Here is a 57,671-nt window from a genome sequence, read left to right on the forward strand (position 1 = left end):
TGCACACGAGCATACAGGGCAGCGGAGAACACCCGGCCTTCCCTGCGCAATGGCTTTACGGCTTATGCCGTGATCTCCCCGGAGACGAGTTCTGGGTTGACTCCGTCGCTGTCGTTTCCGCTCGCGCTTCTTCGACAGCTTGACGCCGGCAACGGGCGCCAGGACCACACGGTTTTGCCGTACGCCTGTATACGCCGTCGTCAGGCGCAACAAACGTCCACCGCATCCCGCCGCGCGTTCGTGACGTGCGCACGCCCCTCTTGTCGGGCGGGACGCGACGATTCAAACCGCTGATTTGCCCGACGAGGAAAGTGGAATTTTGCCCGTCGGGTTAATTTGTCGCAGTCAGCCGTTGTCATTGCGAGGAGCGCTTGCGACGAAGCAATCCATGTCTCGGCATGTGGCGCGATGGATTGCTTCGCTGCGCTCGCAATGACGTGGATAGGCCGGCGTCCAATCGAGAGCCCCACCCTACTCCGCCGCCGACTCCCGCGGCGCTTCGCGCGGCATGATGATCTGGATTTTCGTGCCAGCACCGGGTTTGGTTTCCAGATGAATCCGGCCGCCCAGACGATTGGTCACGATGTTGTGGACGATGTGCAACCCGAGGCCGGTGTTGCCCTGGTCGCGCCGGGTGGTGAAAAACGGGTCGAACACCTGGCGCTTGACCTCCGGGCTCATGCCGCAGCCGTCGTCTGAAAACTGCACCTCAACATTGCCCTTGCCCGATGCCTGCGCCGCAATATGGACCGATCCACCGCCGCCGTCCGGAAAGGCGTGCGCCGCGGAATTGAGAACCAGATTGGTGAGCACCTGGCCGTAAGGTCCGGGATAGCTGTTCATGGCAAGATCGGGTTCGCATTCGACGGCGACCGTCAGATTTTGACCTCGCAGCCCGTACCGCAATCCCCTGACGACCTGCTCGGTCACCTCGCCGAGATCGAAGCGCCTGCGATCCGAAACGTTGCGATCGGCGGCAACCTGCTTGAACGACTGGATCAGCTCGACCGCGTTGCCGAGATTGAACATGATCTGCGACGCCGCCTCGCGGCTGGCCGCAATGAATTCCGAGAGCGTCGAGCGGCGCACGTCGCCCTTGGCGACATCGGCTTCAACTCGTTTGGTCTTGTTGATCAATGCCGAGGCCACGGTGAGGCTGGTGCCGACGGGGGTGTTGATCTCGTGCGCGACGCCCGCCACCAGCCGTCCCAGCGCGGCCAGTTTCTCGGTCTGTACCAGACTGCCCTGCGCGGCGCGGAGATCGTCAAGCGATTGCGACAGCTGCCGGCTGCGTTCCTGCAACTCGGTGAACAGCCGCGTGTTCTCGATGGCGATGACCGCCTGCCCGGCAAAGGTCTTCAGGAGCTCGACCTGCGCCTTCGGAAACAATTGCGGCTCCAGCCGCATCACCGCGATGGCGCCGATCGCGACCTCGTCGCGCAGCATCGGAACGATCAGGATGCTGCGATAGCCCGACGTCTTCTGCAGTTCGCTGTAGCCGCCCGAGACCAGCACATCCGGCTCATGCACGACGCGCCGCTCGCGGATCGCCACCGAGATCAGATTCTTGCTGGTGAGCGGCGCCGGATAGGCTTTGCGCACCGCCGCCACCGATGCCGCGGAAAACTGATCGTGCGCGACGAGATGGACGTGGTCCCCGTCCCGGCGATAGACGGCGCTCAGCACGCTCTGGCAGAGCCGCGCTGCGTTCCTGACGATCCGGTCGAACACCGGCGCAAGATCGGTGGGCGCGTCGGCAATAAGGCTCAGGACCTCGGATGTCGCGGCCTGGCGCTCTCTGGCTTGCTGAAGTTCGAGGGCAAGTTGTTCGACTTCGGTTTGCGCCGGATTTTCGGCGTCCGTTTTCGCTGACCTTAAGACGCGCGCTGCCCTTGGCGCAGTGCTGCGCTTTCGCGGCTTCGCCGTACGGTTTTGCGGCTTTTTCGATCCGCCGCCTGCTCCGGAACGTGGTGTCATTGCCTGCCCCGAGCCTTACGATAAGCCATCGGATCGGCTTAGGCTAGTAACGGGAAATGGGGGATGGCGGCTGCGCCGGATGAGAACCTCACCGCGACATGGCTGGACTTGCCGCTGCATTGCCTTGCCGCGAATGATCCGACGCAGAACGAAATCAAGCGAACTTGTACAGGTTTGCTTTGGCCGCTAGCTTCGGATCATGACGTGCTCCGTTCTTCTGGACCTCGACGGCACCTTGATCGATTCGTATCCCGGCATATTGGCAAGCTGCCTTGCGGCGCTGCGCGCCCTTGGACATGAACCCGATGAAACCCTCGAAATAAAACGCATCATCGGGGCCCCGCTCGAAGAGATCATGCAAATCCTGCTGCAGTCATATGGAGACGGCCGGGTCGGTGAAGCAGTCACGGCCTATCGTCAGCACTACGGTGAAAGCGGGTTTCTAGGCAGCGTGCCTTATCCGGGAATTGGCAACTCCCTTGCAGAGATGAAGCGATGCGGATTGCAGATCTATCTCGCGACCTCGAAGCGGGAGATTTTCGCGCGCCGCATTCTGGAGCATCTGGGGTTTGCCAGATACTTCGATGGCATCCATGGCTCAGTGCCGAGCGGCGAGTTGGATCACAAACCCGAGCTGCTTGCCCATATCCTGTCCAGGCACGGTCTTTCGCCGTCTCACAGCCTGATGGTCGGCGATCGTCGACATGATATTTCCGGCGCCCACGCGGTCGGAATGCGCGGTCTCGGCGTGCTCTGGGGTTATGGCACAAGGGACGAACTTGAGACGGCCGGCGCAGATCAGCTGGTGGATGCCCCTGCCGATCTCGCCCGTACGGTCCTCTCGATGGTCAAGGGGACGCAATCCCCAGGCCAGGGCCGCTGTTGAAATGCGCTAGCCTTTGTTCGGCGACCAGCCATAAGCCTTGGCGCAGGCACCGCCCATCAGCATCGCGCGCTCGGTGTCGCTGAGGCGATCCGTCTTGAGGAACGGCGTGACGGCCTGCTCGTAATTGACGACCGCGAAGGCGCGGGTCCAGTCGGTGCCCCACAGGCAACGATCGAAACCCCAGGCGTCGAACACGCGGGCCAGCGGGTCCCAGATGTCAGGGAATGGATACGGCTCCTTGGACAGCGTGCAGGCGCCGCTGACCTTGATCACCACGTTCTTGCGTTTGGCGAGCGCCAGCACCTTGGGCAGTTCGGCCCAAGGGGACCAGGGCTGCGCGGGCGCCGGCGGCGTGCGCGGCTGCAATATGCCGAGATGGTCGAGGATGAAGCGCGTGTCGGGATGACGATCGACCAGCGCCGTGCCGGCGTCGAGATTGTCCCAGCACAGCAGATTGACCGGAAAATCATGTTGAATGGCCGCGCGTGCAATGCGGTCGAGGCCGGGGTGACCGGGCTCGCGCTTGTTCTCCCTGGTCAGCATGATCCGGATGCCGACCGCGCCCGGCGTCTTCTTCCACTCGGCGACGACGTCGGCGACATCAGGATCATCCGGATCGACGGGCTTGACGATGGCGAGCCGCTTGGGATGGGCGCGCGCCACTTCCACGGCATAGCTGGCGTCGTAGCGGTACATCGAAAAGGCGGAAATGAAGATCGCGCCGTCGACGCCGACCTTGTCCATCGCCGCCACCATCTCGTCGCCGGTGACGTGATCGGGCCAGTTCGGCACCGTGGCCCAGGGCCGCTTCGGTGTGTTCGCCTCATAGGCATGAACCTGGGAATCGATAATCGCCATCGGGGCAGTTCCTCCGTTTTGCGCGATTGTGGACATTGCATCAGGTGCGTGTCCAGAGCGCAAAGACGCGGGGAAGCCCTGCGCGTATCGCAGCCGGCGTCAGCGCTCCCGCGCTACCGCCTGCCAGCCGATGTCGCGGCGGCAAAAACCTTCCGGCCAGTTGATGCGATCGACGGCCGCATAGGCGCGCTGCTGCGCCTCGGTCACCGTCTTGCCCATGGCGCAGACGTTGAGCACGCGGCCGCCGCTGGCGAGAATTTTTCCGTCTTTCTCGATCGTCCCGGCGTGGAAGATTTCGACGCCCTCGACTTGTGCGGCGTCGTCGAGACCAGAGATCACCGAGCCCTTGCCGTAGCTGCCGGGATAACCCCTGGTCGCCATGATCACGGTCAGGGCCACATCGTCGAACCAGCGCAGGCTGAAATTCTTCAACTGGCCGTCGGCGCTGGCGATCAGCGCCGGCAACAGATCCGACATCATCCGCAGCATCAGCACCTGGGTTTCCGGATCGCCGAAGCGGGCGTTGTATTCGACGAGTTTCGGGCCATCCTTGGTCACCATCACGCCGGCAAACAGCACGCCCTTGTAGGGCGATCCCATCGCTTTGAGCGCGCGCAGCGTCGGATAGATCATCTCGTCCATGACGCGCGCGCACATCGCTTCCGTCATGACCGGCGCCGGGGAATAGGCGCCCATGCCGCCGGTGTTCGGCCCCTGGTCGCCGTCGAAGGCGCGCTTGTGGTCCTGCGCGGTCGCCAGCGGCAACGCATGCTCGCCGTCGCACAGCGCGAAGAACGAGGCCTCCTCGCCCACCATGAATTCCTCGACCACGACCTCGGCGCCCGCCTCGCCAAGACCGCCGCCAAACATCATGTCGACGGCATCAAGGGCTTCGGCCTCGCTCATCGCCACGACGACGCCCTTGCCGGCGGCAAGACCGTCGGCCTTGATCACGATCGGCGCGCCCTGCTTGCGGATATAGGCTTTTGCCTTTTCGGCTTCCGTGAAATGTTCATACGCCGCGGTCGGAATGTTGTTGTCGCGGCAGAGATTCTTGGTGAAGGTCTTTGAGCTCTCCAGCCGGCCCGCGGCCTGGGTGGGGCCGAACGCCTTGAAGCCGGCGGCGTTGAGATCGTCGACGATCCCGGCGGCGATCGGCGCATCGGGGCCGACCACCACGAAATCCACTTTATTGGCCTTGCAGAAATCGACCACCGCCGGATGGTCGGTGATGTCGATCGCGACGCATTCGGCATCCTTGGTGATGCCGGCATTGCCCGGCGCGCACCACAATTTGGTGAGCAGCGGGGACGCGGCGATCTTCCACGCCAGAGCGTGTTCGCGGCCGCCGGAACCGAGCAGGAGGATGTTCATGAGTTTGGCCAGATGTGGGAACCGATGGCCAGTCGGTCGCACGAATCTCCCGCCGTCTGCAAGGGGATATCAACCGATTTGCTGGGGCGTGGCCGGCACCGCCAGGCGCGCCCGATAACTGCGCAACAGTGCAATCGTCCAGCCCAGGAAATAGCCGGCACAGGCGCCTGACACCGCCTGCCCGGCCGCGGCCACCTCCCAGATGGCGCCCAGTTTCATCGCGGTCACGACAGCGACAGCGTATTGCAACATGAAGACCGTGAGGTTGCGAACCAGAGGAACCACGCTGCCGGGGCGCAGGATGCGGCCGGTTGCGCCGTCGATCGTCACCGACCGCGGCCCGGTGTAGAGCGCCAGAGCGGCGAGCACGGCAGCGCTTGCCATCCAGACCAGCAGCAGGCTGACCGATTTTCCGCTCAGCACCAGCCGGGAAACACCCATCAGAAAAAACACCGCAGGCACGATCAGCATCCGCGCCAGCGGCTGCGAGCGCGGCCGCAATGCCATGCATCCCTGCCATATCAGCAGTGCCAGCAGGGCGAAGACCCATGGCGGCGTGTGGGTGAGGATGGCAATGGCGGTCTGCATGTCAGGCTCCCTGGCCGCGAATTCATTCAGGTGGTTGTGCCGCGATGATTTCCTGCAGCATCGCGACATGGCGGGCGAAGGCGCCGCGGCCGGCCGCGGTCGCGGTCACCGTGGTCTGCGGCTTCTTGCCGACAAAGGCCTTGTCGACCGCGACATAGCCGGCCTTCGACAGCGTCTCGATATGGGCGCCGAGATTGCCGTCGGTGGCGCCGGTGAGCTTTTTCAGCCTGGCGAATTCGAGCCCGGTACCCGGCGGCAGCGCGTTCAGCGCGGCCATGATTCGCAGGCGCAGCGGCTGGTGGATGATGTCGTCGAGTCCGGCCATCGCTATTCCCGGCGCATCCAGAGACCGCCCAGCACGAGCCCGCCGCCGTTCACGATCGCCATCCATGGTTCGAACCAGTTGCCGGCCAGGAAATAGCCGATCAACGTCAGCGCGGAGATGCCGACGCCGATGACGACAAAGGCGAAGCCGACCCACAATCCGGCGATGGTGTAGAACAGCATGAAATAGATCGCCCAGAACACGCCGAGCTCACGCGGCCCGAAATGGGCGAGCATGCAGGTCGCGAGCCCGAAGGCGAAGAACAGCAGGAACGCCATCAGCGTCCGCAGGTCGAAGGTGCGCACGCCGGTCCGCGAATGGGTGAAGGCGCTGACCACGAACGAGCCCGCGAGACCGACCACATTGATTGCGATCCAGATGTAGCCGGCATGGCGCGGCCAGCCGAACGAGGCGGCATTGGCGATGAAGACCAGCGCGCCCCACATGATCATGAGCAGGCTCGCCAGATTGTAGATCCGCGACTGGCGGACGCGGTGCGCGATCTCCCTGATATCCGCGAGCGCCTCGGAAGCTTGCCGGCTGTCGATCATGTCGCCTTCCCCTCGATCGCGGTTACGACCCGGTTATGCCGCGCGTGGCCACGTCCTCGGCGATCGCAGATACCGCGCGGGGTACGCTGACGATGCCCATGTGATTGACGCCATCGATCAGCTTGACGTCAACCGCGGGGGCTATCGCATGCACAGAAGGTGCGTACTTGTCCGCGAACATCAGTTCGTCATCGGCGCCGGAGATGATCGTCATCGGCTTCCTGGCTGCCGCGAGATCGCGGCGGAAATCGCGGTCGCTGACCGCGAAATTGCGCATCAGGCGGTCGCTGTAGGTTCCGACCAGGTTCTTCTCGGAATTCGGCGGCACCGCGAACGCCAGCACCGGCAGCGCGTCGCAGCAGGTGATACCGATGCTGCGCAGCGCGAACAGACCAACGATGCGCGGAACATCGGCCTTGGCCCAGCCGCCGGAATTGGGCCGGCCGGTCGGGGCGTCGTGACCGAGATAGGGCGCGAGCAGCACCGTACGCTCGAACAGGTCCTGGATCGACGAGCCCGCGACGCGCAGCGCAAAACCGCCGCCGGAGGAATGGCCAACCAGCGTCAGCGGCTTGGCGGGCGCGGTCTTGCGGATAATGCCGACCAAATCGGCGAGGTCATCCTCGAGCTGGCCGACATAGCCGATGTCGCCGCGGGTGCCAGACGTGCCGTGGCCGCGAATATCAACGGCCCAGGTTTCGACGCCGCGGGCCGCCAGCGCCGAGGACAGCGCGTGGATAGTTCCGCCGCTCGACCCGGAGGAGCCGTGCACCACGATGGCGGCGCGACCGGTCGCCGGGCCATGAGCGGCATAGTAGCGGAAACCGAGCGCGGTGCCGTCTCGTGCCTGAAACCGCTCGACCGCGGGCAAGGTGCTGAGATCTACCGTGCCGCGGGCAGCCGAGATCGATGGCAGCTCCGGGGGGTGCGTCAATGGCGTGGCGACCAGCCCCGTGATCAGCAAAGCGATCGCGCCAACGGCGCTGAGCGCCCATTTCAAGGTGCTGAAGCTGCCGCGTACCAACTGCCTGAACATGGTCGTTCCTCATCAATCCGTTTCACCTTAGATAACTCTATACTATAGAGTGATCTGCAACGCAAGCTAGATTGGCGGGGATGGCCGAAATCCCTACCTTGCGTGGAAGCTCCAAAAGCCTGATTCGATTGGATGAGATGCCCGCGACCGAACCCCTGCTCAACGCGCCCGAATACACCGTCTCGGAACTGTCCTCGTCGCTGAAGCGGACGGTGGAGGACGCCTATGGCCATGTCCGGGTCCGCGGCGAAATCTCGGGCTTTCGCGGGCCGCATTCCTCCGGGCACTGCTATTTCGCGCTCAAGGACGAGAGCGCCAAGATCGAGGCCGTGATCTGGAAGGGCGTGCATTCCCGAATGCGGTTCAAGCCGCAGGAGGGGCTCGAGATCATCGCGACCGGCAAGCTCACCACCTATCCGGGCTCGTCGAAATACCAGATCGTCATCGAAGCCATCGAGCCTGCCGGCATCGGCGCGCTGATGGCGCTGGTGGAAGAGCGCAAGAAGAAGCTCGGCGCCGAGGGCCTGTTCGACGAGGCGCGCAAGCAATTGCTGCCGTGGCTGCCGGAAGTGATCGGCATCGTGACGTCACCGACCGGCGCGGTGATTCGCGACATCCTGCACCGCCTCGAAGACCGCTTTCCGCGCCGCGTGCTGGTGTGGCCGGTGAAGGTCCAGGGCGAAGGTTCGGCCGAGCAGGTTGCCGCCGCGATCCGCGGTTTCAATGCGCTGCCCGAGGGTGGCAAAATTCCGCGGCCGGATCTGCTGATCGTCGCGCGCGGCGGTGGCTCATTGGAGGACCTGTGGTCGTTCAACGAGGAGATCGTGGTTCGCGCCGCGGCCGAAAGCATGATCCCGCTGATCTCGGCGGTCGGCCACGAGACCGACATCACGCTGATCGATTTCGCCGCCGACAAGCGTGCGCCGACGCCGACAGCGGCCGCCGAAATGGCCGTCCCGGTGCGTAGCGAATTGCTGGTCGAGGTCGCCGGCCTCGCGCGCCGCACGATGGTATGCTGGCTGCGCGGCCAGGAAAGCCGCCGCAATGAATTGCGCGCCGCGGCCCGCGCCCTGCCCGCGGCCAGCGAATTATTGGCGATCCCGCGGCAGCGGCTGGACAGCGCGGGTGCATCTCTGCCCCGCGGCTTGAAAGCCAACACCAACGCGCATCACCGCCGCTTCTCGCAGCTCAGCGCTGGCCTGACATTGAAGGTGCTGCGCGGACAGGTCACTCACGCCAGGCAGCGCCTCATCGTCTCCGGCGAGCGCATCACGCTTTCCGCACGGGCATTGTTGCGCAGCCGGCGCGATCGCTTTGCCGGGCTTGAAGTCAGGCTGAAAGCCTCGAAACTTTCCAACGCGCAAGCGCAGCGCAACGCGATCGCGCGCGACCGCGAACGCACGCAACGCCTTGCCGAGCGCGCGCGCCGCGCGCTCAAGACCGCATTGCAGCGGCTCGACGCCCGCATCAATCATGGCGGCCAATTGCTGTCGGCGCTGTCCTATCGCGGCGTGCTCGCGCGCGGCTTTGCCCTGGTGCGCGACGAACACGGCCACGCCATGCATGCCGCCGCCTCGATCGGGCCGGGCGCGCCCCTGTCGATCGAGTTCGCCGACGGCCGCGTCGCGGCAACGGCGGATGCGGACCGGCCGGCGGCGACGTCGGCGCCGACGAGCCAGCCGACACTTGCCCGGCGGGAAACCAAGACACTTGCGCCCAGGCGCGTGGTCAAGCCGGTCGATCAGGGCAGTTTGTTTTAGGCGAGAATCTCTTCGTCATGCCCGGGCTTGACCCGGGCATCCATCAATCTTCGCAAAAAGCTTTTCCAAGGAGATGGATTGCCGGGTCAAGCCCGGCAATGACATTCTTGGGTTCACCGCGCCAGCCATTCGGCCACGCGCTTTTGCGAATCGATGCGCGCCTCAACGTCGGTGCCGATGTGGCCGCGTTCGGGCTGGCCGGCGTCGCCGCCGCCGAGCGCACGGAGCGGCAGGTTGGCGCGATCAAAATCGTGCGGCGCGCCGGGATAGATTTCGATCCGCGCCAGCGCGCTGCGGCCGCGGGCGCCCTCCACCATCTGGCGGCAGGCCGATGGCGAACTGACGTCGTCCTTGGCGCCGATCAAGAGCAGCGTCGGCATCCGCGCGCTCCAGCCGAGGCCGGCGGAAATGCGGCAATCCGGATAGAACGCGACCGCCGAGCGAAAATCCGGCCCGTCATGGCGCCAGGCTTGCGGACGCACCGCCCACAACAGGGCGCTGGCTCCGTTCGCCCATCCCATCAGGCTGACGCGATCCTGCGCCACCCAGTCCTGCTGCGCCAGCCATCGCCGCGTCGCCACGATATCGGCCACCCGCTCGCGGCGCGCCAGCACGCGGCGCTCCTTGTCGCGGCATTGCGGGCCGAGTTCGCGCGAGCCGTAGCTGTCCGGCAGCACGACCGCGTGTCCCGCCTTCAATAGCTGTTCGACCCAGTCGGTAACGCGGCAGCACCGGCTCGGAATGCCCGCTCAAGCCGCCGCAGCCATGCAGCGCGATCACGGTCGGAAACGGCCCGTCGCCATCAGGCTTATAGAGCTGGGCGTGCAAGTTGAGTTTTGGCGCGGGGATATCGACCTGTTTGGGGGCCGGCAATGGCGCGGCCGAAGCGGCGTTCGGCACGGCAGCGCAGGCCGCGGCAAACAGCGTCAGGAATAATAGCGTCGCTGGGCGCATCCGTGTTCGCCGGGTGGTTATGGCGCTTGCGGCAAAGCGTACCATAATCAGGAGGTTATCATGCGCGATCGGCGGAAATTCATCACAATCAAGTGGTTTCTTGCAGGTGGTTTCTTGCAGGTGGTTTTTTGCAGGTGGGTTTCGGGAGCGGACAGCCCAACCTATCTGTGATAGATCGGATTTGGAAAATACACTTTAGTCGGCCCAGTGAATTGGCCGACCTGTCGGAGAGTCTACGGTGCTGAATAAATTCGGTCCCTCGGGGCATGGCGAAGCGCAGGTGCAATATCTGGATGGCGATTTCCGCGTGGTCTCGCCGGGAACCTATGTGCGCTGCGCCATATCGGATGTGCGGATCCCGCTCGACGAGTTGAAATACTGGAGCGTCGATCTGCAGGAAGCCTATTCGGTGCCATCAGCCGTGCTGCAGCGGCATTTTCCCGGCGCGCTGAAGACGGAAGGTTGAGTTTTTGTCGTCCCGGCGAACGCCGGGACCCATAACCACCGTCGTCAATTGTTGAAGCGGGCTGGAGCTCCAGCCGGCATAGCCACGCAGAACTGTGGTTATGGGTCCCGGGTCAAGCCCGGGACGACGAAGTGCGGAATTTCTTCTCGCGGGCTTTGAAGAGTTGATCGGTCACCAACCTCTTCAGCTTCGCCCCATCCTCAAACTCCAGCGTCACCGCGAACGGTACAATCGCTTTCGCCCAATCCGGCAATCCGCCGCCGACTCTCAGCCGCGCCAGATCCTTTTCCGTCGTCACCAGCGTCAGCGCGTCGCGGCCGGGCTCGGCGATCAGGCCGTCGATCTCGGCCCTCGAGAACGCGTGGTGATCGGCGAAGGCGTGCTGCCGGACCACCTCAACGCCGCTTGCCGTCAGCGTGCCAAAAAATCTTGCGGGATCGCCGATGCCGGCGAAGGCCAGCACGCGCTTGCCGCGCAGCGAAGCCACCGAATCCTGGTTCGGCACAAGGCGCGCGCGCAGCACCGGTCTATCCTGCGCGGCGATATCGGCCGCTACGCCGTCCGCGGCCTTGCCACTGCCGACGATGATGAGCGCATCGGTGCGCGCCAGTTGCGGCTTTAGCGGCGCGCGCAAGGGGCCTGCGGGAAACACCTGTCCGTTGCCGAGGCCGCGGCCGGCGTCGATCACGATCAGCGAGGCGTCCTTGGCTACCGAGGGATTTTGGAAACCGTCGTCCATCAGGATCACGGACGCCGCCAGCGAACGCGCCAGCGGAACGCCGTCGGCGCGTTGCCGCGCGACCACCACCGGCAGCGTCGCCGCCAGCATCAGCGGTTCGTCGCCGACATCGGCGGCGGCATGCCGCTCCGGATCGACCCGCACCGGCCCGCGCAATTTTCCGCCATAGCCGCGGCTGAGCACGACGGGCGTTTCGCCGAGCTCGCGCAGCAGCTTCGCCAGCGCCAGCACCGTCGGCGTCTTGCCGGCGCCGCCGACGTGATAATTGCCGATACAAATGACGGGAACGCCGGCATCCAGCCCGCCGCGCTGCATCCGTCTCGCGGCAATGGCGCCGTAGAGCGCGGCGAGCGGTGTCAATAGACTGGATTTGAGGGAAGGCGGGCCGTGCCAGAAGCGCGGCTCACGCATTCGCGGCTCCCATTTCGAGCCGCAGCTGCAACAGGTACGGCTCCAGCGCGATCATCGTGCGATCCAGCGCGCCGCCAAGCTGTTCGACCACGCGCTCGGAGGCGGCAAGCGATACTTCGCGCGCCCTGGGATCGGCGAGCAGCTGACCGAGTTGCTTGACCAGGGCTTCCTGGGTGTCGGCTTTTCGCGCGCCGCCGGCCTGATCGAGCGCCTCGTAGACGTCGCCGAAATTGAAGACATGCGGCCCATGCACGATCGAGGCGCCGAGCTTGATCGCTTCGATCGGATTTTGCCCGCCATGCTCGACCAGCGATCCGCCCATGAACACGATCGGCGACAACCGGTAGAACAACCCGAGCTCGCCCATGGTATCGGCGACATAGATGTCGGTCGCAGCGACAGGCAATTCCTCGCGCGAACGCAACGACGCATGCAGGCCGGACGCCTCGACCATGCGCGCGATCGCCTCGCCGCGATCGGGATGCCGCGGCACGATCACGGTGAGCAGGTTCGGAAAGAATCCGGCGAGCGTCTTGTGCGCCTCCGCCAGCATCTCGTCCTCGCCGGGATGGGTGGAGGCGGCGATGACGACCGGACGGCCGCGCGTCATCGACATCAGCCGCTCCAGCTTGGCTTGATCCGCCGGTGGCGCGGGAACGTCGAGCTTGAGATTGCCTGTCGTCACGACGTTGGGACAGCCAAGCGTCGAAAACCTGTCGGCATCGGTTTCCGACTGCGCGAGGCACAGTTCGAACCGGCCGAGCAGCGCCGAGATGGTGCCGGAGACACGCCGCCAGCGCGGAAACGAGCGAGGCGACATGCGGCCGTTGATCAGCACCATCGGCACCCGCCGCGCCGCGCTCGACAGGATCAAATTCGGCCACAGATCGGACTCGATGAACAGCGCCAGCGAGGGACGCCAATGGTCGAGAAACCGCGCGACATAGCGCGGCGAGTCGTAGGGGACATATTGATGGATGACGTCGGGCGGAAACCGCTTGGCGACAACCGCCGCCGAGGTCACCGTGCCGGAGGTGAGGAGGATGCGCAGGTTCAGCGCCCGCAGCTGCTCGACCAGCGCTGCCGAGGCCAGCACCTCGCCGACGCTGGCGCCGTGAATCCACACCAGCGGCCCGACCGGGCGAACATCGGCGCTCACGCCGCGGCGCTCACTGACACGCGCCGGATCTTCCTTGCCGAGTTTCAGCCGCCGGTTGATGAACGCAGGCGCCAGCGGCACCATCGCGGACGACAGGCTCCGGTAGACGCGCAACGTCATCGGCAGCGGCAGCGAATTAACCAAGGGCGGCCTCCGGACGTCCGACAGCCGCATAGGCGCGGCGAGTCGCTTCGTTCAGATAAGTCTCTACCTGTTGGCGCAGCTTTTCCATGGTCTCTGCGTCGGCGTCCGGCGGCACGAAAACCGCATCGATGCCTACCACGGCACCCCTGCCGAATGGCAAATTGATGGTGGAGGAGTCCCAATTTTTCAAACGGATGAACCGGCTGGTCACCATCGCAAAGGGGAGAATCGGCCGTCCGGACTCCCGCGCCAGCATGATGAGGCCGAGTCCCACCACCCGCGCCCGCTTCGGCACGTCGGCGGTGGTCGCGACATTCCACCCCTGCTCCAGCGCCTGCACCATCTCGCGGAACGCGCCGACGCCTCCCTTGCGGTGAAACGCGCCGCCATGGTCGCCGGAACCTCTGATGGTTCCGATGCCGAGCCGTTCGGCCGCAATGGCGTTGAACTCGCCGTCGCGATGCCGCGAGATCAGGACCTTGGCGCGATAGCTCTCCTTGGTCTTGATGAACGGCGTGATGAAATGCTGGCCGTGCCAGAAGGCGAGGATCGCCGGCATCGCCGGCTCGACCTGGTCGTAGACGTCAGCCGGTTCGTAGCTGAACTTGTTGGTCAGCCAGACCAGCCGCAGATATTCGGCCGCAAGCACACCGAGCGCACGCTGAACCCAGCTGCTGCGCAGCAAATCGCGAAGGAATCGTTTCAACGGGCAGGCTTCGCGTCTTGCTTCGTATCCTGCCCCGGATCGAGCAGCCGGTGGAGGTGGACAACAAAATAGCGCATATGGGCGTTGTCCACGGTCTGCTGCGCCTTCGCCTTCCAGGCCGCATGGGCGGTGGCGTAATTGGGAAACACGCCGACGATCTCAACCTGATCGAGATCCTTGAACGTCGTGTGTTCGAGATCGGTCAACTCGCCGCCGATGACGAGATGAAGCAGTTGCGGCGGGGCACTATCTGGCATGATGGTTGTTCCTAACGAGGTGCCCGGCAAGCAAGGTTGTTGAGGCGTATCGCGTGATGAGTGGCGTGACGAATCGTGGGGCAGATCCGGTGTGTTCAGGGCAGCGGACGGATTCGAAAATGCTCGACAATGCGTGCATGCCGATCAAGTCCCGCAGCCACCAGCACCCCGTGCGTCACCTCCCGGCGATTATACTCAATCGTGTCCCCCGAGAGCGCCGTCATCCTACCATCGGCTTCGTGCACGATCAAATTCGCCGCCGCAAGGTCCCAATCGCGGCTCTGGCCGCCCGCAAAAGCGGCGTCCAGGCTGCCGTCGGCGACCCGGCACAGCCGAAGCGCCAGTGAGCCGATTCGCGGAAACAGCGTGATCTCATCGGATGACGGGCTCAGCCGCTGCACCAGCGGCTTGGGGCCGGCCATGCGGGAAAAATCCAGATCCGTGCCTGCGGTCGCCAGCACGCGCTTGCCGTTGCGCGTGGCGCCCTGCCCGCGTACCGCGAAGAAGAATTCGTCGGTCGCCGGTGCGAACACCGCCGCCAGCACCGGCGTGGCATCGGCCACCAGCGCGATGCTCACGCACCAGTCCTCGCGGCCGGCCAGATAGGCGCGGGTGCCGTCGATGGGATCGACGATCCAGACCAGTTTCTTGCCGAGGCGCGTGTCGTCGTCGACGCTTTCTTCCGACAGCCAGCCATAATCCGGCGTTGCCGCGCGCAACCGGCTTTCGACGAGATCGTTGACGGCGATGTCGGCTTCCGACACCGGCGACGAGGCGCCCTTGGTCCAGTTCTTCAATTCAGTGCGAAACAACGACAGCGCCAGCGCCCCCGCCTCCCGCACCGTCTCCGTCAGCAGCGCGGCGTCGCGCGCCTTTGTCGTGCCCAGAGTATCAGCGTCCGCCAAGCGTCAAACCCTCGATGCGCACCGTCGGCGCATTGACGCCATAGCGGAATTCCAGATTGTTGGCTGCAGTCAGCGACTGGAAGATCGCCAGCAGGTGGCCCGCAATAGTCACTTCGCTGACGGGATAGGTGATCTCGCCGTTCTCTATCCAGAAGCCGGACGCGCCGCGGCTGTAATCGCCGGTGACGCCGTTGACGCCGGAGCCGATCAAATCGGTGACGTAAAAGCCCTGCTTGATATCGGAGATCAGTTCGGCCGGTGTCGGCTCGCCCGCCTCCATGTGCAGATTGTACGATCCCGGCGACGGCGACGACGATACGCCGCGATGCGCATGGCCGGTCGTGACCAGTCCGAGTTCGCGCGCGGTCGCGGTGTCCAGCAGCCACGAGGTCAGCACGCCCTCGTCGATGATCGCGAGCTTCTTCACCGTGACGCCCTCGGCATCGAAGGTCTGCGAACGCAATCCGCGCACCCGCAGCGGATCGTCGATGATGCGGATGTTTTTGGCGAACAGTTGCTCACCCATGCGGTCTTTCAGGAAACTGGTCTTGCGCGCGATCGAGGCGCCGTTGACGGCGCCGACGAGATGGCCGACGAGCGATCCCGAGACCCGCGGATCGAACACGACCGGCACCTTGCAGGTCTCGACCTTGCGCGGATTGGCGCGCGCCACCGTGCGTTCGCCCGCCTTGCGGCCGACGCTTTCGGGCGCGGCGAGATCGGAGGCATGCGGCGCCGACGTGTAGTCGTAGTCGCGCTCCATCCCGGTGCCTTCGCCCGATATCGCGGTCATCGAGATGCCCTGGCTCGATCGCAGATACGAGCCGTGGAACCCGGTCGAGGTCACCAGCACCATGCCGCCGATGCCGCTCGATGCCGACGCGCCGCCGGATCGCGTCACGCCCTTGACCGCAAGCGCCGCGGCTTCCGCTTCTACGGCGCGGCGTTCGAGTTCGGAAGTCGAGGGAACCGTGCGATCGAGCAGGTCGAGATCGGCGAACTCGCGTGCCAGGAGTGAAGGATCGGCGAGACCAACATATTTGTCGTCGGGTGCGACCTTCGCCATCGCGACCGCGCGCTCGGCCAGTTTCGAAATGCCATCGCCGCTGATGTCGTTGGTCGAGACCACGGCCTGGCGCTGTCCGACCAGCACGCGCAATCCGACATCGTCGCCTTCCGAGCGCTCGGATTCCTCGACGCGGCCATCGCGCACTTCGACGCCTTGGCTGACGCCGCGCACCGCGACCGCATCAGCCGCATCGGCGCCGGCGCGTTTGGCGGCCTCGACCAGCTGCTGCGCCAGTGTCGAGAGCGCCGACTGGTCGAACAGGTCGGAGGTCGCGGAAGATGAAGGCTTGGATGGTGAAGAGTTCACAAACAAAATCCCTGACATTGAAGCGAGTTGGGACGCAAATCAGCCGACCCATCAGATGTGCCTGATTCACGGGGATTTCAAGCATTTTGACGCCTCAAAAGCCAATCATTTTCGGCTTCAAAGCAAGGACTCGTCAATCATGCGTGCCAAGGTCTTGTCAATCATGCGAGCAGAAGCGGCGCCGGTGACCTCGGGTTAACCAGCCTTTTTAAGCCGAAACGGAAACCGCTCGGCTAAGGTCTCACACATCGACCGGGAACATAATTCCGGCGGGGAGACTAAAAAGCCGTGAGGCGTCAAACAGCAACAAGCGGGATCAATCCCGCCGGGTCGGGCCGCGCATTGCGGCTCGACCCTCTTTCCCTTCCGCTCCGCTTCGATGCGCAGGACACCCGCGCCGACGGCGGCGTGCGGCAGATCGAACTTCACCGCGAACGCGTCGTGCTGCGCCGTGCCGTCAAGGGCATGCAGATGGCCGTCAATGTTCGCGTCAGCGATTTCCTCGGCGTGGCTTTGCGCGGTCTCGACGACGCGCAGATGCTGGTGCTGGTGCATCGCGATCCCTCACTGAACATTCCGCTTGGCGTCAGTTCCGATGCCGAGGAAATCACTTCCGCCTGGCAGATGTGGAGCGATATCTTCGCGCTTCCGCAATTGCCGGAAGACAAGCGCCGCGATCCGGCCCAGCGCCGCCGCCGCCACAACGCGATCCGCGCCCGCCGCCCGAAATTTCTGGTGCGCCGCCGCGCCGGCGATTTGCTCAACCCGGCGAATATTCATCAGGGCGAGCGCGAGATCATCGCAAGGGATTGAGATTGTTTTCGTAGGGTGGGTTAGCCGAAGGCGTAACCCACCGCTGAACGGAAGATCAAGATGATGGGTTTCGCTTCGCTCTACCCATCCTACGCTTCAGCGTATCACCGCATCCACCAGCAGTCCCGCAAACAGCAGCAGCCCCGCATCGCGGTTGGATTTGAAGACGCGCAGGCACAGCGCGGGATCACTGATGTCGAGCCGCCGGATTTGCCAGACCAGATGGGCCGCAAACGCGACCAGCCCGATCCATGCCGGCCATCGCGCCCCGCCCAGCACCATCGCGACGCCGATCAGCACCACCGCCAGTGAATAGAACACGACCAGCGCCCGATGCGTCGCCGCGCCGAACAGACGCGCGGTCGATTTGACGCCGATCAGCGCGTCGTCCTCGGCGTCCTGATGCGCGTAGATGGTGTCGTAGCCGATCACCCAGGCGATCGAGCCGGCATAGAGCACGAGCGCGGTCAGATCGATGCGTCCGAGCGTGACCGCAAATCCCATCAAGGCGCCCCATGAGAAGGCGAGGCCGAGCACGACCTGCGGCCACCAGGTGATGCGCTTCATGAAGGGATAGACCGCGACGATGATCAGCGACGCGATGCCGGTCATAATCGCGAAGCGGTTGAACTGCAGCAACACGGCGAGCCCGATCAGCGCCTGCAGCACCAGCCACGCAAGTGCCTGCGGCACGCTCACCTGTCCGGCCGGAATCGGCCGCGACCGCGTCCGTTCGACCCTGGCATCGAGGTCGCGATCGGTGATGTCGTTCCAGGTGCACCCCGCCCCGCGCATCACGAAGGCGCCGATGAAGAACAGCACGATGACGAACAGCAACTGAGTGGTATCGCGCGCGATGCCGGCGGCCAGCGCCGCCGACCACCAGCACGGCATCAACAACAGCCAGGAGCCGATCGGCCGGTCGAAACGGGAGAGACGCAAATAAGGTCGCGACCAGGACGGCGCGCGCGTATCGACCCAGTTGCCGGTGGCGTCGGCAACGCGGGCCGTGACGTCGCTCATCGGAAGGCGGTCATCGCGTGAGAACGTTGCCGTTCAGCGTATCGAACGTGCTGCCGCCCTTGCGAACGGTCTGCGCCTCGGGCAGCGCCGCCGAAGAGCCGAGCGCTTCGCTCAGGCTCGGCGCGGCCGCGCGCTGCGCCTGGGCTCCCTGCTGCGCGACCGTGCAGACCTGCTTTTGCATTTTCTCGGTGTTCTTGTGGCCGTTCTTGAGCTGCTCGGCGATCTGCGGCGGAATTCCGCATTTCGCCGAATTGGTCTCGACATATTTGATCATCTTGACTTCGGCCGCACTGTAACTGCCGATCAGCTTGCAGGCCTCGTCCGGCGACGCCTTGCGATCGCTCGCGGCCTTGATCATCTTGCCGCGCTTCTCGGCCTCCTCGCGCAAGGGGACGAAGGCCTTCATGCAGGCATCCGCCGCGCCGCCGGCTTGTGGCGGCGGTCCACGGTCGAATGCCGAGCCCCCGCCCGCGCCCGCCACAGGGGCGGCTCCGGTTGCCGGGAATGGCGAACCACCCACCGACGCCGCGGGGGCTGCGCCGTTCACCGGCGGGAACGGCGATGCGTTGCTTGCGGGTGCAGCCTGTCCGGGCAGTGGCGCCGGAAATGCGCTCTGCGCAAAGGCCTGCCCCGCGTGAATGGTCACGACGGCAATCGTCAGGGGCACAATGAGACGGCGGATTATCAAAGGTGTTTCTCCGGCAAAGGTCCAGCAGGGCCCGGGCGACTTCCGATCGAAGCACAATTCCGACGCGGGCTTTTTACGATTCCTGCCGGCCCTTAACAACCCGTGGATTTAGGCGGCAGCGCGGCGCTGGGCCGCACCGAATCATTAAATTGTCCCCGGATTCTAACCCTTTAGGCTAAAACGGGCGAGAAACGGAACAATCACAGATGCCTGAACTCGATTTTCGTGCCCCCCGCCTGTTCGTCGATGCCGCCTTGAGCGCGGGCGAAAGGGTCGCGCTGGAGCGCAATCAGAGCAATTATCTCGGCAACGTGCTGCGGCTTTCCGCCGGCGAATCGATCCTGGTGTTCAACGGCCGCGACGGCGAATGGCAGGCGCAGATTTTCGGGCGAAAGCGGCCCGACAGCCTTGAGATCCTGATCCGGAACCGGCCACAGGATCGGCTCCCCGACATCGCCTACGTCTTTGCGCCGTTAAAGCATGCCCGGCTCGACTACATGGTGCAGAAGGCGGTCGAGATGGGCGCCTCAAAGCTGCAACCGGTGTTGACGCGTTTCACCCAGGTCTCGCGGGTCAATGGCGAGCGGATGCGCGCCAATGTCATCGAGGCCGCCGAGCAATGCGGCATCCTGAGTCTCGCCGATGTTGCCGAACCGATGCCACTCGATCGCTTTCTGAGCCAGCGCCAGCCGGAGCGCCTTTTGGTCTTCTGCGACGAGGCGGCGGAAACCACCTCGCCGCTGCAGGCGCTGCAAAACGGGTTAACGGCGGCCGGCGGCATCGACATCCTGATCGGTCCCGAAGGCGGATTTGCCGAGGAAGAGCGCGCGCTGCTGCTGCGCCAGCCGCGAACGCTGCGGCTTTCGCTCGGCCCCCGGATCCTGCGCGCGGACACCGCGGGCGTCGCGGCGCTGGCGCTGGTGCAGGCCGCGCTCGGCGACTGGGCCGGACCGGGACAGGAGCCAGGCCGTTAAGCCTCATTGAACCCCGCGTTAAGCGACGACACCAATCTCTGTCGAAACCCTGCCCGGGCCATGCTAAGGCCTCCGCCAACAAACGCTCGATACCTCTTGGAACCCGTTTTTCGGGATATTTGGACGCGAAATGACCGTAACCGCCGCCATCGATGGTGCCGCCGGGTCCGCCACATGGGCAGACGCGCTGCTTTTGTCGTTTGCGCAGGCCGGCTACGTCCAGGCGGAACCCGCGATCCTGCAGCCGGCCGAGCCATTCCTCGACCTCTCCGGCGAGGACATCCGCAAGAGCCTCTATCTGACATCAGACGCCAGCGGCGAGGAGCTTTGCCTGCGTCCCGATCTCACCATTCCGGTGGCGCGAGACTATCTGGCCTCGGGGCGTGCGGGCCAGCCCGCGGGCTTCAGCTATCTCGGGCCGGTGTTCCGCTATCGCGACGGCCAGCCGAGCCAGTTCCTGCAGGCCGGCATCGAATCCTTCGGCCGACAGGATCGCGCCGCGGCGGATGCGGAAATGCTGGCGCTGGCGCTGGAGGCGACTTCGGCATTCGGCCTGAGCGATGTCGAAATCCGTACCGGCGACGTCGCGCTGTTCACCGCGCTGATCGATGCGCTCGAGCTTTATCCGGTCTGGAAGCGGCGGCTGATCAAGGATTTCAACCGCAAGGTCAGCCTCACCCAGGACATCGAGCAGCTGACACTGGCGACCGCCCCCGGCCGCAACGAATATGAAGGCGTGCTGGCGGCCCTTGCCGGCTCCGACCGCAAGGCCGCGCTGGCGCTGGTCACCGACCTGATGTCGATCGCCGGCACCACCAATGTCGGCGGCCGCACCGTTGCCGAAATCGCCGACCGCTTTCTCGAACAATCGACGCTGAAGAGCGGCGCGCTGCCGCGCGACGCGCTCACGACCATCAAGCGCTTTCTGGCCATCGCGGGCGATCCCGATGACGCGGTGGCGCAACTGCGCGCCTTGGCTGAGGACACCAAACTCAATTTGACGGCGGCGATCGATCAGCTCGAAAGCCGCGTCGGCTTCATGGCCGCGCGCGGCATCGACACCAGCCTGACGCGCTTTTCGACCGCCTTCGGACGCGGCCTCGACTACTACACCGGCTTCGAATTCGAACTGCACGGCAAGGGTAACGGCATCGAGCCGCTGGTGGCGGGCGGGCGCTACGACGGGCTGATGACCCAGCTCGGCTCGGCGGCGCCGATCCCGGCGGTCGGCTTCTCGGTCTGGATCGAAGCCCTGACGCAACTCCGCAAACCGGTCGGGAACGCATCATGACCGCGCCATTCGTTCTCGCCGTTCCCTCCAAGGGCCGCCTGCAGGAAGAAGCCGAAGCGTTCTTCTCGCGCGCCGGCCTCAGCCTCGCCAAGCCGCGCGGGGCGCGCGATTATCGCGGCACCATCACCGGGCTCGACAATGTCGAGATCGCCTATCTCTCGGCGAGCGAGATTGCCTCGCAGCTCGCCCGCGGCATGGTGCATCTTGGCGTGACCGGCGAAGATCTCCTGCGCGAAAGCATCGTGGACGCCGACAAGCGCGTGCTGCTGATCGACAATCTCGGCTTCGGCAGCGCCAATGTCGTGGTCGCGGTACCGCAGGCCTGGATCGACGTCCGCACCATGGCCGATCTCGACGACGTCACGACGGGTTTCCGCGCGCAGCATAACCGGCGCATGCGGGTCGCGACCAAATACATCAACCTGACCCGAAACTTCTTTGCCACGCATGGCGTGGTCGACTACCGCATCGTCGAGAGCGCCGGCGCCACCGAAGGCGCGCCCGCGGTCGGCACCGCCGAGATGATCGTCGATATCACGACGACGGGGGCCACCCTGGTCGCCAACGGCCTCAAGGTGCTCGACGACGGCGTGATCCTGCGCAGCCAGGCCAACCTCGTCGCCTCAAAGGACGCCGACTGGTCGAGCGGGGCGCGCGAGACCGCGCGCGTCATCCTCGATCACATCGCAGCTCGCGCCCGCGCCAGCAAATATCGCGAAGTCCGCACCCGCTTTGCCGGCTGCAACGACAGGCTGCTGACCGAGGCGCATAACCGCTTCGGTGTCGTCGCGCCGTTCGGCGGCCCGACCTCGTCGGGCATGCTGACGCTGCACTGCCCGCCGTCGAAGCTTTACGCGCTCGGCAGCTTCCTGCGCGAACACGGCGCCGACACGGTTTCGGTGGCTGCCCTCGACTACGTGCTCGACCGGGAAAACCCGCTGTTCGCCAGGCTCGAGGCGTTCCTGCGACAATAAGGCGGCTGGGTTTTCAAAGCGGCTCCTGTTTTCGTTCATCGTAGCGACAGCTAGTGGCAAGTAACATATGCTGTTGGGAGCATGATCCGGAAAAGTGGACACCGGTTTTCCGAAGAGATCATGCTCAAAACATATGGATGATTTGGAACCTGATCGATGACGCTTGGCTCTGACGTTTCCGGCCTGTCCACCACCGCGGCGAGCGCCGCGGCGCGAGGGCTGTCGATTGTCGTGCCTGTCTATAACGAGGCCGCCGGGCTCGCATTGCTGCACGAGCGGCTGATCGGCCTCGCCAGGACATTGCGGCAGCGTTACGGCCTCGCCAGCGAAGTGGTCTATGTCGATGACGGCAGCGCCGATACCACGCTGAGCATCGCGCGCACCCTGAAGGCCGACGCGCTCGACGTTCAGGTGGTGTCGCTGTCGCGCAATTTCGGCAAGGAAGCCGCCTTGATGGCGGGGCTCGACCATGCGCGGCGCGGCGCGGTGCTGTTCATGGACGGCGACGGCCAGCATCCGCCGACCCTGGTCGAGAAGCTGGTCAGCCACTGGATCGATGACGGCTACGACGTCGTCTATACGGCGAAGGCGCATCGCGACAATGAATCGTTTCTGCGGCGTCTAGCCGTGCACGGCTTTTACGCGCTGATCAATTACGGCGCACGGCAAAAAATCCCCGAGGATGCCGGCGACTTCCGCCTGCTATCGCCGCGCGCCGCGGCAGCGCTCAAGCAGCTGCCCGAGCGCAATCGCTTCTTCAAGGGTCTGGCGAGCTGGATCGGCTTCCGCCAGATCCGCGTCGATTATGAGCCGGCGCCGCGCGCGCATGGCGTAACCACCTTCAGCGCCGGCCGGCTGGTGGGCCTGTCGATCGAGGGGCTGACCTCGTTCTCGGTAGCGCCGTTGCGCTTTGCCAGCCTGTTTGGCGTGCTGCTCGCCGTGGGCGCCTTTCTGTTCGGCCTGACCATTCTCTGGGAAGTCCTGACCACCGGCAAGCAGGTCCCCGGCTATCCCTCGCTCGTGATCGGCCTGATGACGATCGGCGGCGTGCAGCTGATCATGATCGGCATCGTCGGCGAATATATCGGCAAGATCCTGTCGGAGCTGAAAGCCCGTCCAATCTATTTCGTCGCCGAACATTCCGAGAAGCACGCGGACGAAACGGCCACCGCAAGCGCCTCTGAACGGACCAGCCCCGAACGGACCGCCGCGGAATGAACGATGCCGCGCCGCCGCGCCGTATCTGGCTGTGCGCCGATGATTACGGGATCAGCGAGGGCGTCAATCGCGCCATTCGCGAGCTGATCGGCCAGGGCCGCCTCAATGCGACATCGGTGATGGTGGTCGGCCAGGCGATCGGCCGCGGTGAGGTCACGGCGCTGCAGGACGCCGCCGCCGGCAGCCCGCGCTGTGCCATCGGCCTGCATGCGACGCTGACCGCGCCGTTCCGGCCGCTGACGATGCACTTCAGGCCCACCGATGGCGGCATGTTTCTGCCGCTGCCGGCGATGCTGCGATCGGGCCTGTTGCGGCGGCTCGATCCCGAAATGATCCATGCCGAATTGATCGATCAGCTGGCGGCGTTCCAGGATCTGTTCGGCCGCCCGCCGGATTTCGTCGACTGCCATCAGCATGCGCAGCTCTTCCCGCAGGTTCGCGATGCGTTTCTGCGCGCGGTGAAGCAGGCCGCGCCCGGAGCCTGGGTTCGCCAGGGCGGCCGGTTTCAGCCGCTGGCCAAACGGCTCGCCGCGCCCAAGGCGCTGCTGCTCGATGTCCTTAGCTCGCGGTTTCGCAGGCTCGCCGCCAAGGCCGGGATCCCCTTCAATCCGGCCTTTGCCGGCGCCTATGATTTTACGAAGGAGCCCGATTTCGGCGTCCTGATGGGACAATTCCTGCAGGGCATGCCGGAGGGCGGGCTCGTGATGTGTCATCCGGGCTTCGTCGACGAAACCCTCCTCAGCCTCGATCCCCTGACCACCCAGCGCGAAAGCGAGCATGCGTTTCTCGCCGGCGCGCAATTGCCGCCGCTGCTGGCAAGGAACAATGTTACACTGGCTTGAGTTTGCTCAATAAACCGGCCGGTCGTTTTGTCGCATACAGAAATTTAATCTGCTCTCCCACTACTTGCGACACAAACCCCGCCCTACATCTGCCCCGCGCTTCGAGGCACCGGGCGCGATGGAGAACGCCATGACACCGCAAGAACGCCAACTGATCGACGATCTTTTCGACCGCCTTGCCAAGCTGGAGAACACCCCGCGCGATCCCGAAGCCATGTCCGCGATCGTGCAGGGCCTGCGTGGTGCGCCCAATGCCGTCTATGCGCTGGTGCAGACGGCGCTGGTGCAGGACGAGGCGCTGAAGCGCGCCAACGACCGCATCCAGCAACTGGAAGGCGGACACGCGGGCGAACAGAATCAACCCGGCGGTTTCCTCGATTCGATGCGCGACACCATCTTCGGGCAGAGCCAGCCGCGCGGCTCGGTGCCCAACGTCCGCTCGCCCGGCATGGGCGGCCGCCCGGTCTGGAACAGCGGCGAGGTGGTGCAGCAGACGCAGGGTCAACAGGGTCCCGGACAATACGGCCAGCCCGGCTACGGGCAGCAACCGGCCTACGGTCAACCCTACGGTGGCGCGCAACAGCCGCCGCCGCTCGGCGGCGGGGGCGGCGGCTCGTTCCTTGGAACAGCAGCGGCAGCAGCGGCCGGCGTGGTCGGCGGATCGATGCTGCTCGGCGGCATCCGCTCGATGATGGGCGGCGGCAACCAGCAGGCGGCCTTCGGCGGCGATTCCGGTGGTCATCGCGGCAGCGTCGAAGACCGGCGGCCGGGCGGCAGCGATCAAGCCGGCGGCGATCTGGCGCGGGAGGCCGGCGCCAACGACATCGGCTCGTCCGGAAGTTCGCGCACGGGGCTGTTCGACGACACATCGAACGACGACAATTATGACGACATGGATGACGGCTTCGATGGTGACGGCGGCGGCGACGACGATTAAGCCTGAACGACGTCACGTCTGAAAAAGAGAACGGCCGCTCAAATCGAGCGGCCGTTTGTTTTTGTAGGTTCGCAGAATCTCAGATGACAACGACCTTGGCGCCGACGCCGACGCGGCCGTAGAGATCGATCACGTCTTCATTGCGCATCCGGATGCAGCCGGACGAAACGTTGGTGCCGATGGTCCAGGGCTCGTTGGAGCCGTGGATGCGATAGAGCGTCGATCCCAGATACATTGCGCGGGCGCCGAGCGGATTTTGCGGACCGCCTTCCATGTGCCGCGGCAGATCGGGACGCCGCGCCAGCATTTCCGGCGGCGGGGTCCAGGCCGGCCATTCCTTCTTCGCCGAAATCGTCTTGACGCCGGACCAGGTGAAGCCGGGGCGGCCGACGCCGATGCCGTAGCGCAGCGCCTTGCCGTCGCCCTGCACCAGGAACAGGAATTTGTTGGGCGTATCGACGACGATGGTGCCGACACCTTCCTTGCCGTGATAGTCGACAACCTGCTTGTTGTACTTTGGATCCACCGGGCGCTGTGCCGGCTCGAGCGCCTCTTCCTGCTGCTGACGCATCGATTGTTGCGGATCCATCGGCGGCAGACTGCCGCGCCGGCCGCCATATCCGTAGCCCGGCTGCTGCTGGTAATCCGGCTGTTGCTGATAGCGGCCGCCCTGCGCCGGCCCGTCGCCGAACAGGAATTCAATGAAGCCGCCGCCCATTTGCGAACGCTCGGCAGAGGCGGTGCGTACCGGCGCAGGCTGCGCGGGCCGATTGGCGTAGATCACGGTGGGTTCGGCGAGCGGAGAGGCGTCGATCGCCAACGCAGAATCGGAGAAGCCAAGGCACGACACGCCCGCAAGGAGCGCGAGAGACATTTTTCTGAACATCGACGTACTCTGTACTGTTTCGTCACTGTTAGATCTTGGCGACGCCTGAGCGGCGCCGTTGCACGTGGTCAATAAAGGGTCAAAACCACATCGGTTTGGTAAACAGAAACGGCGTTTCGATTCACCACGTCGCCGATTGCGCGCTGATTTGCCCGGTAGCGTTTATTTTGAGTGAACGCCGCGCACGCATGGTTAATCCCTGGTGTGCGCCTCGCTGAAGACTACGCCGCGATGTGTTCCCCGCGTGAACCTCACGTTAAATCGCATCTGTCTAAAACAGGTCACGGAGTTAAGGGGTGGGAATACATCATGTCGGTTAGTCGCAAACGTTTTCGTATCGAACAGGCCATTCTGGGCGATGTGCCAATACCGGTGTCCGCGGCTGCCGAAGGCGGCGACATCGGCCCGATGCATCGCGAGATCATGAGCGAGCTGCGCTCGATCCGCGCCCAGATGGCCGCGGGCGGTCAAGGCCGCGCCGTTGTGACTGAATCGGCGGAAGCGTCGGTGGCGCGTGAGGTCGCCGAAGCCCAGGCGCTGCTGGAAACCTATCGTGCCCAGATCGAGCAGTGCGAAAAGCTCAAGGTCGAACTCGACCTCATTCACGACGCCATCAACCGCACCAAGCGCGAAATCGCAACGCTGCACGGCAAGAGCTTTGACGGCGGCGAAATGGCCAAGGTCAATGGCGAACTCGGCGCCGTCGTCGGCGGTACCGAGCAGGCCACGCAGCAGATTCTCGAAGCCACCGAGGCGATCGACCAGGCGGCGACCGCGCTGTCCAAGAACACTTCGCCGGACCAGCAGAAGCTGCTCAGCGAGGAAATCCAGGAACGCGTCATCGCGATCTTCGAAGCCTGTAACTTCCAGGATCTCACCGGTCAGCGCATCAGCAAGGTGATGACCACGATGAAGTTCATCGAGAACCACATCAACGTCATGATGGACATCTGGGGTGGCGTCGACGCGCTGAAGGCGCACGCGACCCCGATCGTCGACACCCGCGAAGGCGACGCCAAACTGCTTAACGGTCCGAAGCTCGACGGCGACGTCGGCCATGCCTCGCAGGACGACATCGACGCGCTGTTCGATTAAGAGTTCCGGCGCGCCGGGCGGCAACGTCCGGCAACGTCATGTCGAGAAAAAGAAAACGCCGGCGCGAAGCCGGCGTTTTTTATTGCGGATGAGGTTAAGGCTTTGTCGGCTTACGCGCGCGGCGCGCAGCGGACATAGACCATGTTGCCGTAACGAACCCCGGCATCCTTGTCGACGAAGCGGGTCACCAGCACGCGGCCGTCGAACGAGACGATCTCGCGGTCCTGTTCCCCGGGGGTCGGTCCGGCCGGGCCGATATAATTCTTGCCGCTCGGAGAGCCCTTGAGGCGCAGTTCCTGCGGGGTCGCCTGGTCGGCCAGATGCATGACCACGCCCCCGGAGGTGCCGGCGGTGATCACATAAGGCTGCCGGCACTGATCGCGGGCCATCTTTTCAGTGCGGGCCCGGTCGTTCGGATTCTGGTACGAGGCGAGACCCCAGCGGCCGACGATCTCGTCGGAACGGATGGTGGCCGGCATGTCGGGAGCCACGCCCGGCTCGGGCGGAGGCGCGGAACTTGATGACAGCGACGGCAGGCTCATGCTGCTGCACGCCCCCAGGAGTATCGTGAGCGCTGAGGCGATCGCCAGATTGGCAACCACGCGCGCATTACCGGACCCGATCATCGCATTCCCCCAAAGCAAGTTTTTGGCCGCACCCGTCCTGCAGCCAACCGTAAAACACGTGCCAGAGCAATGACGTCCATCAAATTACGCCGTCGCTCCGATTTGGTTTCTCAGGGAGCATCCTATATTGGCCTCACCAAGGCCTTAACCTTTTTTGAGCCTTAACCCCCTTGCTTGACAGGATCGGCGCCAAGCCATATTCCCCCGGCCACACATTAGCACTCAAATGCGACGATTGCTAAGGCAAGTAAGGAGTTTGGCCGTCCTGCCCGGGACGGTGTCGAATACCCGGCATTAGCAGCCATTTTGATGGCAATCAGACCTGAAACCAAGCCTTCCAAAGAGGAAACCTCATGGCCAAATCCAAATTCCGCCCACTGCATGACCGCGTCGTGGTCAAGCGTATCGACGCCGAAGAGAAGACCAAGGGCGGCATCATCATTCCCGACAGCGCCAAGGAAAAGCCCTCGCAGGGCGAAATCACGGCCGTCGGCCCGGGCGGCCGGGACGAAGCCGGCAAGCTGATCCCGATCGACCTCAAGGTCGGCGACCGCGTGCTGTTCGGCAAATGGTCGGGCACCGAGGTCAAGCTCGACGGTGAGGAACTCCTTATCATGAAGGAATCCGACATCATGGGCGTGCTGGTTTAAGCACCGCCTCCCTCACCCTGAGGAGGCAGCGAAGCTGCCGTCTCGAAGGGCCCGACATTCACAAACTCATCCTTCGAGACGCGGCCAAGTGGCCGCTCCTCAGGATGAGGGTTCATTTTCAGGAGTAAATCCAAATGGCTGCCAAAGACGTTAAATTCGCCGGAGACGCCCGCGATCGCATGCTGCGCGGCGTCGATATCCTCGCCAACGCCGTGAAGGTGACGCTCGGCCCGAAGGGCCGCAATGTCGTGATCGACAAGAGCTTCGGCGCCCCGCGCATCACCAAGGACGGCGTTACCGTCGCCAAGGAGATCGAACTCGAGGACAAGTTCGAGAACATGGGCGCGCAGATGCTGCGCGAAGTCGCCTCCAAGACCAACGACACCGCCGGTGACGGCACCACCACCGCGACCGTGCTCGCCCAGGCGATCGTGCGCGAAGGCGCCAAGTCGGTTGCCGCCGGCATGAACCCGATGGATCTGAAGCGCGGCATCGACATCGCGGTGCTGGCCGTGGTCAAGGACATCGAAAAGCGCGCCAAGCCGGTCGCCTCCTCCGCCGAAGTCGCCCAGGTCGGCACCATCTCGGCCAACGGCGATGCCGCCATCGGCAAGATGATCGCGCAGGCGATGCAGAAGGTCGGCAATGAAGGCGTCATCACCGTCGAGGAAAACAAGTCGCTCGAGACCGAAGTCGACATCGTCGAGGGCATGAAGTTCGACCGCGGCTATCTGTCGCCCTACTTCATCACCAACGCGGAAAAGATGACCGCCGAGCTCGAGGACGTCTACGTGCTGCTGCACGAGAAGAAGCTCTCCGGCCTGCAGGCGATGCTGCCGGTGCTGGAAGCCGTGGTGCAGTCCGGCCGCCCGCTCCTGATCATCGCCGAGGACGTCGAGGGCGAGGCGCTGGCGACGCTGGTGGTGAACCGTCTTCGTGGTGGACTGAAGGTCGCCGCCGTCAAGGCGCCGGGCTTCGGCGATCGCCGCAAGGCGATGCTGGAAGACATCGCGATCCTGACCGGCGGTCAGCTGATCTCCGATGAGCTCGGCATGAAGCTGGAAAGCGTCACCGTCAACATGCTCGGCCGCGCCAAGAAGGTGGTGATCGACAAGGAGAACACCACCATCGTCAACGGCGCCGGCAAGAAGCCGGCGATCGAAGCCCGCGTCAGCCAGATCAAGGCGCAGATCGAGGAAACCACCTCGGACTACGACCGCGAGAAGCTGCAGGAGCGCCTTGCCAAGCTCGCCGGCGGCGTCGCGGTGATCCGCGTCGGCGGTGCGACCGAGATCGAGGTCAAGGAGAAGAAGGACCGTGTCGAGGACGCGCTCAACGCAACCCGCGCGGCCGTGCAGGAAGGCATCGTGCCGGGCGGCGGCGTGGCGCTGCTGCGCGCCAAGAAGGCGGTCGGCCGCATCCAGAACGACAATTCCGACGTTCAGGCCGGCATCAACATCGTGCTGAAGGCGCTGGAAGCTCCGGTTCGCCAGATCTCGGAGAACGCCGGTGTCGAGGGCTCGATCGTGGTCGGCAAGATCCTCGAGAACAAGTCCGAGACCTTCGGCTTCGACGCCCAGACCGAGCAGTATGTCGACATGGTCGACAAGGGCATCATCGACCCGGCCAAGGTGGTGCGCACTGCCCTGCAGGACGCTTCCTCCGTCGCCGGCCTGCTGGTGACCACCGAAGCCATGGTCGCCGAGCTGCCGAAGGAGCCAGCCCCGCCGATGCCTGGCGGTGGCGGCGGCATGGGTGGAATGGGCGGCATGGGCTTCTAAGCCCCGCCGACCAATGCCAACAAACATAGTAGGCCGCCTCCGGGCGGCCTTCTTTTTTGGGGAAATGACTGGGAGGTTTGCTACTTACGACGACGCTGATTCTCTCCCTTGAGGAATTCCCATGCGCGCACTCCTGCTATGCCTGTTCAGTCTGGTGACGGCCTCGGACCTGGCTGTTGCCCAGATGAAACTCCCCTCCAAGGCAGCACCGGCACCCGGCGGCAGCGAAGTCAGGTACTTCACCTCGATCGACGGATTGATGAGCGGTAACGCCGACGTGGTCCTCAAGGAGATCCGCCAGGGCAAAACCGTCACCGCGGCCGTGCTCGACGTCTGCTACCCCGTCGAAAAGGGCTCCGAGCGCAAGGACCGCTTCGTTGCCAACCTCACCGTCAGCGGGGCCAACCTGACCGGCTCGACGCAAAGCCTCGGTGACAAGCTGCCGGTCACCGTGAACCTCGCGCGCAAGGCCAGCGCCGACGGCTTCGAATTCCGCGGCCGGATCACCATCGGTCAGGCGGTGACGGAAGTGGCCTCGACCGACAATTCCGATCTCAGCGAGAAGGAATTTTTGGACAACCAGACCACCGATGACGGCATCACGCCGGCACCAAAGGATTTCACCGAGGTGTCGCCGGAATCGATCGGCGTGCGGATAAAGCTGGATGCGGCGCTGGATTTCCTCAAGAGCCTGAAGGGCCAGGAGGTCGAGCTCGGCCTGAGCAGCCTGTCGATTTCCTGCGACGCGCTCCGCGCCGGCGAGCAGACCATCAATCTCACCGCCGATCCGGAGCGGTCAGCGGCGCTGATCGCCAAAGCCAAGTCGACACCAGGCGTGGTCACCGCGGGATGGACCACCGGCATCGTCGAGATGGACCGCACCATTCGTTTTGCCGCCGCCGACTGGCGCGATGGCGACAAGATCAACAAGGACAAGGTCGCCGCCGCAGTATCCGCGGTGCTGTCGAAGACGCTCGCGGCCAAGGCGGCGGGTGCGGCGTGGAACGCCAACACCGGCAAGCTGACGCTGACCTTCAAGCGGCCGAGCGAGATCTACCCGGCGCTCGGCCTCACCGACAGCGTCGAGGTCACCGGGCTCGTCTCGCCCGACAAGCCCGGCGCATCGGACCGGCTGATGCTGTGGATCTCGAGCCCGGTGACGTCGACCATCGACGAAGGCGCAGGTCCCAAGCTGAACCTGTCCGAAGGCGCCGGCGGCGAGGAGGAAGGCGGCGAGCCGGAGGACGACAATGGTTCGGTCGAGGCGCTCGCCAGGGAATTCAAGGGCCAGCGCTGGGACATCGACAAATCGGCCTGGAAATAGCGGTTTTCAGCCGTTCCTTCCTCGATCCTTTCTAAATCCCTGAAGGCGGCTTTAAGCGCACCGCTCCATGCGGTCAGCGCATTTGACATGCTGCAGCCGAGCGGCAATCGTCCGTCATGGGTTGCAGGATTCCAGGCTGAATGGCGCGTTATGATATCGTAATTGTCGGCGCCGGCCTTGGCGGCCTCACGGCCGGAGCGATCCTGGCGCGCGCCGGGCGCAAGGTGCTGGTGGTCGAGCGCAGCAATTCCGTCGGCGGCGCGGCGTCGAGCTACAAATCCGGCGAGCTCTTTGTCGAGGGATCGCTGCACGAGACCAGCAACCCGCACGACCCGCGCGACCCCAAACATGACGTGCTGACGCGTGCCGGCGTGATCGACGCCGTCAAATGGATTCCGTCCGGCGCGTTTTACCAGGCGCGCGGCGGCCCGCTCGATCAGCCGTTCCTGATGCCCGACGATTTCGACGCCGCGCGCCGCGCGTTGACCGAGCGCTTCCCGGAGGCCCGCGCCGGCATCGATCAACTGCTCGGCGAGATGCAACACATCGTCGGCATCATGGACCGGTTCTCGCAAGGCGACGACGCGACGGAAACCCCGCGCGACCGTCTCGGCGCCCTGATCAGGCTTTTGCCTGACGCCGCGGATTGGCAATTGTCGCTGTCGCAAAAGCTCGACCGCGTATTCGGCGACAATGAAGCCGTCAAATGCGCGCTCGCCGCCAACCTGTCCTATTTCCACGACGACCCCACCACGCTGTGGTGGATCTATTTCGCGATGGCGCAGGGCAGCTATCTGCAGAGCGGCGGCCGCTACGTGCAGGGCGGCTCGCAGCGGCTCTCCAGCGCGCTGGCGCGGGCCATCAAGGTGGCCGGCGGCGAAGTGCTGGTGCGCCGTGTCGTCAGCGCCATAGCGCTGGGCAATGACGCAAAATCCATCACCCACACCGCTAAGGACGGCAGCGATCCCAGGACCGTGCAATGCGCACGGATCATCGGTAATGCCGCGCCCGCGGCGCTCGAACCCCTGATGCAAGCGGACGCCGCCGAACGACTTAAGCAAACTTATGCCCGGCAGGCGCCCTCGGCGTCGCTGTTCGCGCTGACGCTGGGCCTGAAAAAACCGCCGCGCGAATTCGGGATCGCCGCCTACTCCACGCAATTGCTGCCGCCCTGGATGAAGCGATTGAGCGACTACGCGCAAGGCGCCGCGCTGATGGCGGAAGAGCCCGGCGAGCGCATGCCGCCGATGTCGGTGGTGGACTATGCCGCGATCGATTCCGGCGTGCCGGCGCCGCCCTATGTGCTCTCGATCCTCGGCCCCGATTTGCTGTCGAACTGGGACGCCTCCGACATGGACGCCTATCGCGAGAAGCGCGGGCGCTGGCAGGAGGCGATCGTGCGCTACCTCGCCTCGATCTATCCGGGGCTTTCGGAAGCCGTCGTCGCGTCCTCGTTCAACAGCGCGCTGTCGGTGCGGCAGTATCTCAATGCGCCTGACGGCGCGGTTTACGGCTTTGCGCCGACCCCGCCACAGGCGGCCTGGAGCAATCCGTTCCGCTCGCCGCGCACGGCGGTATCAGGATTTTATCTGGCATCCGCCTATGCCGGTTTCGGCGGCTACACCGGCGTCGTGCAATCAGCCGGTGTCTGCGCCGACATCATCTTGCGAGAGGGCTAATTCTGCCGGCGTGACCCGGGCGCGGAGCTGCGCTAGCCTCCCGGCAACGACGAGATCAACAAGAGAACAAAAAAATAGAGGGAATGCCAAAGTGTATGACACGATCATCGTAGGCGGCGGCTCGGCAGGTTCGGTCATGGCGCACCGGTTGTCGGCGAAAAGTAGTAATAAGGTCCTGCTGTGCGAAGCCGGACAGGACACCCCGCCCGGCAACGAGCCCGCCGAGATCAGGGACAGCTATCCGGGCACCGCCTATTTCGATCCGCGCTTCCACTGGACCGAACTCAAGGTCACGACGCAGATCGTCAGCCATAACAATCCCAACGAGGGGCGTCCGCCTTTGCGCAAATACGAACAGGCGCGGGTGCTGGGCGGCGGCTCGTCGATCAACGGCCAGATGGCCAACCGCGGCGCACCGACCGACTATGATGAATGGGACGCGCGGGGCGCCACCGGCTGGAGCTGGAAGGACGTGCTGCCCTACTTCAAGAAGGTCGAGCGCGACCTTGATTTCGACGGACCGTACCATGGCAAGGACGGCCGCATCCCGGTGCGACGAATCCCCAGGGAGCACTGGACGAAGCATTCGCAGGCTTTCGCTGACGCCTTTCAGCAGGCCGGCCATCAATTCCTGCCGGACCAGAACGGCGAGTTCGTCGACGGCTATTTCCCCGTCACGCACTCCAATCAGGCCGAGCAACGCGTCTCGGCCGCGATGGGCTACCTCGATCGCGAAACGCGCAAGCGCGCCAATCTCACGATCTCCACCAACACGCAGGTCAGGGAATTGCTGTTCGAAGGCACGCAGTGCGTCGGCGTGAAGGCCCTCGTCGACGGCAAGGAGCAGGAATTCCGCGGCCGCGAGATCATTCTGTGCAGCGGCGCCATCCATTCGCCGGCGCATCTGTTGCGCGCCGGCATCGGCCCGGTCGGTCACCTCAAGGACATGGGCATTCCCGTGCTGATGGGGCTTGAAGGTGTCGGCCAGCGCCTGATGGATCATCCCTCGATTTCGCTGTCCTCCTTTGTCCGCCGCGGCGCGCGCATGAACGGGCACACCAGGCGTCACATGCAGGTCGGCTTGCGTTATTCGTCCGGACTGCCCGGCGTGCCCAAAGGCGACATGTTCGTCGTGGTGCTGAGCAAATCGGCCTGGCATGCGGTCGGCGAGCAAATCGGCTCGGCGCTGACGTTCGTCAACAAGACCTATTCCGAGACCGGACAGGTCAAGCTCGCATCGCGCGACCCGGCGGCTGAACCGATCGTCGAGTTCAACCTGTTGTCTGACCGGCGCGACCTCGATCGCCTGATGAGCGGTTTCCGCAAGATGGCGGCGGTGCAAATGAGTGACGCCGTCAGGGCGGTCACCGACAAGCCCTTCCCTGCCTCCTATACCGACCGCGTGCGCAAGATCGGCGTCGTCAACAACAAGAACAGGATCCTCACCAAGATCGCCGCCACCCTGATGGACGGCCCGGCGGCGCTGCGCCATTACATGATCGACAATTTCGTGGTCGAAGGATTTTCGTTCGACGACGTGATCAACGACGACGAGGCGCTGGAGAGCTTTGTGCGCAAGGGGACCATCGGCGTGTGGCACGCCTCGTGCTCGTGCCGCATGGGCCGGCCGGACGACCCGATGTCGGTCGTCGACACCGAGGGCCGCGTCAAGGGCGTGCAGGGCCTGCGCGTCGTCGACGCCTCGATTTTCCCGGTCGTGCCCTGCGCCAACACCAATTTTCCGGTTTTGATGTCGGCGGAGAAGATTGCGGCCTCGATGCAGTGACCCTCTTCAGATTTAGTTTTCAAACAGCCAGGGTGTCATTGCGAGCCTACGGGTCGCAATGACGGCGCCCAAATTCCAGATACGATTTCGCGATCTCGCGACGCAAAGCGCCCGAGTGGTTGATGCTGTTCCTCCCAAAACAAGGGAGCAGGGAATGCCGGATGCGCGCTGCACCCGCGGTCTCATGTGCGAATAGTGCAAAGAACACTGCACATGAGCATACAGGGCAGCGGAGAACATCCGACATCCCCTGCGCAATGGCTTTACGGCTTATGACGCGCTCTCCCCGGTGAGACGGCCTCTATTGCCACCGTCGCCTCGCAGATCGCTCCGCAAGACTTGACGCCGTTACGGGCGCCAGGACCACACGCTTTCGCCGTACGCCTCTGCTGCGCCCGTCAAGCGCAACATCGCGTCCACCGCAGCCCACCCCACGTCCGTGACGATCGCGATACGCCCCTCGTGAAGGGATGAGACGAAACCGATATATTCTGATTTGACGAAGTTGTCAAGCACAATTTCCGTAAATCGGAACTTATTTGGAAGGGCGGCCGAAGCAGCCCGGTGGTGGCTGGTCAGCGGACTTGTCCGCCCGAGCTCAAGGAGCGAAGGCGGAAGGCGTAATGCGCCCCTTTGTCTTCGGTTCGGACAGCGGATTACGCTGTCGCTAGTACGCTCTACGCGCTGTGGTTGGAAACCTGAGAATAGCCTTCCGCAACAGCTTATGGGCATAGCTTTCGAGAGATCGCCAAGGTAGCATTGGTGAGATTCTAGAACCGAGGCGGGTACGTCCGTGACTATCGTAACACTCAATCAACAATGGACCATGGGCGCTCCGATTGGGGAAGGAGGTTTTGGTCAAGTTTTTGAGGCAACGAATGCGGCAGGCAAGCAGGCCGTAATCAAGCTGGTTCGTAAGGCGCCAGGCGCCGAGCGAGAAATGCTGTTCGTGGACTTAGGCGGTGCACGTCGGGTTGTGCCAATCATTGATAGCGGTGAACACGGAGGCTTTTGGGCGCTTGTCATGCCTCGCGCCAAGGAATCTTTGCGCGCTTATCTCGATCGCGCAGGCGGAGCGCTAAGCCCAACCGATGCGACGACAATCTTATGTGAAATCGCGATAGCACTTTCCGACCTAGATGGCCGAGTTGTTCATCGAGATTTAAAGCCGGAGAACGTTCTTTTGTTGGACGGTCAATGGTGCTTGGCTGACTTCGGCATCTCGCGATATGCCGCCGCCACGACGTCACCTGATACCCAGAAGCACGCAATGACCGCTCCTTACGCTGCGCCGGAACGCTGGCGATCAGAAAGGGCCACAGGCGCCACTGACGTTTACTCGCTCGGAGTAATGGCCTTTGAGATGCTTACCGGCGCTCGCCCATTTCTCGGGCCCAACTTTGAGGACTATCGAGAACAGCATCTTCATTCTGACGTGCCAGCACTGAAGAGCGGGACTTCTGCGCTTCGTGCACTTGTCAGCGAGATGTTGTTCAAAGCTCCCGGCGCCCGACCCTTAGCGGCTAACCTGCTTGCTCGTCTTGAACGTTCGCAACAGCAGCGAACATCATGGGGACTAGCAAAATTAGGCGACTTTCATCTGCAAGAAGTTGTGCGACGAAGCGAGAGTGAACGAATGGCATCCGAGAAGCGCAGCATGGCTGAACTGCGAAAGGACCTTTTCCGCGACGGTTCATCAATACTGAAAAGCGTGCAGGAGGAGTTGATTGACGCCGTTCTTGAGGCTGTACCCAGCGCAACGCAAGACAGGTCTGGCAAGCTTGACGGCGCAACAATTAGCCTCGGCGAAGCACAGTTAGAATTGGGGCCACTGTTCGAAACGCCGGCGTCGCCATGGGAATGGGAGGCTCCAAAGTTTGATGTTATCGCACATTCGGGGATCATCGTACGCATTCCGCGAGACCGATACGACTATGGAGGCCGAAGCCACTCGTTGTGGTATTGCGACGCCCTTGAGGTCGGTCGGTTCGAGTGGGTCGAAATCGCATTTATGATGTCGCCTCTCTTGGGTAAGTCCACAGTTATGCGTCCGTTCATGGCAGACCCCGGTATGGTCTCGGCAAAAGCCTTGTGGAATGGCGTGTCCGAATATCAGCTGGCTTGGCCAATGGAGAGCCTGGATTCGGAGAGCTTCATCGATAGGTGGACGAGTTGGCTTGGCGACGCTGCGCAGGGTAGGCTTCAGGCCCCCTCCACGATGCCTGAGCGGGAAACGCCGCGGAACTGGCGGCAAAAATAGGGCCGTAGGACGGATTGAGCCGAAGGCGTAATTCGTCGCACAGGGGCGGTAACGCCCGAATATCGCCGCTCGCCGAATCAATGCGCATTCCGTGGCGCGCTCCAATTTTTTGGGACGCTGTTTCACGCGCACGCCGCACCTGCTATCGATGCGGCACGGCGGATTACGCCTTCGGCTCAATCCGCCCCACGAGCCTTAAATCGAGTGCATGGGGGTTTCCGCCACTAGCGCTAGAGGCGGTTTAGCGCGGCGGGAGGCTGTTGATGCGCAGGCATAGAGGTCACTCTGACGAGTTTCCATTCGTCATTGTCGTGGCGGTCTGGATTCTCGCTGAGATCGGAAAGGCGAGCTTCGGCGATCTTCTCAAGGCTTGGGCGACGAAGGAACTCGCTCGACTCGGCTACGGCAGCGCTGCGATGAGCCTAATCGCGCAACTTGCCGAGTATGTGCCTGCTATGGCCTTGGCAGGCTTGGTTCTGATTATCCTATATCGTTACATTAGGCGCGACTTCCAGAAAAACTTTGGCCCTATCGATGAGCCGGAAGCTCCGCCCGCGCCGTCGGTGAGGATGGCCGAAGATAACCCAACCATCAGCTATACAATCAAAGGCGACAACAATATTTTTATCAATGCCCCTCCGTCGCAACCGTTGAAGTTTCCGCGTGGCGTTGTTGCTAAGGACGATCTGCCGACGCTTGTTCGCTTTCGGCCGGCCGGTATGGTGTTACTTGACAGCCACAACGTTTCGTCCGTTACCGACAATGGCACGGGCGACTATACTATCAGTTTTGCTCGACCGCTTGATTGGCGATCAATGGCTTGCCACGCGTTGCCGCCAACGGCATCAAACTTCGAGGCGATCACCAGCAATGGTGAATCAATACGAATTGTATTTGAGGGTGTAGAGCCGGAAATTGTAGCGTTTCGCTTCGACGATTAGAGGAGACCCCATGGCAAACTCAAACAAAAAAAAAGGGCCGTAGGACGGATTAGATTTGCCGAAGACGTAATCCGCCATTTGTAGTTGGTTCGGACGGCGGATTACGCTGTCGCTAATCCGCTACGCGCATTCGCTAATCCAAAGCCATTGGGAGACATAACCATGATCTCACGGCGTTTGTTCATCGCCACCAGCGCCGCCGCACTCACCGGCGCCCGCTCGGCACTGGCACAATCGACCTATCCCGATCACACCATGCGCATTCTCGTTGGCTATCCGGCCGGCGGCGGCGTCGATCTTGTGGCGCGGCTCGTGGTCGATCCGATGCGGGAGGTATTGGGGCAGCCCGTGATCGTCGAGAACCGCGCCGGCGCGGCCGCCATGATCGCGGCCCAGGCTGTCGCCAAGGCGGGCAATGACGGCCACACGCTGCTGATGGCGGCTTCCGGCGAGATCGCGGTCAACAAGCATCTCTACAAGGAAAAGATGACCTATCAGCCCGAGACCGAGCTCGTGCCGGTCGCGCTCGCCGGAATTGTGCCCTGTGTGGTGGTCGTGGCCGACGCATCGCCGGTGCGGACGCCGGCGGACCTGATCGCCTACGCCAAGGCCAACAAGGGCAAGCTGAGCTTTTCGTCCTCGGGCGTCGGAAATCCGCAGCATCTCGCCGGCGAGCTGATGAACAAGATGGCCGGCACCGATGTCCAGCATGTGCCCTATCGCGGCTCAGCGCCGGCGGTGACCGACGTCGCGGTCGGCGCCGTCACCATGAGCTTCTCTAGTCTCGCCGCCGCGCTGCCGCTGATCCAGGCCGGCAAGATCCGCGCGGTCGCCGTCACCTCGCGCGAGCGCATGCCGCAACTGCCCGATGTCGCGCCGCTCAGCGACGCTCCGGGACTGGCCGGCTACGAGCTCCTCAACTGGTTTGCGATGTTCGCGCCCGCCAGTTCGTCACCGCCGATCCTCGCCCGTCTCGCCGAGGTGATGCCGCAGATCATGCAGCGGGCCGACATCAAGGAGAAACTGGCGATCCAGGGCATCGTGTCCCGCAGCATGACCGATGCCGAGCTGCGCGCCTTCGTCCGTTCGGAATCGGACAAATTCGCAGCGATCATTCAGGAAGCCAACATCACGCTCGGCAATTGAGGCTTGATCCGGCTTTTCCGGTGGTTTGAGCCTCAACGCCCCTAGCTGCGGCTGTGCCGTCATGCTTTGGTCCGCGCGAATTTCTTTGTTTTGGGTTGCGCGGCTGGGGTATCGTCCGGGGCATGTCAATTACGGCGAAAACGCATTTTCCCTGGCTGATTGCCCTGTTCGGCGTGTCGTTGATGACGTTGCCGGCGATGACATCGTTCGCTTTGGCCGAAGGCACCATGAAGGGGGCGGACTTTGTCCGGGTCGTCCCTGATCAAATGCATCAGCTGGAGGTCGCGAAGGTTGAGACAGTTGCGTTTCGCCCGCAAAGATCGGCGATCGGCCAGATCGGATACAATGAAGATGCCTCCACGATTGTCCTGACACCGTTCTCCGGCCGGGTGACCCGTCTGGTTGCCAAGCTCGGCGATCAGGTCAAAAAGGGCGATCCGCTGCTGGAAATCGACAGCCCCGAGCAACTGGTCCCGCAGAACGACTTCATCGCCGCCCAGGCCGCCAGACGCAAGGCAGGCTCCCAGCACAATCTGGCTGTCATCCTCGAGAAGCGCGTTCGCGATCTGCATGAAGGCAAGGCTGCGCCGTCCAAGGACCTGCAGCAGGCCGAGGCGCAGCTTGCCGCCGCCGAACATGACCTGCGATCGGCGGAGACGGCGTTCGAAGCCGCCCGCGTCCGCCTGCGGATTTTGGGCCGTAGCGATGCGGAAATTTCCAAACTCGAACAGGATGGCATGCTGAACCGCGTGACCACGATCACGGCGCCGATCGACGGCACCGTCGTCTCGCGCAAGGTCGGGCCGGGGCAATATGTGAAGGCCGATTCCGGCGAGGCCCTGTACACGATCGCCGACCTTTCGACGGTGTGGCTGAAGGCCCAGATCTTCGAGCAGGATATCGCGCAGGTGCGGATCGGCCAGGAGATCGAGGCCAGGGTTTCCGCCGTGCCGAACCGGGTGTTCAAGGCCCGCATCAACGCCATCAACTCGAGTTCGGACTTGACGACGCGCCGTGTCGTGGTTCGGTCCGAGATCGAGAACAGGGATCATGCGCTCAAATCCGAGATGTTCGCGATGTTCAGGATCAGCATCGGTGAAACATCGCGGAATCCCGCGGTGCCGACCGACGCTGTGATCCGCGAGGGCGACACCGCCACCGTTTGGGTCGAGGCCGAACCGCTGCTGTTCAAGCGTCGTCCGGTCGAGATTGGAATCCAGCAGGACGGCTTGACGCAAATTCGCAGCGGCCTCGAGGCCGGAGAAAAAGTCCTCGCGCGCGGCGCGATCTTCGTCGACAACGAGTGGCGTCAATGATTCTGAAAGCGTTTTCAAGCGAAGTGGATACCGGTTCGCGTCAAGAAAACGCGTCAAATAAAGAGTCCGGGGCCACGGATGCTGCGTAGTCTGATTGCGTTTTGCCTGTCGCGGCGGCTCTTGGTGATGGTCGCGTTCGCGGCCTTTCTCGGTCTCGGCTACGTCACCTTCCTGATGCTGAACATCGAGGCCTATCCCGACCCGGCGCCGCCAATCGTCGAGATCATCGCCCAGCAGGCGGGCCAGTCGCCGGAAGAAGTCGAGCGCTACATCACGATCCCGATCGAGATCGCGGTCGCCTCCACGCCGGGGCTGAAGTTCATTCGCTCCAATACCGTCTACGGGCTCGGTTTCGTCCGCCTGCAGTTCGAATACGGCCGCGACTATCATTTCGTGCGCCAGCAGACCCTCAACCGGCTGAAGGATGCGGTGCTGCCGGCCGGCGTGCTGCCGGTGATCTCGCCCGCCGGCGGCATCAGCGAGATCTTCCGCTACGAGCTGGTCGGCCCGCCCGGCATGGACGTGATGAAGCTCAAGGCGCTGCAGGACTGGGTGGTCGAACGCAAGCTGCGCATCGTGCCAGGGGTCGCCGACGTCGCGGTGCTCGGCGGCAAGACCAAGGAATTCCAGGCCGAGATCAACCTCGACCGCATGATGGCCTACGGGCTGACGCTGCCGCAGATCATGACCGCGATCTCGGGCAGCAATTCCAATGTCGGCGGCCGCACCATCTCGATCGGCGAACAGTCGGTCAATGTCCGCAGCATCGGCGTCATCAGTTCGATGGACGACATCGGCAATATCGTGCTGACCCAGCAGGGCGGCGTTCCGGTGCTGGTATCCGACGTCGCCAAGGTCCAGATCGGTTTCGCGCCCCGGCTCGGTCTCGCCGGCCGCGACGACAAGACCGACGTCGTGACCGGCATCGTGCTGATGCAGAAGCTCGAACGCACCATGGACGTGGTCAAGCGCGTGCGCGCGGCGGTGGAGAAGATCAACACCGACGGATCGCTGCCGTCGGGCGTCAAGATCGTGCCGTTCTATGACCGCGGCGATCTCGTTGCGATCACGGTGCAGACCGTGCTGCATAATCTGTTGTTCGGGATCGCGCTGATCTTTCTGATCCAGTGGGTCTTTCTGGGCGATCTGCGCTGCGCTGTCATCGTCGCTGCGAACATCCCGGTGGCGCTGTTCCTGGCGGTCATGATCACGGTGATGCGGGGCGAGTCCGCCAATTTGTTGTCGGTCGGCGCCATCGACCTCGGCATCATCGTCGACGGCACCGTGATCATGGTGGAGAACATCTTCCGCCATATCGCCCACCACACGCCGGGGGTGGCCCCGGATCGGCGGGCGCGGCTCAGCGACAAGCTGCACCGGATCCTGACCGGCGCCATCGAGGTCGACAAGGCGATCTTCTTCTCAGTGATCATCACGATCGCAGCCTTCCTGCCGCTGTTCACGATGCAGGGCGTCGAAGGGCAGATCTTCGGGCCGATGGCGCGCACCTATGCCTATGCGCTGCTCGGCGCCGTCATCGCCACCTTCACCGTGACGCCGGTGCTGGCCTCGATCCTGCTGCCGGCCCATGTCAGGGAAGTCGAAACCTTCGTGGTCCGCCATATCCGCACCGTCTACCAGGCCATTCTGGTGCCCGCGGTCCGCAACTATCGAAGGTCCGCGGTCATCGCCGCGGTGTTTCTCGCGCTGTGCCTCAGCTTGAGTTTCCGGCTCGGCACCGAATTCCTGCCCAAGCTGGAAGAAGGCAATCTCTGGATCCGCGCCGTGATGCCGCCGACCATCACGCTCGAGGCCGGCATGGAAACCGTGACCAAGATCCGCGCCATCATATCGAGCTATCCGCCGGTCCAAACCGTGTTTTCCGAACAGGGCCGCGGCGAGGAAGGCACCGACCCCGACGGATCGTTCCTCGCGGAGTTCTTTGTGCCGCTGAAGCCGGCCGACACCTGGCCGGCGGGGCTGACCAAGGAACAGATGGTCAAGCAGATGAGCGAGAAGCTCAACCGCGAATTCGTCGGCATCGATTTCAACTTCTCGCAATACATCCAAGACAATATCGAGGAAGCCGTCTCCGGCGTGAAGGGCGAGAACTCGATCAAGATCTTCGGCAAGGACCTCAATGAGCTGGAGCGGCTGTCCAAATCGGTGAAGACCGAACTCTCCGGCGTGCGCGGCGTCGCCGACCCCGCCAGTTTCAATCTGCTCGGGCAGCCGAATCTGGTCGTCCAGATCGATCGCGCCAAGGCCGCGCGCTACGGCTTTTCGATCAGCGACATCAATTCCGTGGTCCAGGCCGCGATCGGCGGCCAGGAAGTTTCCAAGGTTTATGAAGGCGAGATGATCTTCGCACTGACGGTGCGTCTGGCGCCTGAATTCCGCAGGGACGTCGATGCCATCCGCGCGATTCCGGTGGCGCTGCCGAACTCGGATCCGAAGACGCCAACCGCCTATATCCGGTTAGGGGATCTCGGCGAGGTCAAGCTCGTCAGCGGTGCGGCCTATATCTACCGCGAGAACAGCCAGCGCTTCATCCCGCTGAAATACAGCGTTCGCGACCGCGATCTCGGCTCGACCGTGGTCGAGGCGCAGGACAGGGTCGGGAAGAAAGTACCGCTTCCTCAGGGCTACTCGATGGAATGGTCCGGCGAATACGGCGCGCTGGTCGACGCCAAGAAGCGGCTCGCGCTGATCGTGCCATTGAGCCTGCTGTTGATCCTGATGCTGCTGTACAGCCTGTTCAATTCGATCCGCGACAGTCTGCTGGCGCTGTCGGGCATTCCCTTTGCGGTGGCCGGCGGGATTCTCGGGCTCTATATCGGCGGCCTGAATTTCAGCGTCTCGGCCGCGGTCGGATTCATCTCGCTGTTCGGCGTCTCGGCGATGGATGGCATTCTCCTGATGTCCTACATCCGCCGCGAAATCGATGAAGGCATGGGAACGGAGGACGCGATCATCAGCGCCTCCGAAACCAGGATGCGGCAAATCTTCATGACCGGGCTATCGGCCTGTATCGGCCTGGTCCCGGCGGCGTTCTCGACCGGGATCGGTTCGCAGGTTCAGCAGCCGCTGGCTTGCGTCATCGTCGGCGGAATGCTGCTGTCCCCGATCTGCAGCCTGCTGGTGATCCCGGTGCTGGCACGGTTGTGGATGCCGACGATACAGGAAACCGGATTGGCGCATGAATCGGCGCCCCACTGACAGGCGAACGCATCTCGTTGCTAAACCAGAGACGACGCCGCGCGTAAGGAAATAGACCGCATGACTTTGCCGATGAACTGGAACGAATGGGCGCAGCACGATGGCGTGGCGCTGGCCGAGCGCGTGCGGAAGGGCGAACTGACGGCACAGGAATTGGCAAGCCAGGCAGCCGCGGCCATCGCAAAAGTCGATCCGGCGCTGTCTGCGGTGGTCGAATTGTTTGAAGACGCGATCGACGATCCCGCCAAGGCCGGCGCCGATCTTGCGGGGCCGTTTGCCGGCCTGCCGTTCCTGATGAAGGATCTCGGCCCGACCATGCAGGGGCGATTGCAGGAAATGGGTTCGCTGCTGATGCGCGGCAATCGCGCCACGTCAGATACGTTCCTGACATCGAAGATGCGCCAGGCCGGGCTCAATTTGATCGGACGGACCACGACGCCGGAGTTCGGCGTTTGCAGTTCGGCTGATAATCCCGCCGTCTACGTCACGCGCAACCCCTGGAATACCGACTACACCACCTGCGGATCGTCGGCCGGCAGCGCCGCGATGGTTGGGGCGGGCGCGGTGCCGATCGCGCATGCCACCGACGGCGGCGGTTCAATCCGCATTCCGGCCGGCGTCAACGGCAACATCGGTCTGAAGGTTTCACGCGGCGTGTTCTCGCTGGCGCCGCACCTTTCGGATCTGTCGGGGCTGGTGTCGATCCAGGGCTGCCAGTCGCGCACGGTGCGCGATACCGCCGCCTTCGTCGACGCCTGCCGCGGTCCCGCGCCCGGCGAATTGATGCCGTTCTGGACCGCGCCGGAGCCCTATCAGGACATGATCAAGCGCGATCCGGGAAAGCTGAAAATCGCGCTCTCGCACCAATGGGGCGACTACCAGGCGACACCGCAGATCGCATCCGAGCTGAAAAAAGCCGGACAGTTCCTCGAAGGCCTCGGCCATCACGTCGATTACGCGTTGCCTGCGGTTGACTACCGCGCCGCCTTTGAAGCCCAGACCACCTGCTACATCAGCAATTTTGCGGTTGTCATCAGCAACATGCTCGCCGCGCGCGGGCTCGAAAAGCCGCCGGCGGATCTCATCGAACCGGTCAACATCCGGATCTGGGAAGCCGGCCGGCACACGACCTTCGCCGAGCGGGCGCGCATGCAGGCGGTCTTCAACACGACCTCGCGCGGCTTCGGCGCGTTCTTCGAGGATTGGGACATCATCCTGACGCCGATCACCGCGCTGCCGACGCCAAAGGTCGGCACCACGGAATATCTGACCATCTCCGACAATCCGTCGGTGCTGGACTGGTTCGGCAATCTGTGGCGCAATTTTGCGTTCACGCCGCTGGCCAATCTGTGCGGGATTCCCGCAATCTCGCTGCCGATGGCGCAGCATGAGCATGGCCTGCCGCTCGGCATTCAGGCCCAGGCCAGGCAGGCCAATGACGGGCTGCTGCTGCAGCTGGCGGCGCAGATCGAGCGCGCCCTCGGCGGCCAGTGGAACTCGGGACGGAAGCCCGGCGTGCACGCGACGAACGGCTGAGCCGTCTTTGGCTCATCCATCAATATGGGCTAGAACGACCGTATGTCCGAAGCATCAAAAGTCGACACGCCGCTGCCGTTTGAAGAACTGGCCGACGCCATCAAGAGCCATCGCTCCGTCTATGGGCACATCAGCGGGCTTCAGCTCGACCGCGCCGCCCCTGGCGAAGCCTGGTCGAGCCTGCCCTACCGCCCGGTCTTCGTCGGCGACACCGGGACTGGCGTACTTCACGGCGGCGTTGTCACCGCGATGCTCGACGAGAGCTGCGGCATGGCGGTCCAGCTCGCGCTCGACGGCACGCGCGCGATCGCAACCCTCGACCTGCGCATCGACTATTTGAAGCCGGCAACGCCCGGCCTCGACATAAGGGCGCATGCGATCTGCTACCGCGTCACCCGCTCGATCGCCTTCGTGCGCGCAACGGCCTATCAGGAGACCGAGGACGATCCGGTCGCCACCGCAACGGCCTGCTTCATGGTCGGCGCCAACCGCACCAACATGCTCAAGGGCCGCTCGAGGGAGGATCTCGCGCTGCCGACGCTTGAAGCGCCGGACGATCCGGCCGGCCCGTTCGCCCAAAGCCCGTTCGCGCGCGCCCTCGGCATCCGCGTCAGTGAGGACGGCACGCTGGTGATGCCGTTCTCACAGAAGATCATCGGCAACCCGATCCTGCCCGCGATCCATGGCGGCATGACCGGCGCCTTTCTCGAAACCACCGCCATCGTCGGCGTGACGCGCGAACTCGGCGTGTCGCTGCCGAAGCCGATCGGGCTGACGATCAACTATCTGCGCTCCGGCCGCGCGCTGGACAGCTACGCCAACGTCTCGATCGTCAAGCAGGGCCGGCGCGTCGTCGCCTTCGAGGCGCAGGCCTGGCAGGACGACCGGAGCAAACCGATCGCCTCGGCGTTCGGGCATTTCATGCTGAGGCAGGCGCCCGGCGCGGACGAGGAATAGGCGTATCCGGGCGTTAAGCTTACGATCCAAGCAGTCATCGACAAGCGGCTACCGCCGGGCTTAAATCTGTCAGGTGCTGACCGCGGCCACACGGCATTAACGGGATGTTGATGCTCTCGCTGTTGTCTCGCCATGGTTGATGGTGGAACATTGGCGCATAGAGCGCACTGATTTTTGAGGGAACGGTATTGCTGGATCCAAAATGGGATGAGCGATTTATGCTCCTGGCGCATCATCTGGCGACCTGGAGTATCGAGAAAGGGCGGCGCGTTGGCGCCGTGATCGTCGGGCCGGATCACGAAATCCGCTCGACCGGCTTCAACGGGCTGCCGCGCGGCGTTCGCGATGACCTCGAGGAGCGCCATTCCCGCATCACCGGCGCCAAATATATCTGGAGCTGCCACGCCGAACAGAATGCGATCTTCAATGCGGCCCGCATTGGCGTCGCGCTCAAGGGCTGCACCATCTACGTTCCCTGGTTTCCCTGCGTGGAGTGCACCAAGGCCATCATCCAATGCGGCATCACGGCGCTCGTCGCCTACGCACCCGACCGGCCGAACTCGAACTGGGCCGAGGATTTCTCCATCTCCGGCCAGATGCTGAACGAAGCCAACATCGAGGTTCGGCTGATTCCCCGGCTCGCCGAACTACCTGATGCGACCGAAGAGTGAATCGCAACAGGCAAAGCACGCTAAGCCGTAGCCCTTGAAACCGCTGCGGCGAAGATCGCGTCGACATTGTCAGGTGCAAAAAATTCGGTCGGCGATATCGTGCCGGCGTTCAGGCGGGCAAATCCGTCCATGGCCGCCTGGTTGCCGTGAACTGCCCCGAGCAGCTGTTGCAGCTCGGGTGGCGGAGGCTCCAGCGTTGCGAGTTCGCAGGTGAAGTCGTACATCGCCCCGACTTGCGCGTCCCGGGTGCGCTGATATTCACCCATGGCATCCTCGAATGGCCGCGCGCCCGAGAAGGACTGGTCGAGTGCGCTCGCGCAGAGTTCGGCGTCGCGGAACGCATCGAGAATGCCCTGCGCGGTAATGAAGTCCCTGTTGTAACCGGCGTCCCCCACGAGCGCCCAGCCAAGGCCATAGGGTTTGCGGAAATAGTTCGGCACCGCCGCGCCGGCAAACGGCGCTTCGCGCTTCGCGCCGCGCAGGCGCCGGGCAAAGGCCGGCGCCAGTTCGATGGTCTTCAGGTAGCTTCCCTCGATGTCCTGCTTGTTTTTTGCAAACTCCGCGTAAGGCCATCCGGCGATCACCAGCGTCAGATCGTCGTGGGTCGGCACTGCCGCGAACGCGCGCAAATCGCGGCTATAGATCTCAAGCCGGCCGTCCATAGGCAGCCCGCTCCAATAAGTGTAGTAACCCGCCAGCAAAGGCGGCTTCTCGCGGTATTGCGTGGGGTGAACCGCCTCACTCACCATCGAATGCCGGCCGTCGGCCCCGACGATGATCGCGGCGTGCTCCGTGATGGACCCGCCCTGCCTGGATCGCCCCTTGATGCCGACTGCACGCCCGCCTTCGATAATGATCTCCTCGACCGTGAAACCCTGACGGATCTCCGCGCCGGATTCGGCCGCGGCATCGACCAGCAGCTCGTCGAGGATCGTCCGCCGCGGACAATAGGCGAGCGGATGCTGGTCGGTGCCCGGCGTGCCGGCAATCGTGAAGGGGCCGAAGTCGAAGGCATAGGTGTGGATCGGCGGGCATCCGGTCTCCACGAGACGGTCGAGCAGCCCCCATCGCGAGACGGCAGCCACCCCGAGGGGATGCAGAATATGCGTTGAGACGGTGTCGCTTGGGAACGATGCTCGGTCGACCGCCAGCACCCGATAGCCTTTGCGGGCCAGCAGCATCGCGGTTGGGGAACCGGCGCAGCGCGCACCCACGACAATCACATCGAATGCCTTGGCCATCGAAATCTCCCTCAGTGTGCGCGCGGGCCGTTTGCCGCATGGCTAACGGGCAGCGACGCTTACGTGCAGGAGTTCATGATTACAGAGCTTCAAATTCCAAACTTTGCCGGAAATCCGTGCTTCTTTGCTGCGGTGAAAGTTCCGCCGTCGGCCGGAGCAAGCAAATGGATGCCTTATCGGAAGCCCTTGCGTCGGTGCGTATGACCGGCGCGATCTTCTATCATGCGGAGTGCACCGCGCCGTGGGGGTTCAGCGTGCCGCATTTGCAGGACGTCGCCCACGTGCTTGCCCCCGGGACGGAGCGACTGGTCAGCTATCATCTGGTCACCGACGGGAATGCCGTCGTGCGCTTCCCGGGCGCTGAAGACATCGGCATCACCGCAGGCGACATCCTGATTATCCCCCACGGCGATGCCCACACGGTTTCGAACGGCTCGCCATCAACCCTGATCGACAGCGGCGTCTCGCTCGCCGAATTCCTGGCGGGCGATCAGACCACGATGCAATTGGGCGGCGGCGGCGAGATGACCCGATTTGTCTGCGGATATTTCGGCTGCGAGCGGCATGCAGACCGGCTTTTCCTTGCCGGCCTGCCGCTGATGATCAAGATCAATCTTCGCGGCGACCCGGCCGGCGAATGGCTGGAGAGTTCGGTTCGTCACCTGGTGTCCCAGGCCGGGTCGGCACGGCCGGGACAATCGGTGCTCCTCTCCAAGATGGCAGAGGCGCTCTTCATCGAGACCATTCGCCGCTACATGGAGGCATTGCCGCCGGAGCAGACCGGCTGGCTTGCGGGCGCGCGCGATGCGGTCGTCGGCGGCGCGCTGGCGCTTCTGCACCGCAAGCCCCGGCATCACTGGACGCTGGACGAACTTGCCGCCGAGGTCGCGACCTCGCGCTCGGTTCTCACCGAGAGGTTTTCCCGCTTCCTCGGCGAACCGCCACTGACGTACCTCGCGCGCTGGCGATTGCAGCTGGCTGCAAGGATGCTGCAGACGTCGCGGGACGCGGTGCTTCAGGTGGCGTCGGAGGTCGGGTATGATTCAGAATCGGCCTTCAATCGCGCATTCAAGCGCGAATTCGGCGTTCCACCGGGGCAATTCCGGCGGTCGGTCTCCCGATCGCATCAACCGTGATGGTACAATAAACGAATCCATAATAACTCCCGCACGGCGCGGGCTACGTCGCCCCTTCGTCGGGAATGTTCAGCACCACACCGCACGCCTTGCAGTGCACGGCATCGCTGTCATGGCGCTGCAGGCCGCAGGACGGGCAGGGAAAACGTACCTTGCTCGGAGACAGCAGCGCGCGAGCGAGATTGAAGAACAGCGTCACGCCGAAGATCATGATCACGACCGTAATCATGCGGCCGAGCGTTCCGCGCAGGGTGATATCGCCAAAGCCGGTCGTCGTCAGCGCCGTGACGGTGAAATACAGCGCGTCGGCGTAGTTCGTGATCTGGTCGTTGCGAAACTTCTGGGTCTCGTAGACGATCGCGGTCATCACGAAAATGAATACCGCAAGATTGGTGACGGCAAAGATCACTTCCTCGTTGCGCCGGAAGAACGTGCTGTCGCCGCGCAACCGGGTCAGCATCTGAACCTCGCGCAGCAGCCGCAATGTACGCAGGATGCGCAGAAAGCCGCCCGCTTCTCCCGCCAGCGGAGCCAGGAACGAGGCGATCGCGATCAGGTCGGTCCAGGTCGAAATGCGGGTAAAGGCGCGCAGCGGACGCCGGTTGATGAACAGGCGCGCGGCGAAATCGGCCAGGATCACCACGCCGAACAGGACGTCGATCGTTTCGACGATCTCGTTTGGCGGCAGGAACGACGTCACGACGATGAACAGCACCGTGACGATGTCGAACGCCAGCAGCGCGTAGCGAAAACGGACGCCGGTTGGCGTGTCGCCTTCGTAAAGCTCGCGAATGCTTTTTTTGAGTGAGCCGAGGGTCATGGCCGCATGTTCACAGGTTTGCCCGCATCATTGCAAGCTATGAACGGCGCCACGCCGCTAACATCACGCCGCCGCCCGGGCGCGCATTTCGTCGCTGGGCCTGACGTCCTGCGAGCGGCTGTAGATCGCAACGGCCGTGATCAGCACCACGGTGAGCACGCCGAACAGCGCGCGGTAGGCGGTCTCGGAGCGGGCGCCATCGGCGAGCGGCTCGAACCCGCCGACGATGATGCCCGACAATGTCTGCATGCAGGCGACGCCCAGCATCACGGCGGTGTTGATGGTCGCAATGCCGCGCCCGATCAGCCGGTCCGGGAAGATGCCGCGGCCGTGCGTCATCACCATGGTGCTGGAGGCACTGAAGAAACCGATGGCGACGATGGCGCCGACGGGCACCCAGACTGGCGGGCGGGAAGCGAGCGCCAGCGTCGCAAGCATGGATATGGTCACCATGGTGCCGCCGATGGCGATCCATTTGCGCGTGTCGAGCACGCGGTCCAGGGGGCCGAAGGCGACGATGCCGAGCTGGTAGGTGATCACGGCTGCCAGCAGCACGTTGCCGGCCTCGATCGGGCTCATGCCATGCACTTCGCGCAGGAACGAGCCGCCCCACAGGCCCTGCACGGTGAAGGTGCAGGCATAGTTGCAGAAATTCATCGCCAGGATCGGCCTCAGGCGCGGGTTGCCCAGCACCTCGATCAGGCCTTGCAGCATCTGGCGTGGCGGCTCCGGGGTGCGGTCGAGAAAGGGGTGGCCGGGCGGCGCGTCGCGCACCACCAGCCACACGGCGATGGTAGCGAGTGCGATGAAGACGACGACCGCGCCGAACACGGTGCGCCAGCCGACGGCCTCCGAGGCCCATGCCAGCGGCGTGGTGGCGAAGAGATTACCGAGCAGTCCGATCGACAGCACCATGGCGGTGAGCGTGGAGAAGCGATCCGGTGGAAACCAGCGCGAGATCACCACCATGCTGCCGATCAGCATGACGCCGAAGCCGGCGCCCATCAGGATGCGGCCGGTAAGCAGAACCGGCCAGCTCGGCGCCAGCGTGAAGATCGCAGCGCCCGTGGTGGCGAGGATCAGCATGCTAGCCACGGTGCGCCGCGGGCCGAAATGGTCGAACAGAAGGCCGCAGGGGATCTGCATCGCGGCGAAGCCGAAAAAGAACGCGCCGGTCAGCGCGCCCAAGGCTTCCGGTCCGATGGCGAGGTCGCGCATCAGGTCGAGGCCGATGGTGACGTTGGCGGCGCGGAAAAAATGACTGGCGACATAGGCCGTGGCCAAGGTCGCGACGATGATCAGGCCCCGGCGGTGGGCAAAAGGGCGCCGCAACGCGGAGCTCATCGACTGGGGGGTATCCCTCTTGTTGTTTGTTGCCTGGCAGGCGTTTCCAATGACCGAGCCTATGCGGCCTTGGCGGGCAGTTCAAGGTTGGGGCTGATGGCTGAGCGGGCGTCTCTGCTGCAGCGCATTATTCCAATAGGGTTGTCATTCCGGGGCGATGCGCAGCATCGAACCCGGAATCCATCGAGCAACGGTCGACGCCGTTGAATGGATTCCGGGCTCACGCTTCGCGCGCCCCGGAATGACGGAAGATCTGCCGATGGGCGCGCCGGGCTTGCGGTGAAACAAGGCCACCCATAAGAACGTGGATCGACATCGCTGGGGGGAGGCAATCGGGTGGTTAAGCTCTCACATCGTCGCAACATCATGAATGCCGTGATCACCTTTGCATCTGCCATCGCCTTCGCAGGCCCGCTGGCGGCAAGCGCGGCCGTGCATGCCGCCGAGTTTCCATCGCGCAGCATCACGCTCATTGTCCCCTACCCGGCCGGCGGCGGCGTCGACGCCATGGCGCGCGTGGTGGCGCAAAAACTGTCCGATGCGTTCCGCCAGACCGTGACCGTCGACAACCGCGGCGGCGGCGGCGGAACCATCGGCACCCGCGCCGTGGCGCGCGCCGCGCCTGATGGCTACACGCTGCTGCTGGGCCACACCGGGACGCTGTCGATCAACCCCAGCCTCTACACCAAGCTCGGCATGGATCCGCGCAAGGATTTTGCGCCGATCGGCCTCGTCGCATCGATGCCGGTCGCCCTGCTCGCGCATCCGTCGTTCTCAGCCAAGACGGTTGCTGAAACGATCGCGCTTGCGAAAAAGGAGCCGGGCAAACTCAATATCGGGACGTCGCCGGTCGGCACCGGCGGCTACATGTGCGCGGAACTGTTCAAGGCCGAATCCGGTATCGAGGCCGCTATCATTCCCTACAAGGGCACGGCGCCGGTGATGAACGACCTGCTCGGCGGCCATGTGCCGGTCGCGTTCGGCGTGCTGCCGCCGGCGCTCGGCAATATCGCGGCCGGACAGCTCCGCGCCATCGCCGTCACCAGCAAGCAGCGCTTCTCGCTGCTGCCTGACGTGCCGACATTCGACGAGTCCGGGATGCCCGGCTTCGAAGCCGTGCTGCATTACGGGCTGCTGGCGCCATCAGGCACGCCGCCCGACATCGTCGAACTCCTCAGCGCCGAGCTGCGCAAACTTGTCAGCGATCCGGAGGTGCAGAAACGCATCCGCCTCGAAGGCGGCGATCCCCTGGCCTCGACGCCGGCCGAATATGCCGACGATATCGACAAGGAAGAGAAGAAGTGGAGCAAGCTCGTGCACCAGCTCGGGCTGAAGGTGGAATAGCGTGGAGGACGTCTCCCTTGCCGACCGACGTGATCGGCCGGCCCTCCTCCTCCTCGACCCATCCCGTAGAAGGCGCTGCTTGTTGCTGGGGCCGTAGGTCGGAGCCTTTATGCTCAAGTATTTATTCTTCAGCGTTTTGAAATGACAGTTTGCACCGGTCTGCGTTTGGACCGTGTGCATCGTGCAGGACAATTTGCAGTAGCTGGCTCAGCACGTATTATTACGAGCGCCCTGCGGGGCGCTTGTTCACGTCCGGCCCAGGTTAGTAACTTATAGCAGTATGAGACCTAGACAACCTGTGCAATTAATTGCAGCGGAAGCGTTGGCCTAGTTCTGTACCGCGCGTCGATTCACGGATTGCACTTGAGGACCATCGGTGCAAACTCATTCCCAGAAATGGCAAAGATAGCCCGAATCGAGGGTCCGGGTCAGAGGAGTCGGAAGTTCTAATCCTTTGAGTCGGAGTGGTGCGGTACAACAATTAGCATGACTATTGCATTGCGTGCCCTGAACAAGAGATGGCAGTGTGAAGTGGACGCAGATACTCAAGCCGGTGGAAAGTCAAAGAGAATCAACGCTCTTGAGGGGCGGAATGCAGGTTCCGCCCCTTGTCGGAAGCCAGAGAAATGGCGACTTTAGGTGGTATAGTTCGGACTTGTTGAAACAGTACCAAGTGTTAACGCGTTTCAAGTTAAGCCTGTGGTTCAAGGCTTACTTTTAACGTCGATTTTAACCATCCGTGCTTAAGGTGGTTTGCAGCTAACCTTCTTATGAGGTCAGGAAAATGGCGAAGGCAAAACTACCCGTGAGGGTAGACGATGTTGCTCGGCCTGAATCTGAGCCAACTCGTGAAAGAGAGCGTGATTCAGACTTGGTCGAGGTTATTAAGCGGGCCAAAGCGCTTAGAGAAAGCTATGGGCCGCTGTTGGGGGCTTGGTTGTTAGATCGTGCCGTGAGGGCCGCGACGGGTCGTCGATCCTTTCTGTGGAAGGGGTTGGCTTTGGTTGGGACTGTGGTCGGGGGACTGGCGCTGAAGTACGGACTCCCACCGATTGGGTGAGGTGATGAAGTCATGGATAGTGAATTGGAAGCTGAAGTCTATAAGGCGATCGGGCGTTTTATTTTCTGGTTCTCGAAACTCGAAGGCTATTTGAAGGCTCACATAGTCGGGCTTCTCGATTTGGAGCGCGACATCTTCGACGCGGTCGTGAGCCCGTACGACTTTTCAACGATGTGTAAGGTTCTCGAAAAACTCATGCTCGCAAAGAAACTAGCCGAGCCAAACGCGCTCTCGAAGTATTTCAGCAAGTGCAGGAGCATAAATGACCAGCGCGTGAGAGTTGCACACGGTGATTGGACTCTTACGGGAGCACGCCATGTTGCACGGGGAAAACTTGAAGCGGAGATTTACTTCGCAACCCCGGAAGATCTGAACAAGCACGCAGCGACTTGTCAGGAATTGATCCGAGAGTTCATTCGACTCGTTAACCGGAGCGACAAAGGCCCCTAAATGAGGCTCTCATTTCATTCACACTTAATGGATCGAGCTGTCTTGGACGATGTGGGAGTCAGAGCTGAAAAGGCTCTTCGCGGGGTTGGCTTGTCCTCTGGAAGCCCATCTTCGCAACGCCCACAATGAGCGCGGGGGGACGGCGGAAAGCCGACGATATCGATCGGGAGGAAAAGAAGTGGAGCAAGCTCGGTCTGAAGGTGGAATAGCCCTATTCCGTTCCGATTGAATCGGAACGGGACGCAAGATTCTCCACCTTCTAGCAGCGCCGCGGAGATCATCTTGTTGGTCGGCGAGCGCGGCGGTAACGGATGGTCCGCATTGCGGTGATGAAGGCGTTGACGCATGCCGACCCGGAGCCCGCGCTAGCTCCTAGGCGCAAACGAGAGAAACGCTACCCAATTATTCAAGGGTAAGGTGATTTCGCTGGCAACAGATCCAGCGCTTCCTTGATAAAAACAGCTGGGATGACGACTCCCAAGGAAAGATCCTTATCCTTAAAAATATTCGAACTCACTTGAGCTGTGATGAGGCCGGCCAAGAACTGGAGCGTCTCACCCAGCTGAACTTTGCCGCCATAAATTCGATTGCGATCTGCAAAATACACAGGCCCGCCGCTGTTGCCCGGAAAGATTCGGAAATCGAACAGCCAGTTCTTACTGTCTTTCGAGGGCACTAACGGGTGGGACGCAATCTTACCGCTCCGAAGGATGGGGTAACCGTAGGGGCCTGTTGCGAAGAGTGGGTAGCCAAGACAAATCAGCTCGTCCCCAGGATGGATCTCATATTTTTTGAGGGTTTCATCGGTCACGAGCAATCCGATGGGTAACAACTTTGCGGTGAACTCGCTCGGCATTTGGGTGTACATCACTGCTACATCGACTGATGGATGCTTGATATACAGCGGAGTGCCTTTCTCTCGAATTTTCTTTTCATAGTTCTGCTCGTTGATCGTGCCGTCCGCACTCTTCCAGCGGAACGAGATCGTCGCCACGTCACCGGAAATATCATCGAGAACATGCGCAGCCGTTACTAGGACGAACGAGGCCTTCTCGTTATCTATTGGCTTGCCGAGAATGAATACCGTCCCGCCCGATAATTCTCCGGCCTTTTTCGCGCTCGGCCCAAGTATCCGAAACGTGGCCTCCATCAATTCGGTGTTTATCTCAAAGCGTTCCGGTTCGGCATTCGCATCCGTCGAAGCTAAAGACATGATGAATAATACTACCTTGAAAAAATGGCGCATTGGTCGGTTCCGGTTTGCACGACGGCCGCCAGTCGAGTGCGTCGTTGAGATAGGTATCAAATATTCGGATTCCACATCACCGGAATCTCCCGGTAGCCGCTGCCGACTTTCTCGACATGCGCCAGCGACGGGAACGGATAGTGGAACCCCTGCACCCGCATCCTGTCGGCCGCCAGCATGTCGTAAACCTTGCGGCGGCTCGCTTCCGCCATCGCCGGGTCCTGATCGTAAAAGACGTGCCAGTCGGGATGCCGGACGAACAGGAACGGGACGTGGGTGACATCGGATTGCACGTAGACGGACTCCGGGCCTGACGCGATCACGAACGAGCTATGGCCGGGCGAGTGCCCGGGCGTACCCTGCGCGGTGACGCCGGGAATCACTTCCTTGCCTCCCTCATAGGTTCTCACACGCTTCAGAGCCTCCGGTGTGAAGACCCGCCGCGCATTCTTGAAGACGCCCTCGATACGGCCTTTGGGAGCACGACTCATCTCGCCGTCGTCCATCCAATACTGGTGCTCCCTGGCCGGCACGAGGATCTCGGCGTTCGGATAGGTCAGTGAATTGTCGTCCATCAGGAGGCCGTTCATGTGGTCGCCGTGATAGTGCGAGATGATCACGACATCGACGGCGTTGCGGTCGATGCCCGCGGCCGCGAGGTTGGTCACGAACTGGCCGGCGGTGCCGTTGCTCTTCTTGTAATTGCTCTCGCCGGTGCCGGTATCGATGATCGCCAGCTTCGATCCGGTGTTGATGGCGATCGGGTTGTACGGCGTGGTCATCATGTCCTTTTCCATGAAGACCTCGGCGAGCGCGGCGTTCACCACATCCTTCTTGATGTTGGTGACGTGATCCTCCGCCATCTTGAAGCGGTTGACGCCGTCGGTGGCCACCGTAACCTCGATGCTGCCGATCTTGTAGCGGTACCAGCCGGCGGTCTGCTTGCCCGCTGGCGGCGTCGCGGCGCGGGCGGGCTGACTGAACGGCAGGCTCGTGGCGGCTGCCGCGCCTGCGGCAGCCGACAACAGATCGCGGCGTGTGAAAGCGGTCATAGGCGTCTCCCCTCAACCAATCGTCCCGGGATTTGGCTCCCGAATTGGCGTGAATACTCCTGATTATTGGGGCCTTCCGCAAGCTGAAGCCAGACCGAAATCTTCGAAGCCGGCCGGTGCGGGAGTTACCCGGCCCCGCATTTCCTCGCCCGCCCCCGCCTGTCACCTGGGGAACAGCGCGCCGGCGCGGCAGCAGGCATTGTCCTCCTCACCGGACAGCGGACGCGATGGTCGCGCCGCCCGGAGCAAAGGGAGATACTGCGATGAACATCAGGATCAGGAATGCCGGTACCCTCGACACGCGCGCACTTGCCGACCACGAACTCGAAGCCGTCACCGGCGGCAAGGCCACCTACTACCAAATGGGCGGCCATTGGTACATTGTCGGCCACAACAAGTACGGCCAGTCCACCGGTGTGACTCGGGTTACCTGATGGACTCTGCCGGAACTGCAAAGCAAACCGGCAATGCAAAGGGCGGCCGCAAGGTCGCCCTTTCTTCGTTTCGGATCGCTGCGACGGATCGCGCGATCTCAGTCGTTGGCGCCGTGGATGGAGGCGACGACCGCGGCCGTGACCTCGTCGGTCCTGGCCTTGCCGCCGAGGTCCGGCGTGTGAAAGCGGGGATCGGCGGTGACGCGCTCGATCGCCTGCATCAACCGCGTCGCGGCTGCCGGCTCGCCGAGGTGTTCCAGCATCATCACCGATGACCAGAACGTCCCGACGGGATTGGCGATGCCTTTGCCGATGATGTCGAAGGCCGAGCCATGGATAGGCTCGAACATCGAGGGATAGGTCCGCTCCGGATTGAGGTTCGCGGTCGGCGCAATGCCGAGCGAGCCGGCGAGCGCGGCCGCAAGGTCCGACAGCACGTC

The 57,671-nt window shown here is 63.3% G+C and carries 51 protein-coding genes and 1 pseudogene (1 of these 52 running past the window's edge); 28 read left to right on the forward strand and 24 right to left on the reverse strand.

The genetic code is table 11. From position 1 onward, the window contains the following. Positions 1–471 precede the first annotated feature (471 nt). Entirely contained in the window at positions 472–1,977 is a 1,506-nt protein-coding gene (locus JQ575_RS34325; protein ID WP_212037634.1) for a HAMP domain-containing sensor histidine kinase, read from the reverse strand. 199 nt (positions 1,978–2,176) lie between these two features. Here JQ575_RS34325 and JQ575_RS34330 point away from each other — a divergent pair, with 199 nt between their 5' ends. Further along, a complete protein-coding gene (locus JQ575_RS34330; protein ID WP_212037636.1) occupies positions 2,177–2,863 on the forward strand; it encodes an HAD hydrolase-like protein in 687 nt (228 codons plus the stop codon). 6 nt (positions 2,864–2,869) lie between these two features. Here JQ575_RS34330 and JQ575_RS34335 read toward each other — a convergent pair whose 3' ends face one another. From JQ575_RS34335 to JQ575_RS34360, 6 genes are all read right to left on the reverse strand, one after another. Next, positions 2,870–3,721, reverse strand: coding sequence for an amidohydrolase (locus JQ575_RS34335; RefSeq protein ID WP_212037638.1), 852 nt, complete (start codon positions 3,719–3,721; stop codon positions 2,870–2,872). A 99-nt stretch (positions 3,722–3,820) separates the two neighbouring features. After that, a complete protein-coding gene (purD, locus tag JQ575_RS34340) occupies positions 3,821–5,095 on the reverse strand; it encodes a phosphoribosylamine--glycine ligase (RefSeq protein WP_212037639.1) in 1,275 nt (424 codons plus the stop codon). Positions 5,096–5,164: 69 nt separating this feature from the next. Next, positions 5,165–5,752 carry a DUF6622 family protein gene (locus JQ575_RS34345; protein ID WP_312016073.1) on the reverse strand — a complete coding sequence of 196 codons (588 nt, stop codon included), beginning with the start codon at positions 5,750–5,752 and terminating at the stop codon, positions 5,165–5,167. Then, positions 5,706–6,008: a transcriptional regulator gene (locus JQ575_RS34350; protein ID WP_212037643.1), complete on the reverse strand. Its 303-nt coding sequence runs from the start codon at positions 6,006–6,008 to the stop codon at positions 5,706–5,708. The genes JQ575_RS34345 and JQ575_RS34350 overlap by 47 nt, the downstream gene beginning before the upstream one ends. Positions 6,009–6,010: 2 nt before the next feature. Continuing rightward, positions 6,011–6,559: a hypothetical protein gene (locus JQ575_RS34355; protein ID WP_212037645.1), complete on the reverse strand. Its 549-nt coding sequence runs from the start codon at positions 6,557–6,559 to the stop codon at positions 6,011–6,013. 22 nt (positions 6,560–6,581) lie between these two features. Further along, on the reverse strand, positions 6,582–7,595 hold the full coding sequence (locus tag JQ575_RS34360; protein ID WP_212037646.1) for an alpha/beta hydrolase: 1,014 nt from the start codon (positions 7,593–7,595) through the stop codon (positions 6,582–6,584). Between the two features lie 137 nt (positions 7,596–7,732). On the opposite strand from JQ575_RS34360, the gene xseA reads away from it, so the two are divergent. After that, positions 7,733–9,355, forward strand: a complete 1,623-nt coding sequence (gene xseA, locus JQ575_RS34365; protein WP_212037648.1) for an exodeoxyribonuclease VII large subunit — start codon at positions 7,733–7,735, stop codon at positions 9,353–9,355. A gap of 113 nt (positions 9,356–9,468) precedes the next feature. Here xseA and JQ575_RS34370 read toward each other — a convergent pair. Continuing rightward, positions 9,469–10,309: pseudogene (locus JQ575_RS34370) on the reverse strand (dienelactone hydrolase family protein). 238 nt (positions 10,310–10,547) lie between these two features. Here JQ575_RS34370 and JQ575_RS34375 point away from each other — a divergent pair. Beyond that, a complete protein-coding gene (locus tag JQ575_RS34375; protein WP_192738864.1) occupies positions 10,548–10,775 on the forward strand; it encodes a DUF2093 domain-containing protein in 228 nt (75 codons plus the stop codon). Between the two features lie 112 nt (positions 10,776–10,887). Here JQ575_RS34375 and lpxK read toward each other — a convergent pair whose 3' ends face one another. The 6 genes from lpxK to JQ575_RS34405 all read right to left on the reverse strand — a co-directional run bounded on the left by lpxK (position 10,888) and on the right by JQ575_RS34405 (position 16,489). Then, positions 10,888–11,925 (reverse strand): tetraacyldisaccharide 4'-kinase, encoded by a 1,038-nt coding sequence (lpxK, locus tag JQ575_RS34380; RefSeq protein WP_212037650.1) that lies wholly within the window; start codon positions 11,923–11,925, stop codon positions 10,888–10,890. Next, on the reverse strand, positions 11,918–13,258 hold the full coding sequence (locus tag JQ575_RS34385; RefSeq protein ID WP_212037652.1) for a 3-deoxy-D-manno-octulosonic acid transferase: 1,341 nt from the start codon (positions 13,256–13,258) through the stop codon (positions 11,918–11,920). The genes lpxK and JQ575_RS34385 overlap by 8 nt, the downstream gene beginning before the upstream one ends. After that, a complete protein-coding gene (locus JQ575_RS34390; RefSeq protein WP_212037654.1) occupies positions 13,221–13,934 on the reverse strand; it encodes a lysophospholipid acyltransferase family protein in 714 nt (237 codons plus the stop codon). Before JQ575_RS34390 ends, JQ575_RS34385 begins: the two co-directional genes overlap by 38 nt. After that, on the reverse strand, positions 13,931–14,191 hold the full coding sequence (locus JQ575_RS34395) for a DUF4170 domain-containing protein (RefSeq protein ID WP_192738867.1): 261 nt from the start codon (positions 14,189–14,191) through the stop codon (positions 13,931–13,933). Before JQ575_RS34395 ends, JQ575_RS34390 begins: the two co-directional genes overlap by 4 nt. A gap of 95 nt (positions 14,192–14,286) precedes the next feature. Further along, entirely contained in the window at positions 14,287–15,096 is an 810-nt protein-coding gene (locus JQ575_RS34400; RefSeq protein ID WP_212037655.1) for a 3'(2'),5'-bisphosphate nucleotidase CysQ, read from the reverse strand. Next, the gene (locus tag JQ575_RS34405) at positions 15,083–16,489 is read right to left on the reverse strand and encodes a TldD/PmbA family protein (RefSeq protein WP_212037657.1); all 1,407 of its coding nucleotides are present in this window, start codon (positions 16,487–16,489) and stop codon (positions 15,083–15,085) included. Before JQ575_RS34405 ends, JQ575_RS34400 begins: the two co-directional genes overlap by 14 nt. Before the next feature lie 270 nt (positions 16,490–16,759). Here JQ575_RS34405 and JQ575_RS34410 point away from each other — a divergent pair, with 270 nt between their 5' ends. Then, positions 16,760–17,284, forward strand: a complete 525-nt coding sequence (locus JQ575_RS34410) for a DUF6101 family protein (protein ID WP_212037658.1) — start codon at positions 16,760–16,762, stop codon at positions 17,282–17,284. A 96-nt stretch (positions 17,285–17,380) separates the two neighbouring features. Here JQ575_RS34410 and ubiA read toward each other — a convergent pair whose 3' ends face one another. Then, positions 17,381–18,307: a 4-hydroxybenzoate octaprenyltransferase gene (gene ubiA / locus JQ575_RS34415; protein WP_212037660.1), complete on the reverse strand. Its 927-nt coding sequence runs from the start codon at positions 18,305–18,307 to the stop codon at positions 17,381–17,383. Positions 18,308–18,317: 10 nt separating this feature from the next. Beyond that, complete coding sequence (locus JQ575_RS34420; protein ID WP_212037708.1) at positions 18,318–18,992, reverse strand: hypothetical protein; 675 nt, start codon at positions 18,990–18,992, stop codon at positions 18,318–18,320. 209 nt (positions 18,993–19,201) lie between these two features. On the opposite strand from JQ575_RS34420, the gene JQ575_RS34425 reads away from it, so the two are divergent. The 6 genes from JQ575_RS34425 to JQ575_RS34450 all read left to right on the forward strand — a co-directional run bounded on the left by JQ575_RS34425 (position 19,202) and on the right by JQ575_RS34450 (position 25,231). Further along, entirely contained in the window at positions 19,202–19,969 is a 768-nt protein-coding gene (locus JQ575_RS34425) for a 16S rRNA (uracil(1498)-N(3))-methyltransferase (RefSeq protein WP_212037662.1), read from the forward strand. Positions 19,970–20,099: 130 nt separating this feature from the next. Next, a complete protein-coding gene (locus tag JQ575_RS34430; protein WP_212037663.1) occupies positions 20,100–21,260 on the forward strand; it encodes an ATP phosphoribosyltransferase regulatory subunit in 1,161 nt (386 codons plus the stop codon). Further along, the gene (gene hisG / locus JQ575_RS34435) at positions 21,257–22,234 is read left to right on the forward strand and encodes an ATP phosphoribosyltransferase (protein ID WP_212037665.1); all 978 of its coding nucleotides are present in this window, start codon (positions 21,257–21,259) and stop codon (positions 22,232–22,234) included. Before JQ575_RS34430 ends, hisG begins: the two co-directional genes overlap by 4 nt. Positions 22,235–22,390: 156 nt before the next feature. Then, positions 22,391–23,452: a glycosyltransferase family 2 protein gene (locus JQ575_RS34440; protein ID WP_212037667.1), complete on the forward strand. Its 1,062-nt coding sequence runs from the start codon at positions 22,391–22,393 to the stop codon at positions 23,450–23,452. Continuing rightward, on the forward strand, positions 23,449–24,294 hold the full coding sequence (locus JQ575_RS34445) for a ChbG/HpnK family deacetylase (RefSeq protein ID WP_212037668.1): 846 nt from the start codon (positions 23,449–23,451) through the stop codon (positions 24,292–24,294). Before JQ575_RS34440 ends, JQ575_RS34445 begins: the two co-directional genes overlap by 4 nt. A 130-nt stretch (positions 24,295–24,424) precedes the next feature. Next, positions 24,425–25,231 carry a DUF2076 domain-containing protein gene (locus JQ575_RS34450; RefSeq protein WP_212037670.1) on the forward strand — a complete coding sequence of 269 codons (807 nt, stop codon included), beginning with the start codon at positions 24,425–24,427 and terminating at the stop codon, positions 25,229–25,231. A 79-nt stretch (positions 25,232–25,310) separates the two neighbouring features. On the opposite strand, the gene JQ575_RS34455 is transcribed toward JQ575_RS34450, so the two are convergent. Next, a complete protein-coding gene (locus JQ575_RS34455; protein ID WP_212037672.1) occupies positions 25,311–26,117 on the reverse strand; it encodes a L,D-transpeptidase in 807 nt (268 codons plus the stop codon). 309 nt (positions 26,118–26,426) lie between these two features. Here JQ575_RS34455 and JQ575_RS34460 point away from each other — a divergent pair, with 309 nt between their 5' ends. Then, entirely contained in the window at positions 26,427–27,212 is a 786-nt protein-coding gene (locus JQ575_RS34460) for a protein phosphatase CheZ (RefSeq protein WP_212037673.1), read from the forward strand. 110 nt (positions 27,213–27,322) lie between these two features. Here JQ575_RS34460 and JQ575_RS34465 read toward each other — a convergent pair whose 3' ends face one another. Then, on the reverse strand, positions 27,323–27,838 hold the full coding sequence (locus JQ575_RS34465) for a hypothetical protein (RefSeq protein WP_212037675.1): 516 nt from the start codon (positions 27,836–27,838) through the stop codon (positions 27,323–27,325). A 353-nt stretch (positions 27,839–28,191) separates the two neighbouring features. On the opposite strand from JQ575_RS34465, the gene groES reads away from it, so the two are divergent. The 13 genes from groES to JQ575_RS34530 all read left to right on the forward strand — a co-directional run bounded on the left by groES (position 28,192) and on the right by JQ575_RS34530 (position 47,104). Then, positions 28,192–28,488: a co-chaperone GroES gene (gene groES / locus JQ575_RS34470; RefSeq protein WP_192738881.1), complete on the forward strand. Its 297-nt coding sequence runs from the start codon at positions 28,192–28,194 to the stop codon at positions 28,486–28,488. A 134-nt stretch (positions 28,489–28,622) separates the two neighbouring features. Then, positions 28,623–30,269 carry a chaperonin GroEL gene (gene groL / locus JQ575_RS34475; protein WP_192738882.1) on the forward strand — a complete coding sequence of 549 codons (1,647 nt, stop codon included), beginning with the start codon at positions 28,623–28,625 and terminating at the stop codon, positions 30,267–30,269. A 121-nt stretch (positions 30,270–30,390) separates the two neighbouring features. Next, positions 30,391–31,593 (forward strand): hypothetical protein, encoded by a 1,203-nt coding sequence (locus tag JQ575_RS34480; RefSeq protein ID WP_212037677.1) that lies wholly within the window; start codon positions 30,391–30,393, stop codon positions 31,591–31,593. A 140-nt stretch (positions 31,594–31,733) separates the two neighbouring features. Continuing rightward, positions 31,734–33,272 carry an NAD(P)/FAD-dependent oxidoreductase gene (locus JQ575_RS34485; protein ID WP_212037679.1) on the forward strand — a complete coding sequence of 513 codons (1,539 nt, stop codon included), beginning with the start codon at positions 31,734–31,736 and terminating at the stop codon, positions 33,270–33,272. A gap of 91 nt (positions 33,273–33,363) precedes the next feature. Further along, positions 33,364–35,058 (forward strand): GMC oxidoreductase, encoded by a 1,695-nt coding sequence (locus JQ575_RS34490; protein WP_212037680.1) that lies wholly within the window; start codon positions 33,364–33,366, stop codon positions 35,056–35,058. A gap of 793 nt (positions 35,059–35,851) precedes the next feature. Next, on the forward strand, positions 35,852–37,318 hold the full coding sequence (locus JQ575_RS34495; RefSeq protein WP_212037681.1) for a serine/threonine-protein kinase: 1,467 nt from the start codon (positions 35,852–35,854) through the stop codon (positions 37,316–37,318). A 263-nt stretch (positions 37,319–37,581) separates the two neighbouring features. Further along, positions 37,582–38,259, forward strand: a complete 678-nt coding sequence (locus JQ575_RS34500; RefSeq protein ID WP_212037682.1) for a hypothetical protein — start codon at positions 37,582–37,584, stop codon at positions 38,257–38,259. Positions 38,260–38,421: 162 nt separating this feature from the next. Continuing rightward, positions 38,422–39,405, forward strand: a complete 984-nt coding sequence (locus tag JQ575_RS34505) for a tripartite tricarboxylate transporter substrate binding protein (RefSeq protein WP_212037683.1) — start codon at positions 38,422–38,424, stop codon at positions 39,403–39,405. 122 nt (positions 39,406–39,527) lie between these two features. Then, positions 39,528–40,721 (forward strand): efflux RND transporter periplasmic adaptor subunit, encoded by a 1,194-nt coding sequence (locus tag JQ575_RS34510; RefSeq protein WP_212037684.1) that lies wholly within the window; start codon positions 39,528–39,530, stop codon positions 40,719–40,721. A gap of 78 nt (positions 40,722–40,799) precedes the next feature. Beyond that, on the forward strand, positions 40,800–43,940 hold the full coding sequence (locus JQ575_RS34515; protein ID WP_212037685.1) for an efflux RND transporter permease subunit: 3,141 nt from the start codon (positions 40,800–40,802) through the stop codon (positions 43,938–43,940). A 60-nt stretch (positions 43,941–44,000) separates the two neighbouring features. Beyond that, complete coding sequence (locus tag JQ575_RS34520; protein WP_212037686.1) at positions 44,001–45,476, forward strand: amidase; 1,476 nt, start codon at positions 44,001–44,003, stop codon at positions 45,474–45,476. 42 nt (positions 45,477–45,518) lie between these two features. Beyond that, positions 45,519–46,433: a PaaI family thioesterase gene (locus JQ575_RS34525; RefSeq protein WP_212037687.1), complete on the forward strand. Its 915-nt coding sequence runs from the start codon at positions 45,519–45,521 to the stop codon at positions 46,431–46,433. 188 nt (positions 46,434–46,621) lie between these two features. Then, the gene (locus tag JQ575_RS34530) at positions 46,622–47,104 is read left to right on the forward strand and encodes a dCMP deaminase family protein (RefSeq protein ID WP_283813386.1); all 483 of its coding nucleotides are present in this window, start codon (positions 46,622–46,624) and stop codon (positions 47,102–47,104) included. 20 nt (positions 47,105–47,124) lie between these two features. Here the strand turns inward: JQ575_RS34530 and JQ575_RS34535 are convergent, their stop codons facing one another. Further along, positions 47,125–48,345, reverse strand: coding sequence for an NAD(P)/FAD-dependent oxidoreductase (locus JQ575_RS34535; RefSeq protein WP_212037689.1), 1,221 nt, complete (start codon positions 48,343–48,345; stop codon positions 47,125–47,127). A gap of 164 nt (positions 48,346–48,509) precedes the next feature. Here JQ575_RS34535 and JQ575_RS34540 point away from each other — a divergent pair, with 164 nt between their 5' ends. Continuing rightward, the gene (locus JQ575_RS34540; RefSeq protein ID WP_212037690.1) at positions 48,510–49,481 is read left to right on the forward strand and encodes an AraC family transcriptional regulator; all 972 of its coding nucleotides are present in this window, start codon (positions 48,510–48,512) and stop codon (positions 49,479–49,481) included. A 43-nt stretch (positions 49,482–49,524) separates the two neighbouring features. Here the strand turns inward: JQ575_RS34540 and JQ575_RS34545 are convergent, their stop codons facing one another. Together JQ575_RS34545 and JQ575_RS34550 are read right to left on the reverse strand one after the other, a co-directional pair. Beyond that, positions 49,525–50,301 (reverse strand): potassium channel family protein, encoded by a 777-nt coding sequence (locus JQ575_RS34545; protein ID WP_212037691.1) that lies wholly within the window; start codon positions 50,299–50,301, stop codon positions 49,525–49,527. A 63-nt stretch (positions 50,302–50,364) separates the two neighbouring features. After that, positions 50,365–51,645 carry an MFS transporter gene (locus JQ575_RS34550; RefSeq protein ID WP_212037692.1) on the reverse strand — a complete coding sequence of 427 codons (1,281 nt, stop codon included), beginning with the start codon at positions 51,643–51,645 and terminating at the stop codon, positions 50,365–50,367. A gap of 336 nt (positions 51,646–51,981) precedes the next feature. Here JQ575_RS34550 and JQ575_RS34555 point away from each other — a divergent pair, with 336 nt between their 5' ends. Beyond that, positions 51,982–52,989, forward strand: a complete 1,008-nt coding sequence (locus tag JQ575_RS34555; protein ID WP_212037693.1) for a tripartite tricarboxylate transporter substrate binding protein — start codon at positions 51,982–51,984, stop codon at positions 52,987–52,989. Positions 52,990–54,061: 1,072 nt separating this feature from the next. Then, complete coding sequence (locus JQ575_RS34560) at positions 54,062–54,499, forward strand: hypothetical protein (RefSeq protein WP_212037694.1); 438 nt, start codon at positions 54,062–54,064, stop codon at positions 54,497–54,499. Between the two features lie 406 nt (positions 54,500–54,905). On the opposite strand, the gene JQ575_RS34565 is transcribed toward JQ575_RS34560, so the two are convergent. Then, positions 54,906–55,745, reverse strand: a complete 840-nt coding sequence (locus JQ575_RS34565; protein ID WP_212037695.1) for a serine protease — start codon at positions 55,743–55,745, stop codon at positions 54,906–54,908. A 56-nt stretch (positions 55,746–55,801) separates the two neighbouring features. Beyond that, the gene (locus JQ575_RS34570; RefSeq protein WP_212037696.1) at positions 55,802–56,797 is read right to left on the reverse strand and encodes an MBL fold metallo-hydrolase; all 996 of its coding nucleotides are present in this window, start codon (positions 56,795–56,797) and stop codon (positions 55,802–55,804) included. 263 nt (positions 56,798–57,060) lie between these two features. Between JQ575_RS34570 and JQ575_RS34575 the strand changes: the two genes are divergently transcribed. Continuing rightward, positions 57,061–57,231: a hypothetical protein gene (locus JQ575_RS34575; RefSeq protein WP_212037697.1), complete on the forward strand. Its 171-nt coding sequence runs from the start codon at positions 57,061–57,063 to the stop codon at positions 57,229–57,231. Positions 57,232–57,329: 98 nt separating this feature from the next. On the opposite strand, the gene JQ575_RS34580 is transcribed toward JQ575_RS34575, so the two are convergent. Beyond that, positions 57,330–57,671 carry the 3' end of a tartrate dehydrogenase gene (locus JQ575_RS34580; RefSeq protein WP_212037698.1) on the reverse strand. Its footprint extends 735 nt past the window's final position, so only the last 342 of its 1,077 coding nucleotides appear in the window; its start codon lies off the right edge, out of view; the stop codon is at positions 57,330–57,332.

Origin of the sequence: Bradyrhizobium sp. JYMT SZCCT0428, assembly GCF_018131075.1 — a bacterium.
GTDB lineage: Bacteria > Pseudomonadota > Alphaproteobacteria > Rhizobiales > Xanthobacteraceae > Bradyrhizobium.

Bases quoted from the DNA above. Each gene is read 5' to 3' on its own strand.
- JQ575_RS34325 (WP_212037634.1), bottom strand. From the start codon at position 1,977: ATGACACCACGTTCCGGAGCAGGCGGCGGATCGAAAAAGCCGCAAAAC.
- JQ575_RS34330 (WP_212037636.1), top strand. From the start codon at position 2,177: ATGACGTGCTCCGTTCTTCTGGACCTCGACGGCACCTTGATCGATTCG.
- JQ575_RS34335 (WP_212037638.1), bottom strand. From the start codon at position 3,721: ATGGCGATTATCGATTCCCAGGTTCATGCCTATGAGGCGAACACACCG.
- purD (WP_212037639.1), bottom strand. From the start codon at position 5,095: ATGAACATCCTCCTGCTCGGTTCCGGCGGCCGCGAACACGCTCTGGCG.
- JQ575_RS34345 (WP_312016073.1), bottom strand. From the start codon at position 5,752: ATGTCGCGATGCTGCAGGAAATCATCGCGGCACAACCACCTGAATGAA.
- JQ575_RS34350 (WP_212037643.1), bottom strand. From the start codon at position 6,008: ATGGCCGGACTCGACGACATCATCCACCAGCCGCTGCGCCTGCGAATC.
- JQ575_RS34355 (WP_212037645.1), bottom strand. From the start codon at position 6,559: ATGATCGACAGCCGGCAAGCTTCCGAGGCGCTCGCGGATATCAGGGAG.
- JQ575_RS34360 (WP_212037646.1), bottom strand. From the start codon at position 7,595: ATGTTCAGGCAGTTGGTACGCGGCAGCTTCAGCACCTTGAAATGGGCG.
- xseA (WP_212037648.1), top strand. From the start codon at position 7,733: ATGCCCGCGACCGAACCCCTGCTCAACGCGCCCGAATACACCGTCTCG.
- lpxK (WP_212037650.1), bottom strand. From the start codon at position 11,925: ATGCGTGAGCCGCGCTTCTGGCACGGCCCGCCTTCCCTCAAATCCAGT.
- JQ575_RS34385 (WP_212037652.1), bottom strand. From the start codon at position 13,258: ATGCGGCTGTCGGACGTCCGGAGGCCGCCCTTGGTTAATTCGCTGCCG.
- JQ575_RS34395 (WP_192738867.1), bottom strand. From the start codon at position 14,191: ATGCCAGATAGTGCCCCGCCGCAACTGCTTCATCTCGTCATCGGCGGC.
- JQ575_RS34405 (WP_212037657.1), bottom strand. From the start codon at position 16,489: ATGTCAGGGATTTTGTTTGTGAACTCTTCACCATCCAAGCCTTCATCT.
- ubiA (WP_212037660.1), bottom strand. From the start codon at position 18,307: ATGAGCGACGTCACGGCCCGCGTTGCCGACGCCACCGGCAACTGGGTC.
- JQ575_RS34425 (WP_212037662.1), top strand. From the start codon at position 19,202: ATGCCTGAACTCGATTTTCGTGCCCCCCGCCTGTTCGTCGATGCCGCC.
- JQ575_RS34430 (WP_212037663.1), top strand. From the start codon at position 20,100: ATGACCGTAACCGCCGCCATCGATGGTGCCGCCGGGTCCGCCACATGG.
- hisG (WP_212037665.1), top strand. From the start codon at position 21,257: ATGACCGCGCCATTCGTTCTCGCCGTTCCCTCCAAGGGCCGCCTGCAG.
- JQ575_RS34440 (WP_212037667.1), top strand. From the start codon at position 22,391: ATGACGCTTGGCTCTGACGTTTCCGGCCTGTCCACCACCGCGGCGAGC.
- JQ575_RS34445 (WP_212037668.1), top strand. From the start codon at position 23,449: ATGAACGATGCCGCGCCGCCGCGCCGTATCTGGCTGTGCGCCGATGAT.
- JQ575_RS34450 (WP_212037670.1), top strand. From the start codon at position 24,425: ATGACACCGCAAGAACGCCAACTGATCGACGATCTTTTCGACCGCCTT.
- JQ575_RS34455 (WP_212037672.1), bottom strand. From the start codon at position 26,117: ATGTTCAGAAAAATGTCTCTCGCGCTCCTTGCGGGCGTGTCGTGCCTT.
- JQ575_RS34460 (WP_212037673.1), top strand. From the start codon at position 26,427: ATGTCGGTTAGTCGCAAACGTTTTCGTATCGAACAGGCCATTCTGGGC.
- JQ575_RS34465 (WP_212037675.1), bottom strand. From the start codon at position 27,838: ATGATCGGGTCCGGTAATGCGCGCGTGGTTGCCAATCTGGCGATCGCC.
- groES (WP_192738881.1), top strand. From the start codon at position 28,192: ATGGCCAAATCCAAATTCCGCCCACTGCATGACCGCGTCGTGGTCAAG.
- groL (WP_192738882.1), top strand. From the start codon at position 28,623: ATGGCTGCCAAAGACGTTAAATTCGCCGGAGACGCCCGCGATCGCATG.
- JQ575_RS34480 (WP_212037677.1), top strand. From the start codon at position 30,391: ATGCGCGCACTCCTGCTATGCCTGTTCAGTCTGGTGACGGCCTCGGAC.
- JQ575_RS34485 (WP_212037679.1), top strand. From the start codon at position 31,734: ATGGCGCGTTATGATATCGTAATTGTCGGCGCCGGCCTTGGCGGCCTC.
- JQ575_RS34500 (WP_212037682.1), top strand. From the start codon at position 37,582: ATGCGCAGGCATAGAGGTCACTCTGACGAGTTTCCATTCGTCATTGTC.
- JQ575_RS34505 (WP_212037683.1), top strand. From the start codon at position 38,422: ATGATCTCACGGCGTTTGTTCATCGCCACCAGCGCCGCCGCACTCACC.
- JQ575_RS34510 (WP_212037684.1), top strand. From the start codon at position 39,528: ATGTCAATTACGGCGAAAACGCATTTTCCCTGGCTGATTGCCCTGTTC.
- JQ575_RS34515 (WP_212037685.1), top strand. From the start codon at position 40,800: ATGCTGCGTAGTCTGATTGCGTTTTGCCTGTCGCGGCGGCTCTTGGTG.
- JQ575_RS34520 (WP_212037686.1), top strand. From the start codon at position 44,001: ATGACTTTGCCGATGAACTGGAACGAATGGGCGCAGCACGATGGCGTG.
- JQ575_RS34525 (WP_212037687.1), top strand. From the start codon at position 45,519: ATGTCCGAAGCATCAAAAGTCGACACGCCGCTGCCGTTTGAAGAACTG.
- JQ575_RS34535 (WP_212037689.1), bottom strand. From the start codon at position 48,345: ATGGCCAAGGCATTCGATGTGATTGTCGTGGGTGCGCGCTGCGCCGGT.
- JQ575_RS34540 (WP_212037690.1), top strand. From the start codon at position 48,510: ATGGATGCCTTATCGGAAGCCCTTGCGTCGGTGCGTATGACCGGCGCG.
- JQ575_RS34545 (WP_212037691.1), bottom strand. From the start codon at position 50,301: ATGACCCTCGGCTCACTCAAAAAAAGCATTCGCGAGCTTTACGAAGGC.
- JQ575_RS34550 (WP_212037692.1), bottom strand. From the start codon at position 51,645: ATGAGCTCCGCGTTGCGGCGCCCTTTTGCCCACCGCCGGGGCCTGATC.
- JQ575_RS34560 (WP_212037694.1), top strand. From the start codon at position 54,062: ATGGATAGTGAATTGGAAGCTGAAGTCTATAAGGCGATCGGGCGTTTT.
- JQ575_RS34565 (WP_212037695.1), bottom strand. From the start codon at position 55,745: ATGCGCCATTTTTTCAAGGTAGTATTATTCATCATGTCTTTAGCTTCG.
- JQ575_RS34570 (WP_212037696.1), bottom strand. From the start codon at position 56,797: ATGACCGCTTTCACACGCCGCGATCTGTTGTCGGCTGCCGCAGGCGCG.
- JQ575_RS34575 (WP_212037697.1), top strand. From the start codon at position 57,061: ATGAACATCAGGATCAGGAATGCCGGTACCCTCGACACGCGCGCACTT.